40 protein-coding genes (1 of these 40 cut by a window edge) are annotated in these 41850 nt (G+C 51.5%); 27 read left to right on the plus strand and 13 right to left on the minus strand.

Features of this window, described 5'->3' with window-relative positions; all coding sequences use genetic code 11:
• The 3 genes from dgt to cdaR form a co-directional block, all read left to right on the plus strand.
• On the plus strand, positions 1 to 50 hold the final stretch of the coding sequence (dgt, locus tag ACLJXE_RS13970) for a dGTPase (RefSeq protein WP_410751197.1). 1468 nt of this gene lie to the left of the window's left edge; the window shows 50 of its 1518 coding nt (coding positions 1469-1518); its start codon lies off the left edge, out of view; its stop codon occupies positions 48 to 50.
• A gap of 129 nt (positions 51 to 179) precedes the next feature.
• Entirely contained in the window at positions 180 to 1613 is a 1434-nt protein-coding gene (gene degP, locus ACLJXE_RS13975) for a serine endoprotease DegP (protein WP_410751198.1), read from the plus strand.
• A 150-nt stretch (positions 1614 to 1763) separates the two neighbouring features.
• The gene (gene cdaR / locus ACLJXE_RS13980) at positions 1764 to 2921 is read left to right on the plus strand and encodes a DNA-binding transcriptional regulator CdaR (RefSeq protein ID WP_410751199.1); all 1158 of its coding nucleotides are present in this window, start codon (positions 1764 to 1766) and stop codon (positions 2919 to 2921) included.
• 100 nt (positions 2922 to 3021) lie between these two features.
• Here cdaR and ACLJXE_RS13985 read toward each other — a convergent pair whose 3' ends face one another.
• The 4 genes from ACLJXE_RS13985 to map all read right to left on the minus strand — a co-directional run bounded on the left by ACLJXE_RS13985 (position 3022) and on the right by map (position 7954).
• Positions 3022 to 3408: a DUF3461 family protein gene (locus ACLJXE_RS13985; RefSeq protein ID WP_005132126.1), complete on the minus strand. Its 387-nt coding sequence runs from the start codon at positions 3406 to 3408 to the stop codon at positions 3022 to 3024.
• Positions 3409 to 3517: 109 nt separating this feature from the next.
• A complete protein-coding gene (gene dapD / locus ACLJXE_RS13990; protein ID WP_039030312.1) occupies positions 3518 to 4342 on the minus strand; it encodes a 2,3,4,5-tetrahydropyridine-2,6-dicarboxylate N-succinyltransferase in 825 nt (274 codons plus the stop codon).
• A 31-nt stretch (positions 4343 to 4373) separates the two neighbouring features.
• Positions 4374 to 7046, minus strand: a complete 2673-nt coding sequence (gene glnD, locus ACLJXE_RS13995; protein ID WP_286630802.1) for a bifunctional uridylyltransferase/uridylyl-removing protein GlnD — start codon at positions 7044 to 7046, stop codon at positions 4374 to 4376.
• A gap of 113 nt (positions 7047 to 7159) precedes the next feature.
• Positions 7160 to 7954, minus strand: coding sequence for a type I methionyl aminopeptidase (map, locus tag ACLJXE_RS14000; RefSeq protein WP_271442001.1), 795 nt, complete (start codon positions 7952 to 7954; stop codon positions 7160 to 7162).
• 450 nt (positions 7955 to 8404) lie between these two features.
• Here map and rpsB point away from each other — a divergent pair, with 450 nt between their 5' ends.
• The 20 genes from rpsB to tilS all read left to right on the plus strand — a co-directional run bounded on the left by rpsB (position 8405) and on the right by tilS (position 31861).
• The gene (rpsB, locus tag ACLJXE_RS14005; protein WP_286630803.1) at positions 8405 to 9130 is read left to right on the plus strand and encodes a 30S ribosomal protein S2; all 726 of its coding nucleotides are present in this window, start codon (positions 8405 to 8407) and stop codon (positions 9128 to 9130) included.
• Between the two features lie 134 nt (positions 9131 to 9264).
• Positions 9265 to 10116, plus strand: a complete 852-nt coding sequence (gene tsf, locus ACLJXE_RS14010) for a translation elongation factor Ts (protein ID WP_005132116.1) — start codon at positions 9265 to 9267, stop codon at positions 10114 to 10116.
• Between the two features lie 145 nt (positions 10117 to 10261).
• Positions 10262 to 10987: a UMP kinase gene (pyrH, locus tag ACLJXE_RS14015; protein WP_005132114.1), complete on the plus strand. Its 726-nt coding sequence runs from the start codon at positions 10262 to 10264 to the stop codon at positions 10985 to 10987.
• A gap of 139 nt (positions 10988 to 11126) precedes the next feature.
• A complete protein-coding gene (frr, locus tag ACLJXE_RS14020) occupies positions 11127 to 11684 on the plus strand; it encodes a ribosome recycling factor (RefSeq protein ID WP_005132113.1) in 558 nt (185 codons plus the stop codon).
• Between the two features lie 96 nt (positions 11685 to 11780).
• A complete protein-coding gene (gene ispC, locus ACLJXE_RS14025) occupies positions 11781 to 12977 on the plus strand; it encodes a 1-deoxy-D-xylulose-5-phosphate reductoisomerase (RefSeq protein ID WP_410751200.1) in 1197 nt (398 codons plus the stop codon).
• A 187-nt stretch (positions 12978 to 13164) separates the two neighbouring features.
• Complete coding sequence (ispU, locus tag ACLJXE_RS14030; RefSeq protein WP_410751201.1) at positions 13165 to 13923, plus strand: (2E,6E)-farnesyl-diphosphate-specific ditrans,polycis-undecaprenyl-diphosphate synthase; 759 nt, start codon at positions 13165 to 13167, stop codon at positions 13921 to 13923.
• Between the two features lie 12 nt (positions 13924 to 13935).
• Positions 13936 to 14793 carry a phosphatidate cytidylyltransferase gene (gene cdsA, locus ACLJXE_RS14035; RefSeq protein WP_040230031.1) on the plus strand — a complete coding sequence of 286 codons (858 nt, stop codon included), beginning with the start codon at positions 13936 to 13938 and terminating at the stop codon, positions 14791 to 14793.
• A gap of 11 nt (positions 14794 to 14804) precedes the next feature.
• Positions 14805 to 16157 (plus strand): sigma E protease regulator RseP, encoded by a 1353-nt coding sequence (gene rseP, locus ACLJXE_RS14040; RefSeq protein WP_410751202.1) that lies wholly within the window; start codon positions 14805 to 14807, stop codon positions 16155 to 16157.
• Positions 16158 to 16186: 29 nt separating this feature from the next.
• Positions 16187 to 18607: an outer membrane protein assembly factor BamA gene (gene bamA, locus ACLJXE_RS14045; protein WP_286630806.1), complete on the plus strand. Its 2421-nt coding sequence runs from the start codon at positions 16187 to 16189 to the stop codon at positions 18605 to 18607.
• A 122-nt stretch (positions 18608 to 18729) separates the two neighbouring features.
• Complete coding sequence (gene skp / locus ACLJXE_RS14050) at positions 18730 to 19215, plus strand: molecular chaperone Skp (protein ID WP_005132103.1); 486 nt, start codon at positions 18730 to 18732, stop codon at positions 19213 to 19215.
• A 3-nt stretch (positions 19216 to 19218) separates the two neighbouring features.
• Positions 19219 to 20244 carry a UDP-3-O-(3-hydroxymyristoyl)glucosamine N-acyltransferase gene (gene lpxD / locus ACLJXE_RS14055; RefSeq protein ID WP_286630807.1) on the plus strand — a complete coding sequence of 342 codons (1026 nt, stop codon included), beginning with the start codon at positions 19219 to 19221 and terminating at the stop codon, positions 20242 to 20244.
• A gap of 104 nt (positions 20245 to 20348) precedes the next feature.
• A complete protein-coding gene (gene fabZ / locus ACLJXE_RS14060) occupies positions 20349 to 20804 on the plus strand; it encodes a 3-hydroxyacyl-ACP dehydratase FabZ (protein WP_003018528.1) in 456 nt (151 codons plus the stop codon).
• A gap of 3 nt (positions 20805 to 20807) precedes the next feature.
• The gene (gene lpxA / locus ACLJXE_RS14065) at positions 20808 to 21596 is read left to right on the plus strand and encodes an acyl-ACP--UDP-N-acetylglucosamine O-acyltransferase (RefSeq protein WP_005132096.1); all 789 of its coding nucleotides are present in this window, start codon (positions 20808 to 20810) and stop codon (positions 21594 to 21596) included.
• The gene (lpxB, locus tag ACLJXE_RS14070) at positions 21596 to 22744 is read left to right on the plus strand and encodes a lipid-A-disaccharide synthase (RefSeq protein ID WP_061067280.1); all 1149 of its coding nucleotides are present in this window, start codon (positions 21596 to 21598) and stop codon (positions 22742 to 22744) included. The genes lpxA and lpxB overlap by 1 nt, the downstream gene beginning before the upstream one ends.
• The gene (rnhB, locus tag ACLJXE_RS14075; protein ID WP_410751203.1) at positions 22741 to 23337 is read left to right on the plus strand and encodes a ribonuclease HII; all 597 of its coding nucleotides are present in this window, start codon (positions 22741 to 22743) and stop codon (positions 23335 to 23337) included. The genes lpxB and rnhB overlap by 4 nt, the downstream gene beginning before the upstream one ends.
• Positions 23338 to 23361: 24 nt before the next feature.
• Positions 23362 to 26844, plus strand: a complete 3483-nt coding sequence (gene dnaE, locus ACLJXE_RS14080; protein ID WP_410751204.1) for a DNA polymerase III subunit alpha — start codon at positions 23362 to 23364, stop codon at positions 26842 to 26844.
• Positions 26845 to 26856: 12 nt separating this feature from the next.
• Positions 26857 to 27816 carry an acetyl-CoA carboxylase carboxyl transferase subunit alpha gene (accA, locus tag ACLJXE_RS14085; protein ID WP_003018513.1) on the plus strand — a complete coding sequence of 320 codons (960 nt, stop codon included), beginning with the start codon at positions 26857 to 26859 and terminating at the stop codon, positions 27814 to 27816.
• Positions 27817 to 27914: 98 nt separating this feature from the next.
• A complete protein-coding gene (gene ldcC / locus ACLJXE_RS14090) occupies positions 27915 to 30053 on the plus strand; it encodes a lysine decarboxylase LdcC (protein ID WP_286630812.1) in 2139 nt (712 codons plus the stop codon).
• Positions 30054 to 30117: 64 nt separating this feature from the next.
• Positions 30118 to 30507, plus strand: coding sequence for a VOC family protein (locus ACLJXE_RS14095; protein WP_048212638.1), 390 nt, complete (start codon positions 30118 to 30120; stop codon positions 30505 to 30507).
• A 61-nt stretch (positions 30508 to 30568) separates the two neighbouring features.
• Positions 30569 to 31861, plus strand: a complete 1293-nt coding sequence (gene tilS / locus ACLJXE_RS14100) for a tRNA lysidine(34) synthetase TilS (RefSeq protein WP_410751205.1) — start codon at positions 30569 to 30571, stop codon at positions 31859 to 31861.
• A gap of 83 nt (positions 31862 to 31944) precedes the next feature.
• Here the strand turns inward: tilS and rof are convergent, their stop codons facing one another.
• The gene (gene rof, locus ACLJXE_RS14105; RefSeq protein WP_048212636.1) at positions 31945 to 32205 is read right to left on the minus strand and encodes a Rho-binding antiterminator; all 261 of its coding nucleotides are present in this window, start codon (positions 32203 to 32205) and stop codon (positions 31945 to 31947) included.
• Positions 32192 to 32392, minus strand: a complete 201-nt coding sequence (locus ACLJXE_RS14110; RefSeq protein ID WP_005132083.1) for a YaeP family protein — start codon at positions 32390 to 32392, stop codon at positions 32192 to 32194. Before ACLJXE_RS14110 ends, rof begins: the two co-directional genes overlap by 14 nt.
• A gap of 199 nt (positions 32393 to 32591) precedes the next feature.
• Here ACLJXE_RS14110 and ACLJXE_RS14115 point away from each other — a divergent pair, with 199 nt between their 5' ends.
• From ACLJXE_RS14115 to nlpE, 3 genes are read left to right on the plus strand one after another with little or no spacing between them, the layout of a single operon-like run.
• A complete protein-coding gene (locus ACLJXE_RS14115; RefSeq protein ID WP_286630815.1) occupies positions 32592 to 33134 on the plus strand; it encodes a YaeQ family protein in 543 nt (180 codons plus the stop codon).
• Positions 33134 to 33556 (plus strand): alternative ribosome rescue aminoacyl-tRNA hydrolase ArfB, encoded by a 423-nt coding sequence (gene arfB / locus ACLJXE_RS14120; protein WP_410751206.1) that lies wholly within the window; start codon positions 33134 to 33136, stop codon positions 33554 to 33556. Before ACLJXE_RS14115 ends, arfB begins: the two co-directional genes overlap by 1 nt.
• A 31-nt stretch (positions 33557 to 33587) precedes the next feature.
• Entirely contained in the window at positions 33588 to 34289 is a 702-nt protein-coding gene (nlpE, locus tag ACLJXE_RS14125; RefSeq protein ID WP_410751207.1) for an envelope stress response activation lipoprotein NlpE, read from the plus strand.
• A gap of 70 nt (positions 34290 to 34359) precedes the next feature.
• On the opposite strand, the gene ACLJXE_RS14130 is transcribed toward nlpE, so the two are convergent.
• The 7 genes from ACLJXE_RS14130 to metN all read right to left on the minus strand — a co-directional run bounded on the left by ACLJXE_RS14130 (position 34360) and on the right by metN (position 40826).
• Complete coding sequence (locus ACLJXE_RS14130) at positions 34360 to 35181, minus strand: YaeF family permuted papain-like enzyme (protein WP_410751208.1); 822 nt, start codon at positions 35179 to 35181, stop codon at positions 34360 to 34362.
• Between the two features lie 53 nt (positions 35182 to 35234).
• A complete protein-coding gene (gene proS / locus ACLJXE_RS14135) occupies positions 35235 to 36953 on the minus strand; it encodes a proline--tRNA ligase (RefSeq protein ID WP_410751209.1) in 1719 nt (572 codons plus the stop codon).
• Between the two features lie 110 nt (positions 36954 to 37063).
• Positions 37064 to 37771: a tRNA (N6-threonylcarbamoyladenosine(37)-N6)-methyltransferase TrmO gene (gene tsaA / locus ACLJXE_RS14140; RefSeq protein ID WP_410751210.1), complete on the minus strand. Its 708-nt coding sequence runs from the start codon at positions 37769 to 37771 to the stop codon at positions 37064 to 37066.
• On the minus strand, positions 37768 to 38172 hold the full coding sequence (rcsF, locus tag ACLJXE_RS14145) for an Rcs stress response system protein RcsF (protein ID WP_040230040.1): 405 nt from the start codon (positions 38170 to 38172) through the stop codon (positions 37768 to 37770). The genes tsaA and rcsF overlap by 4 nt, the downstream gene beginning before the upstream one ends.
• A gap of 116 nt (positions 38173 to 38288) precedes the next feature.
• Positions 38289 to 39104 (minus strand): methionine ABC transporter substrate-binding lipoprotein MetQ, encoded by an 816-nt coding sequence (gene metQ, locus ACLJXE_RS14150; protein WP_003829145.1) that lies wholly within the window; start codon positions 39102 to 39104, stop codon positions 38289 to 38291.
• Between the two features lie 44 nt (positions 39105 to 39148).
• Positions 39149 to 39802 carry a methionine ABC transporter permease MetI gene (locus ACLJXE_RS14155; RefSeq protein WP_005132073.1) on the minus strand — a complete coding sequence of 218 codons (654 nt, stop codon included), beginning with the start codon at positions 39800 to 39802 and terminating at the stop codon, positions 39149 to 39151.
• Positions 39795 to 40826 (minus strand): methionine ABC transporter ATP-binding protein MetN, encoded by a 1032-nt coding sequence (gene metN, locus ACLJXE_RS14160; RefSeq protein WP_410751211.1) that lies wholly within the window; start codon positions 40824 to 40826, stop codon positions 39795 to 39797. Before metN ends, ACLJXE_RS14155 begins: the two co-directional genes overlap by 8 nt.
• A gap of 189 nt (positions 40827 to 41015) precedes the next feature.
• On the opposite strand from metN, the gene gmhB reads away from it, so the two are divergent.
• Positions 41016 to 41582 (plus strand): D-glycero-beta-D-manno-heptose 1,7-bisphosphate 7-phosphatase, encoded by a 567-nt coding sequence (gmhB, locus tag ACLJXE_RS14165; RefSeq protein ID WP_048212629.1) that lies wholly within the window; start codon positions 41016 to 41018, stop codon positions 41580 to 41582.
• Positions 41583 to 41850: the final 268 nt, after the last annotated feature.

Below are 41850 nucleotides of genomic sequence, written 5' to 3' on the forward strand. Positions count from 1 at the left end.
ACTTGTATGCCTGGGATGAATATAGACGGCTGATGGCGGTAGAACAATAAATACTCATTTGTAAAGACGGACAATAAAATTTTACTTTTTCCTTAAACTTCATTCTGGAACTTAGCGCTATAAAACGACTCTGAGGTATACAGCAATTTTGCGTGACCTGTTAATCGAGAACGAAACACATGAAAAAAACCACATTAGCAATGAGTGCACTGGCTCTGAGTTTAGGTTTGGCGTTGTCCCCCCTGTCTGCAACGGCGGCTGAGACAGCGTCTTCAGCAACAACTGCCCAACAGATGCCAAGCCTGGCCCCGATGCTCGAAAAAGTGATGCCATCGGTGGTGAGTATTAATGTCGAGGGGAGCACGACGGTCAATACGCCGCGTATGCCGCGTAATTTCCAGCAGTTCTTCGGTGATAACTCTCCGTTCTGCCAGGACGGTTCTCCGTTCCAGAGCTCACCGTTCTGCCAGGGTGGCGCTCCGGGTGCTGACAACGGCGGCGGACAGAAGCAGAAATTTATGGCGCTGGGGTCTGGCGTCATCATTGATGCCGCGAAAGGATATGTTGTGACCAACAACCACGTGGTCGATAACGCCACGGTGATCAAGGTTCAACTGAGCGATGGTCGTAAGTTTGACGCGAAGATCGTCGGAAAAGATCCGCGTTCTGATATCGCGCTGATCCAGATCCAGGACCCGAAAAACCTGACGGCAATTAAGCTGGCAGATTCTGATGCGCTGCGCGTGGGTGATTACACTGTGGCGATTGGTAACCCGTTTGGCCTCGGTGAAACGGTGACTTCAGGTATCGTTTCTGCACTGGGGCGTAGTGGCCTGAATGCCGAAAACTATGAGAACTTTATCCAGACGGATGCGGCGATCAACCGCGGTAACTCTGGTGGTGCGTTGGTTAACCTGAATGGTGAGTTGATCGGGATTAACACCGCGATCCTCGCGCCGGACGGCGGCAACATCGGGATCGGTTTTGCTATCCCTAGCAACATGGTGAAAAACCTGACTTCGCAGATGGTTGAGTTCGGCCAGGTTAAACGCGGTGAGCTGGGTATTATGGGGACTGAGCTGAGCTCTGAGCTGGCGAAAGCGATGAAAGTTGATGCCCAGCGTGGGGCATTCGTCAGCCAGGTTATGCCGAACTCTTCTGCAGCGAAAGCCGGTATCAAAGCTGGTGACGTGATTACATCACTGAACGGTAAACCAATCAGCAGCTTCGCTGCACTGCGTGCGCAGGTCGGCACAATGCCAGTGGGGAGCAAAATTAACCTTGGCCTGCTGCGCGACGGTAAGCCGGTAACGGTGAACCTGGAACTGCAGCAGAGCAGCCAGACTCAGGTTGATTCCAGCTCTATCTTCAAAGGTATTGAAGGTGCGGATATGAGCAACAAAGGCCAGGACAAAGGTGTCGTGGTAAGCGATGTGAAACCGAATTCGCCGGCGGCACAGATTGGCCTGAAGAAAGGGGATGTCATCATTGGTGCGAACCAGCAACCGGTGAAAAATATCGCGGAACTGCGCAAAATTCTCGACAGTAAACCCGCTGTTCTGGCGCTGAACATTCAGCGTGGCGACAGCTCCATCTATCTGTTGATGCAGTAATCCCTCTGAACCCCTTCCCATATCAGGGAAGGGGTTTCTTTTTGTGATACCTACCACAACTCCATACTTCTCTCTTCTGCTTTGTGCATTTGCACAATGTCGTAGCCTGTTTTCTTCCCTATGCTTGAGCACTGCTCACAGGAGGGCTTTATGGCTGGCTGGCATCTCGATACCAAAATGGCGCAGGATATTGTGGCGCGCACGATGCGCATCATTGATACCAATATCAACGTAATGGATGCCCGTGGGCGGATCATTGGCAGTGGCGATCGCGAACGTATTGGTGAATTGCACGAAGGTGCGCTGCTGGTACTCTCACAGGGCCGGGTAGTCGATATTGATGATGCGGTAGCGAGACATCTGCACGGCGTGCGGCAGGGAATAAACCTGCCGCTGCGGCTTGAAGGCGAAATTGTTGGCGTTATTGGTTTAACCGGTGAGCCGGAGCATTTGCGTAAGTACGGTGAACTGGTGTGTATGACTGCCGAAATGATGCTGGAGCAGTCGCGTCTGATGCATCTGCTCGCTCAGGACAGTCGTCTGCGCGAAGAACTGGTGATGAACCTGATTCAGGCTGAAGAGAACACCCCAGCGCTGGTGGAATGGGCGCAGCGGCTAGGTATAGATCTGAACCAGCCACGTGTGGTAGCAGTGGTGGAGGTCGACAGCGGTCAGCTTGGTGTAGACAGCGCCATGGCTGAACTACAGCAATTACAAAATGCGTTGACGACACCAGAACGAAATAATCTGATTGCAATTGTTTCACTGACTGAGATGGTGGTTCTGAAACCCGCGCTGAATCAGTTTGGCCGCTGGGATGCAGAAGATCATCGCAAGCGCGTTGAACAACTGATCGCCCGTATGAAAGAGAACGGACAGCTACGTTTTCGCGTATCGCTGGGCAACTATTTTACCGGGCCGGGCAGCATTGCCCGCTCGTATCGCACCGCGCGTACGACGATGATGGTGGGTAAGCAGCGCATGCCGGAAAGCCGCAGCTATTTTTACCAGGATTTAATGTTGCCGGTACTGTTAGACAGCCTGCGTGGTGGCTGGCAGGCTAATGAGCTGGCCCGTCCGTTGGTACGACTGAAAGCGATGGATAACAACGGTTTGCTGCGCCGGACATTAGCGGCATGGTTTCGCCACAATGTACAGCCGCTGGCGACCTCAAAGGCGCTATTTATCCACCGCAATACGCTTGAATATCGCCTGAACCGTATTTCAGAACTTACCGGGCTGGATCTGGGGAATTTTGACGATCGACTGCTGCTATATGTGGCGTTGCAACTGGATGAGCAGCGGTAGAAGATAAGGGGCTTGCTGGCCTGACAAGCGTAGCGCCATCAGGCAAAAATGCCGGGCGGCGGCTTCGCCTTACCCGGCTTACGAATACATTCACATGCGATTATTTACGCGTCAGCTTTTCCAGATCGGCTTCGATTTCGCTGATCTTGTTGGTCACGACGCTTTCCAGATGACGTAAATCATCGAGGATCTTGCGTTTAAGATCGACTTCACTGCGATCGCGCTGGCAGATCTGATCCAGCTCATCGATCACATAGCGCAGGTTTGGACTGATCTCCTGCACTTCTTTGTAGCCCTGACCGATGCCATCGGCGACCACTGTTTTACGCTGACGGGGATATTTGAACTTCACGCTCTTGGCAAAAAACTCGCCTTTATCCTTTTGGAAATAGATTTTCAGGATATCGTTGTTGGCTTCTTGCCGCAGGCTGTAACGATCGATCTCTTCAGGATTAGTAATGCCCAGACTTTTCAGATTGTCATACATAGCGGTACCCTTAAGCTTACTATAACCATTGAATAATTAACGAAAAGCCTTGTTTATGCCACCCGCAGATGTAAAAAAAGCGGGCGAAGCCCGCTTTTTCAAATTGCTGTTAGTCGATGGTACGTAACAGTTCGTTGATACCCACTTTGCCACGCGTTTTAGCGTCGACTTTCTTCACGATAACCGCGCAGTACAGGCTGTATTTGCCATCTTTCGACGGCAGGTTGCCGGAAACGACAACAGAACCCGCCGGTACGCGGCCATAATGCACTTCACCCGTTTCACGATCGTAAATACGGGTGCTTTGACCGATATACACGCCCATCGAGATGACGGAACCTTCTTCGACAATCACGCCTTCCACGACTTCAGAACGCGCACCGATGAAGCAGTTATCTTCGATGATGGTCGGGTTTGCCTGTAATGGCTCCAGCACACCGCCGATACCAACACCGCCGGACAGGTGAACATTCTTACCGATTTGCGCACAAGAACCTACGGTCGCCCAGGTATCAACCATCGTACCTTCATCAACATATGCACCAATGTTAACGTAAGACGGCATCAGCACGGTGTTACGCGCGATAAATGCCCCCTGACGCACGGCCGCAGGCGGAACCACGCGGAAGCCTTCTTTCTGGAAGCGTGCTTCATCGTAGTCGGCAAATTTCATCGGCACTTTATCGAAGTAGCGGCTTTCCGCACCATCGATAACCTGATTATCGTTAATACGGAAAGAGAGCAGGACCGCTTTTTTCAGCCACTGATGGGTGACCCACTGGCCGTCAATCTTTTCTGCGACACGCAGGGCACCGGAATCCAGTAAAGAAATAACCTGATTAACCGCTTCACGGGTTACGGTATCCACATTTGCCGGAGTGATGTCGGCACGACGCTCAAAAGCGGACTCAATAACGTTCTGTAACTGCTGCATTGTTAAACTCTTTCCATAATAAATAAAAACATTACCCTTTATCGTTTGGATTGAGGGCCTCTGTCAACCGTTGATGTACTTCCTGCTGCAGCTCATTATTAAGGGCACGCCGGTCGGCGGTGGCGATTATGAATAAATCTTCTACTCGCTCGCCAATAGTTGTAATTCGGGCGCCATGCAGCGAAATTCCCAGATCGGCAAAAATCTGCCCGACTCGCGCCAGTAGTCCTGGTTGATCGAGTGCGATAAGTTCGAGGAATGACTTACGGTCGGTATGGGTCGGCAGAAAAGTCACCTCGGTATCGACGGTAAAGTGACGTAATTTTGCCGGTTGACGACGCGGTTGTGGTGGTTGCCAACTGCGTTGAGTAATGGCTTGTTCCAACCCAAAACGGATCGCTTCGTGCCTGTCTGACGACAGCGGACTGCCGTCTGGCTCCAGAACGATGAACGTATCCATCGCCATTCCATCACGGGTGGTGAAAATCTGTGCATCGTGAACGCTAAGATTACGTCTGTCCAGCTCGGCGCAGACGGCCGCAAACAGGTAGGGGCGGTCCGGACTCCAGATGAAAATCTCCGTTCCGCCTCGCGTAGCCTGCGGGCTGAGTAAAATTAGCGGTTTGCTCAGATCGTGCTGTAGCAAATGGCGTGCATGCCAGGCCAGCTGATTTGGGCTGTGGCGCACAAAATAGTTGGCGCGACAGCGTGACCAGATATGGTGCAGCGCTTCTTCGTCAATGTTGTCCATGCGCAGCAACGCCAGCGCCTGAAGCTGATGATGGCGCACACGCTCGCGCATATCCGGTGTATTTTGCATGCCACGACGCAGCTGTTTTTCCGTGGCGAAATATAATTCGCGCAGCAGGCTTTGCTTCCAGCTATTCCATAGTGTTTCGTTAGTGGCGCAGATATCGGCGACGGTCAGGCAGACCAGGAAGCGCAAACGGTGTTCCGTTTGTACTTCTTCGGCGAATTGCTTAATCACCTCCGGATCCTGAATATCACGGCGCTGAGCAGTCACCGACATCAACAGATGCTGGCGTACCAGCCACATAACCAGATTCGTTTCGCGGGAGTTGAGTCCGTGTAATTCGGCGAACTTAAGCACGTCCTGCGCCCCCAGAATAGAGTGATCGCCGCCACGACCTTTGGCGATATCGTGGAACAGCGCAGCAATCAGAATGAGTTCCGGTTGACGCAAGCGCGGCCACAGATCCACACACAGCGGATGACGCTGGCGGGTCTCTTCCTTGGCAAAACTTTCCAGTTTCAGCATTACGCGGATAGTGTGCTCATCCACCGTATAAGCATGAAACAGGTCAAACTGCATTTGACCGACAATATGTGACCACTGCGGCATATAGGCCCATAACACGCTGTGGCGATGCATTGGCAACAGGCCGCGACTCACTGCGCCGGGATGGCGCAACATGCTGAGAAATAGCGAGCGCGCTTCCGGAATGTAGCACAGCGGTTGAGTTAAATGACGGCGGGCGTGACGCAAATGACGCAGTGTGGTGGAGTAAATTCCGGTGATCGCGCTATTGCGCACCATGGTGTAAAACATCCGCAAAATAGCTTCGGGTTCGCGAATAAACAGGTCGTCATTGCGTAGGTCAATCAATGTGCCACGCAGTTGAAAGTCGTCATCAATTGGGCGCGGTTTTTCATCGGCCGGCATGGCGAGAATCGCCTCGTCAAACAACTGGAGCAGCATGTGGTTCAGTTCACTCACTCGCCGCGTGACCCGGAAATAGTCTTTCATCATCCGCTCGATCGGCTCATTGCCTTCACCGCCATAATTGAGGCGTTGAGCCACGCTGAGCTGTCGATCAAACAGCAGACGGTTGTCGTAACGGTTCACGATCAGATGCAATGCAAAGCGGATCCGCCACAGAATATGCAAACATTCATTCAGTTCGGCGCGCTCCGCCAGCGTCAGGAAGCCGAAGCCGACCATCTCATCCAGCGACGTGGCACCAAAATGACGGCGGGCTACCCATTGCAGGGTGTGGATGTCGCGCAGCCCACCTGGACTGCTTTTGATATCCGGCTCCAGATTGTAGCTGGTGCCATGATAGCGCTGGTGGCGTTGATTTTGCTCTTCTACTTTGGCCGCGTAAAATTTATCGGATGGCCAGAAACCTTCGCTGAAAATATGCTTTTGCAGCTCAAGGAACAACGCGACATCGCCAATCAGCAGTCGTGTTTCAATCAGGTTGGTGGCGACGGTTAAATCTGACAGTCCTTCCAGCAGACACTCTTCCAGCGTACGCACGCTGTGGCCTACCTCCAGCCGCACATCCCACAATAGCGTTAATAACTCGCCGACTTTCTCCGCCTGCGCGTCAGGCAGTTTTTTACGGCTAAGGATCAGCAGGTCAATATCGGAAAGTGGATGCAGCTCACCACGCCCGTAGCCGCCAACGGCAACCAGCGCCAGATCGGCAATCTGACCGAAACCTGCTTCAATCCACAGGCGCTGCAGCAACTGGTCAATAAATTCGGTGCGGGCTTCGATTAACTGTTCAGCGGAAATTCCGCTGTCAAATGCCTCCCCCAACCAGTGCTGGAAATTATCGATATGGGCTTTAATGCCGGTACAGTTGAGGTCGTGCTGTGGCCATGTCCCTGGGTTTTGCGGTTGGCCAGGCAGGGTGGGGAGGGCAGTATTTGCGTGCTGTTCAGGAAGAGTATTCATTGTGCGCCACCCATTAAAAAGCCGGATGACGGCGTGAACGCCTTATCCGGCCTACGAAGTAGTGCAATTTGTAGGCCTGATAAGATGCGGGAGCATCGCCATCAGGCAAAAAATTATGCGTCGTGTGTGATGACTGCCGGGATGGTGTCATCCTTGCGTAATGTCAGAATTTCACAGCCGTTTTCCGTTACCACAATAGTATGCTCGTACTGAGCAGACAAGCTGCGGTCTTTGGTTTTCACCGTCCAGCCGTCCTTCATGGTGCGGATGCGGTAATCACCGGCATTCAGCATCGGTTCTACGGTGAAGGTCATGCCCGGCTGCAGTACCACGCCGCCGTCGTCTGCATCGTAGTGCAGAACCTGAGGTTCTTCATGGAAGCCGCGACCGATACCGTGGCCGCAGTATTCACGTACCACAGAGAAGCCTTCACCTTCTGCGTATTTCTGAATGGCAGCACCCAGGGTACGCAGGCGAATACCCGGTTTTACCATGCGCAGTGCCAGATACAGGCTTTCCTGCGTTACGCGGCATAGACGCTCGCCAAGAATGGTCGGTTTACCGACGATAAACATTTTGGACGTATCGCCGTGGTACTCGTCTTTAATCACGGTGACGTCGATGTTGACGATATCACCCTCTTTCAGATGCTTAGCGTCATCCGGGATCCCGTGGCACACGACTTCATTAATAGAGATGCACACGGATTTCGGATAACCGTGATAACCCAGGCACGCGGAAATCGCCTGCTGTTCATTCACGATGTAGTCGTTACAGATGCGATCCAATTCGCCGGTGCTCACGCCCGGTTTGATAAATGGTTCGATCATCTCCAGCACTTCGGCTGCCAGACGGCCAGCGACGCGCATTTTTTCGATTTCTTCAGGGGTCTTAATTGAGATAGCCATGAATTCTGTCCATCAGTGTCGATTATTTCGACAATAATTGTGTAAGTGTCGTCAATGGTATCAGTCTGGGGTGTACCCTGCCAAATTGAGAATCATTCTGAACTTCGCCTTTCGTGCCACAGATGCGTTGGCTACATTTGTTCACTCCAGTCACTTACTGGTCGTAAGCTCCCGGGGATTCAAAAATTTGCCGCCTGTCTGTAACACGAAATTCATTGTTCAATACAGCACAGACCGCCAACAATTATTGGTGTCGGTGGCGTATTTGTGGTATAAAGCGCGCCGGACTTCCGATCCATTCGAAGACTACACACGATGGACGGGAGCGACAAATCTCACTTTGTGTAACAACACACACGTATCGACACATATTCCGGGGTGCCCTTTGGGGTCGGTAATATGGGATGCGTGGAGGCTTAACCCCAACTTTTATATATAGAGGTTTTAATCATGGCAACTGTTTCCATGCGCGACATGCTCAAGGCTGGTGTTCACTTCGGTCACCAGACCCGTTACTGGAACCCGAAAATGAAGCCGTTCATCTTCGGTGCGCGTAACAAAGTTCACATCATCAACCTTGAGAAAACTGTACCGATGTTCAACGAAGCTCTGGCTGAACTGAACAAGATCTCTGCTCGTAAAGGTAAAATCCTTTTCGTTGGTACTAAACGCGCTGCAAGCGAAGCGGTGAAAGACGCTGCTAACAGCTGCGATCAGTTCTTCGTGAACCATCGCTGGTTGGGCGGTATGCTGACTAACTGGAAAACCGTTCGTCAGTCCATCAAACGTCTGAAAGATCTGGAAACTCAGTCTCAGGACGGTACTTTCGAAAAGCTGACCAAGAAAGAAGCGCTGATGCGCACTCGTGAGCTTGAGAAACTGGAAAACAGCCTGGGCGGTATCAAAGACATGGGCGGCCTGCCGGACGCTCTGTTCGTAATCGATGCTGACCACGAGCACATTGCTATCAAAGAAGCAAACAACCTGGGTATCCCGGTATTTGCTATCGTTGATACCAACTCTGATCCGGACGGTGTTGACTTCGTTATCCCGGGTAACGACGACGCAATCCGTGCTGTGACCCTGTACCTGGGCGCTGTAGCTGCTACCGTTCGTGAAGGCCGTTCTCAGGATCTGGCTTCCCAGGCGGAAGAAAGCTTCGTAGAAGCTGAATAATAAGGCACGCTCGTTAGAGCCCCCTTATAAACCAGGTAGTATCACGTTTGGTTAGGGGCCCCTCAGGCCCCTTTTTCACTTTTAAATCTGTGCGGTTTCATGCCGGGCAGATCAAATCTTCCGAGGATTTTAGAATGGCTGAAATTACCGCATCCCTGGTAAAAGAGCTGCGTGAGCGTACTGGCGCAGGCATGATGGATTGCAAAAAAGCACTGACTGAAGCTAATGGCGACATCGAGCTGGCAATCGAAAACATGCGTAAGTCCGGTGCTATCAAAGCAGCGAAAAAAGCAGGCAACGTGGCTGCTGACGGCGTAATCAAAACCAAAATCGACGGCAATATCGCTTTCATTCTGGAAGTTAACTGCCAGACTGACTTCGTGGCTAAAGATGCTGGTTTCCAGGCATTTGCTGACAAAGTACTGGACGCTGCCGTTGCTGGCAAAATCACTGATGTTGAAGTGCTGAAAGCACAGTTCGAAGAAGAACGTGTTGCTCTGGTTGCTAAAATCGGTGAGAACATCAACATTCGTCGCGTTGCTTCCCTTGAAGGCGAAGTTCTGGGTAGCTACCAGCACGGTGCTCGTATCGGTGTTCTGGTTGCTGCAACTGGCGCTGATGAAGAACTGGTTAAACAGCTGGCAATGCACATCGCTGCAAGCAAACCAGAATTCGTTAAGCCGGAAGACGTTTCTGCTGAAGTAGTAGAAAAAGAATACCAGGTTCAGCTGGACATCGCGATGCAGTCTGGTAAGCCGAAAGAAATCGCAGAGAAAATGGTTGAAGGCCGCATGAAGAAATTCACCGGTGAAGTTTCTCTGACTGGTCAGCCTTTCGTTATGGAACCGAGCAAATCTGTTGCTCAGCTGCTGAAAGAGCACAACGCTGACGTAACTGGTTTCATCCGCTTCGAAGTGGGTGAAGGCATCGAGAAAGTTGAGACTGACTTTGCAGCAGAAGTTGCTGCGATGTCCAAGCAGTCTTAATTTTAAAAGGAGCCGCCTGAGGGCGGCTTCTTTTTGCGTCCGACTTGTAAATTCAGCTAAGCGCTCTAGTGGCAAGGCTGAAAAGCGACATACAATGTCGCTGGAATTAACTCATCTCATTCGTTGACAGTCTCAGGAAAGAAACATGGCTACCAATGCAAAACCCGTCTACAAACGTATTCTGCTTAAGTTAAGTGGCGAAGCTCTGCAAGGTTCAGAAGGCTTCGGTATTGATGCAAGCATACTTGACCGTATGGCTCAGGAAATCAAAGAGCTGGTCGAGCTGGGAATCCAGGTTGGCGTAGTGATCGGTGGTGGTAACCTGTTCCGTGGTGCTGGTCTGGCGAAAGCAGGGATGAACCGCGTCGTGGGCGACCACATGGGCATGTTAGCCACCGTAATGAACGGTCTGGCGATGCGTGACGCACTACACCGCGCCTATGTGAACGCTCGCCTGATGTCCGCAATTCCTCTGAACGGTGTGTGTGATAACTACAGCTGGGCAGAAGCGATCAGTCTGCTGCGTAACAACCGCGTGGTTATTTTGTCCGCCGGTACTGGCAACCCGTTCTTCACTACCGACTCCGCAGCTTGCCTGCGCGGTATTGAAATTGAAGCCGATGTGGTTCTGAAAGCCACTAAAGTTGATGGTGTGTTTACCGCTGATCCAGCTAAAGATCCAACGGCAACCATGTACGAGCAGCTGACCTATGCTGAAGTACTGGATAAAGAACTGAAAGTGATGGATCTGGCTGCGTTCACGCTGGCTCGTGACCACAAATTACCGATTCGTGTCTTTAACATGAACAAACCGGGTGCGTTGCGCCGTGTTGTCATGGGTGAAAAAGAAGGCACGTTAATCACGGAATAATTCCCGTTGCGGCTAAATGCAGGTAATATTCCGCTTTAATGTCGCGGGATACTTCCCTCAAAATTAATCAAGACTATACTTGTCACACCTTGTGTAGTGGGTATGGTCTGACTGAAACCAGCTTTCAAGGATTCGTAACGTGATCAACGATATCAGAAAAGATGCTGAAGTACGCATGGACAAATGCGTCGAAGCATTCAAAAATCAAATCAGCAAAATTCGCACGGGTCGTGCTTCTCCCAGCCTGCTGGATGGCATTATCGTGGAATATTACGGCACGCCGACTCCGCTACGCCAGCTGGCAAGCGTAACGGTTGAAGATTCCCGTACCCTGAAAATCAACGTGTTTGACCGCTCTATGGGGCCGGCTGTTGAGAAAGCGATTATGGCTTCCGACCTCGGTCTGAACCCAAGCTCAGCGGGCTCTGACATCCGCGTTCCGCTGCCGCCGCTGACCGAAGAGCGTCGTAAAGATCTGACCAAGATCGTACGTGGTGAAGCTGAAGGCGCGCGTGTTGCTGTGCGTAACGTACGCCGTGATGCCAACGACAAAGTGAAAGCGCTGTTGAAAGATAAAGAGATCAGCGAAGATGACGATCGCCGTTCTCAGGACGACGTACAGAAACTGACCGATGCTGCAATCAAGAAAGTGGATGCGGCGCTGGCAGAGAAAGAAGCGGAACTGATGCAGTTCTGATTCGCCTGTACGCTAAAAACGCCGCTTAGAAGGCCTGAGAAGGCTGGATGGCGGCGTTTTGCTTTTTTATCCTGTCTCAATTCTTCTGGATGTCTCATGAAGCAATTAACCATCCTGGGCTCAACCGGCTCTATTGGTTGCAGTACGCTCGATGTAGTACGCCATAACCCGGATAAATTTCGTGTTGCTGCGTTGGTAGCGGGTAAAAATGTCGCCCGTATGGTGGAGCAATGTCTGGAGTTTTCCCCCCGCTACGCGGTGATGGATGACGAAAAAAGTGCAGCGCTGGTGAAATCCGCATTGCGGGATCATGGAAGTCGTACCGAGGTGATGTGCGGGCAGCAGGCTGCCTGTGATATGGCTGCGTTGGATGATGTCGATCAGGTCATGGCGGCGATAGTCGGCGCGGCAGGTTTGTTGCCAACACTTGCGGCAATCCGCGCGGGCAAAAACATTTTGCTGGCGAATAAAGAGTCTCTGGTAACCTGCGGGCGTCTGTTTATGGACGACGTGAAACGGCATAAAGCGCGGCTTTTGCCGGTAGATAGCGAACATAACGCGATTTTTCAGAGTTTACCGCAACCTGTCCAACACAATCTGGGATACGCTGACCTTGAGCAAAACGGCGTTGTGTCTGTTCTGCTCACCGGGTCTGGTGGCCCTTTCCGTGAAACGCCATTGCACGATCTGGCTTTAATGACGCCCGATCAGGCATGCCGTCATCCGAATTGGTCGATGGGACGAAAAATCTCTGTCGACTCCGCCACCATGATGAATAAAGGTCTGGAATACATTGAAGCGCGTTGGTTATTTAATGCCAGTGCAAGTCAGATGGAAGTGCTGATCCATCCACAGTCGGTTATTCATTCGATGGTCCGTTATCAGGATGGTAGCGTCCTGGCCCAGTTGGGTGAGCCTGATATGCGCACACCTATCGCCCATACGATGGCATGGCCGGAACGTGTGAGCTCTGGCGTTAAGCCTGTCGATTTTTGCAAACTCAGTGCGTTGACGTTTTCCGCACCTGATTATCAGCGTTATCCGTGCCTGAAACTTGCGATGGACGCGTTTGAGCAAGGGCAAGCGGCGACAACGGCGCTGAACGCCGCGAATGAAATTACCGTTGCCGCATTTTTGGCGCAACAAATTCGATTTACCGATATCGCCGATCTCAATTTATCCGTACTGGATAAGATAGATTTGCAGGAACCGCAGAGCGTTGATGATGTGCTGAGGGTCGATGCCATTGCCAGAGATGTCGCGACAAAACAAGTGACACGACTCTCAAGCTGATGATAATCCCTCTGTGGGGGATCGTGCTATTTGTTAGCGTTGGGCTTCAGTGATATAGTCTGCGCCACCTGATCGCAGGTATTTGCTTTTTTTCGATCGGGTAAGCCGTGGTTTGACACGGCTTTTTTGTGGATAGGCTTCAGTATTCCTGAGTACCGTAAATCCTTTCAGGGACTAAAAACGCGTTATGTTGTCTGCAACTAAACCATTAAGCGAAAATTTGCCAGCACATGGTTGTCGCCATGTCGCAATTATCATGGATGGCAATGGCCGCTGGGCGAAAAAGCAAGGGAAGATCCGCGCCTTTGGGCACAAGGCCGGAGCAAAATCCGTCCGCAGGGCTGTCTCTTTTGCTGCCAATAACGGTATTGATGCGTTAACGCTGTATGCCTTTAGCAGTGAGAACTGGAACCGACCAGCGCAGGAAGTCAGCGCGTTAATGGAGTTGTTTGTGTGGGCACTTGATAGCGAAGTGAAAAACCTGCACCGCCATAACGTGCGCCTGCGTATTATTGGGGATATCAGTCGATTTAACACTCGTTTGCAAGAACGGATTCGCAAGTCGGAAGCGCTTACCACCCAGAATACCGGGCTAACGCTGAATATTGCCGCGAATTACGGTGGACGGTGGGATATTGTCCAGGGCGTCAGGCAACTGGCTCAACAGGTGCAGGAAGGTCTGTTGCGTCCGGAGCAAATTGATGAAGAGATGCTTGGTCAGCAAGTTTGTATGCATGAGCTGGCTCCTGTGGATTTAGTGATAAGGACTGGGGGAGAGCATCGAATTAGTAATTTTTTGTTGTGGCAAATTGCCTACGCCGAACTTTACTTTACGGATGTTCTCTGGCCCGATTTCGATGAACAAGACTTTGAAGGTGCGCTACATGCCTTTGCTAATCGTGAGCGTCGTTTCGGCGGCACCGAGCCCGGTGATGAAAAAGCCTGATGGGGGTCGCTTTTGCTGAAGTATCGCCTGATTTCTGCTTTTGTTTTAATACCCGTTGTCATCGCGGCGTTGTTTTTGTTGCCGCCGGTGGGGTTCGCCATTGTTACGCTGGTCGTCTGTATGCTGGCCGCCTGGGAATGGGGACAGTTAAGCGGTTTTGCCACTCGTACACAGCGAGTCTGGTTGGCGGTTTTGTGTGGGCTATTGCTGGCACTGATGCTGTTTTTGCTGCCTGAGTATCATCATAATATTCACCAACCGCTGGTTGAAGTGTCGCTTTGGGCGTCGTTGGGCTGGTGGGCCGTGGCGTTATTACTGGTGCTGTTTTACCCCGGTTCAGCCTCGGTCTGGCGTAATTCCAAAACATTACGCATAATTTTCGGCGTGTTAACCATTGTTCCTTTCTTTTGGGGAATGCTGGCGCTACGTGCCTGGCACTATGATGAGAATCATTATAGTGGCGCACTATGGCTGCTGTATGTCATGATCCTCGTCTGGGGAGCGGATTCCGGTGCATATATGTTTGGTAAGTTGTTTGGCAAACATAAACTGGCGCCGAAGGTTTCTCCTGGTAAAACCTGGCAGGGTTTTATTGGCGGACTTGCCACTGCAGCTGTAATCTCGTGGGGTTATGGTATGTGGGCGAATCTTGAAGTTGCGCCTGTCACCTTGCTCATTTGCTCCATCGTTGCAGCCCTGGCCTCTGTGCTGGGTGACCTGACCGAGAGTATGTTTAAGCGTGAAGCAGGTATTAAGGACAGTGGTCACTTAATACCAGGACATGGTGGTATTCTGGATCGTATTGACAGCCTGACGGCTGCGGTGCCGGTCTTTGCTTGCCTGTTGTTACTGGTATTCAGGACGCTCTAACGGATGGTCTTATGCTGAGTATTCTCTGGAATCTGGCTGCATTCATCGTTGCACTTGGTGTACTTATCACCGTGCATGAATTTGGTCATTTCTGGGTTGCACGGCGCTGCGGAGTCCGCGTCGAGCGCTTTTCCATTGGCTTTGGAAAAGCGCTTTGGCGCCGTACCGATAAACAGGGTACGGAATACGTTATCGCCTTAATCCCCCTCGGCGGTTACGTCAAAATGCTGGATGAGCGCGCTGAACCAGTTGTACCGGAGCTGCGCCACTACGCTTTCAACAATAAAACAGTTGGCCAGCGCGCGGCCATTATTGCTGCAGGCCCGATTGCAAATTTCCTCTTCGCTATTTTTGCCTACTGGCTGGTCTTTATCATCGGTGTCCCTGGCGTTCGTCCGGTTGTTGGTGAAATAACACCCAACTCGATTGCTGCCCAGGCGCAAATTCAGCCTGGTACGGAACTAAAAGCAGTTGATGGTATCGAAACCCCTGATTGGGATACCGTCCGGTTGCAGCTGGTATCCAAAATTGGTGATGAGCATACGACCATCAGCGTGGCGCAGTTTGGTAGTAACCAGCGACAGGACAAAACGCTGGATTTACGCCATTGGGCATTTGAGCCAGACAAAGAGGATCCCGTCTCGAGTTTGGGCATTCGTCCACGTGGTCCACAGATTGAACCGGTGCTGTCAGAAGTGCAGGTTAACTCCGCGGCAAGTAAGGCGGGTTTGCAAGCTGGCGACAGGATCGTTAAAGTCAATGGTCAGCCGCTGACGCAATGGATGACGTTCGTGACGTTGGTGCGCGATAATCCTGATAAGCCGCTAGCGCTAGAAATTGAAAGACAAGGGAACTCCTTGTCTTTGACGTTAACCCCGGATTCAAAACCGGGTAACGGAAAGGCCGAAGGTTTTGCGGGCGTAGTGCCTAAAATTATCCCTCTGCCTGATGAGTATAAGACAGTACGCCAGTATGGGCCATTCAGCGCCATCATCGAAGCCTCGGATAAAACGTGGCAGTTGATGAAGCTAACGGTCAGTATGCTGGGAAAATTGATTACCGGTGATGTAAAACTGAACAACCTCAGTGGGCCGATTTCTATCGCCCAGGGGGCTGGGATGTCAGCGGAGTTCGGGGTTATTTATTACCTGATGTTCCTTGCGCTTATTAGCGTGAACTTAGGGATAATCAACCTGTTTCCGCTGCCCGTTCTTGACGGGGGGCATCTGCTGTTCCTGGCGATTGAAAAGCTGAAGGGCGGTCCGGTATCCGAGCGGGTTCAAGACTTTAGTTATCGCATTGGCTCGATCTTGCTGGTGTTGTTAATGGGGCTTGCACTTTTCAATGATTTCTCTCGGTTGTAAGAGAGTGTTAGGAAGAACGCATAATAACGATGGCGATGAAAAAGTTGCTCATAGCGTCGCTGCTGTTTAGCAGCGCCACCGTATACGGTGCTGAAGGGTTCGTCGTGAAGGACATTCATTTCGAAGGCCTACAGCGAGTCGCCGTTGGTGCGGCCCTCCTTAGTATGCCGGTGCGCACAGGCGACACGGTTAATGATGAAGACATCAGTAACACCATTCGTGCTCTGTTCGCCACCGGTAACTTTGAGGATGTCCGCGTCCTGCGCGATGGTGATACCCTTCTGGTTCAGGTAAAAGAACGTCCGACGATTGCCAGCATCACTTTCTCCGGTAACAAATCGGTGAAAGATGACATGCTGAAGCAAAACCTCGAGGCGTCTGGCGTACGTGTTGGCGAGTCTCTGGATCGCACCACGCTTGCCGATATCGAAAAAGGCCTGGAAGATTTCTACTATAGCGTCGGTAAATACAGCGCCAGTGTGAAAGCGGTGGTAACGCCGTTGCCGCGTAACCGCGTTGACCTCAAACTGGTCTTCCAGGAAGGCGTTTCGGCGAAGATCCAACAGATCAATATCGTCGGCAACCATGCCTTCACAACCGACGAGCTTATCTCTCACTTCCAACTGCGCGATGAAGTACCGTGGTGGAACGTGGTGGGCGATCGTAAATACCAGAAACAGAAACTGGCGGGCGACCTTGAAACCCTGCGCAGTTACTATCTGGATCGCGGTTATGCTCGCTTCAATATCGATTCCACGCAGGTTAGCCTGACGCCGGATAAAAAAGGTATCTACATCACCGTTAACATCACAGAAGGCGAGCAGTACAAGCTTTCTGGGGTCCAGGTGAGTGGTAACCTGGCTGGACACTCTGCCGAAATTGAGACCCTGACGAAAATCGAACCGGGTGAACTCTATAACGGCACCAAAGTGACCAAAATGGAAGATGATATCAAGAAGCTTCTGGGACGCTATGGTTATGCCTACCCGCGCGTACAGTCGCAGCCTGAAATCAACGATGCAGACAAAACCGTTAAATTGCGTGTAAACGTGGATGCGGGTAACCGTTTCTATGTGCGTAAGATCCGTTTTGAAGGTAACGACACCTCGAAAGATTCCGTACTGCGTCGCGAAATGCGCCAGATGGAAGGTGCCTGGTTGGGCAGCGATCTGGTTGACCAGGGTAAAGAGCGTCTGAACCGTCTGGGTTACTTTGAAACTGTTGATACCGATACTCAACGTGTTCCGGGCAGTCCTGATCAGGTTGATGTGGTCTATAAGGTGAAAGAACGCAACACCGGTAGCTTTAACTTCGGTGTGGGTTACGGCACTGAAAGTGGCGTGAGCTTCCAGGCGGGCGTTCAGCAAGATAACTGGTTAGGTACCGGTTATTCAGTCGGGATTAGTGGCACCAAAAACGACTATCAGACCTATACTGAGCTGTCTGTCACCAACCCGTACTTCACCGTCGATGGTGTGAGCCTCGGTGGTCGTGTCTTCTATAACGACTTTGAAGCAGATGATGCAGACCTGTCCGACTATACCAACAAAAGCTATGGTACGGATGTAACCCTGGGCTTCCCGGTCAACGAATACAATACGTTGCGTGCGGGCCTGGGTTATGTGCATAACAAACTGTCCAATATGCAGCCGCAGATTGCGATGGAGCGTTATCTTGATTCAATGGGACAATATGACGCCAACAGCTTTACCGCGGATGATTTCACCTTTAACTACGGTTGGACCTATAACAAGCTGGACCGTGGGTATTTCCCAACGGAAGGTACGCGTGTCAACCTGAACGGTAAAGTGACTGTTCCGGGTTCCGATAACGAATACTACAAAGCGACGTTGGATACGGCGACCTATGTGCCGATCGATGACGACCACAAGTGGGTGGTTCTGGGACGTACCAAGCTGGGCTATGGTGATGGCATTGGCAGTAAAGAGATGCCGTTCTATGAGAACTTCTACGCGGGTGGTTCCAGCACCGTGCGTGGCTTCCAGTCCAATACTATCGGTCCGAAAGCCGTCTATAAGAACGGGGCTTATTCTGGCGATAGATACAATAATAACAACTACGAAGAGTGTACGGGTGCTGCGTTGTGTAAATCAGACGATGCGGTCGGCGGTAACGCCATGGCTGTCGCGAGCCTGGAATTCATCACGCCTACGCCGTTTATCAGCGACAAGTATGCTAACTCGGTTCGTACCTCCTTCTTCTGGGATATGGGTACCGTGTGGGATACGAACTGGCAGAACACTGCCGACACTCGTGCACTTGGCGTACCTGATTACAGCGATCCGAATAATATCCGTATGTCTGCGGGTATCGCGTTACAATGGATGTCCCCATTGGGGCCGTTGGTTTTCTCCTACGCCCAACCGTTCAAGAAGTACGATGGAGACAAAGCGGAACAGTTCCAGTTTAACATTGGTAAAACCTGGTAATTGTTCTTCGCAAAGGAATGTAGTGGTAGTGTAGCGATGACTTTAGGCGATCTTGCATGGGATCGCCTGGCCACGCAAAGAACTGCACCTTCGTGTGCAAATGGGATGGTAAGGAGTTAATTGTGAAAAAGTGGTTATTAGCTGCAGGTCTCGGTTTAGCGATGGCAACGTCCGCACAGGCTGCTGACAAAATTGCAATCGTCAACATGGGTAGCCTGTTCCAACAGGTTGCGCAGAAGACTGGTGTTTCTACTACTCTGGAAAATGAGTTCAAAGGCCGTGCCAGCGAACTGCAGCGTATGGAATCCGACCTGCAATCTAAAATGCAGCGTCTGCAATCAATGAAAGCAGGCAGCGACCGTACCAAGCTGGAAAAAGACGTAATGGCTCAGCGCCAGACTTTCTCTCAGAAAGCGCAGGCTTTCGAGCAGGATCGTCAACGTCGTTCTAACGAGGAACGCGGCAAGCTGGTTAATCGTATCCAGACAGCTGTGAAATCTGTTGCGAGCAGCCAGAGTATCGATCTGGTTGTTGACGCGAACACCGTTGCATACAACAGCAGCGATGTAAAAGACATCACCGCTGACGTACTGAAACAGGTTAAATAAGTAATGCCTTCAATTCGACTGGCTGATTTAGCAGAGCAGTTGGATGCAGAATTACACGGTGATGGCGATATCGTCATCACCGGCGTAGCGTCCATGCAATCTGCGCAAACTGGCAATATCACGTTCATGGTGAATCCAAAGTACCGTGAGCACCTGAGTGCATGCCAGGCTTCTGCCGTTGTGATGACGCAGGACGATCTTCCGTTTGCTAAGAGTGCTGCGCTGGTAGTGAAGAATCCCTACCTGACCTATGCACGAATGGCGCAAATTTTAGATACCACGCCTCAGCCTGCGCAAAATATTGCACCCAGTGCAGCGATCGATGCAACGGCGAAGTTGGGTAACAATGTTTCTGTGGGCGCGAATGCGGTCATTGAGTCTGGCGTAGAACTGGGCGATAACGTAGTTATCGGCGCGGGTTGCTTCGTTGGAAAAAACACAAAAATCGGCGCAGGTTCACGCTTGTGGGCGAATGTGACGATTTACCACGACATTCAGATCGGTGAAAATTGCCTGATCCAGTCCAGCACTGTTGTCGGATCCGACGGATTTGGTTACGCGAACGATCGCGGTAACTGGGTGAAGATCCCACAACTGGGTCGCGTGATTATTGGCGATCGTGTTGAGATTGGCGCATGTACCACGATTGACCGTGGTGCGCTGGACGATACCGTGATCGGTAACGGTGTTATCATTGATAACCAGTGCCAGATTGCGCATAACGTCGTGATTGGCGACAATACGGCTGTAGCCGGTGGCGTCATTATGGCGGGTAGCCTGAAGATTGGCCGTTACTGTATGATTGGCGGCGCCAGCGTGATTAATGGGCATATGGAAATATGTGACAAAGTCACGGTAACTGGCATGGGTATGGTGATGCGTCCTATCACAGAACCTGGCGTCTACTCCTCAGGCATTCCGCTACAACCCAACAAGGTATGGCGTAAAACAGCTGCACTGGTGATGAACATTGATGATATGAGCAAGCGCCTCAAAGCGATTGAGCGCAAGGTTAATCAACAAGACTAAAACATCGTTTTACGCATGTCTGACTTTACGGCCTGTCACATTCCTGGGATTGCGGCAGGCCGTGTTATTATTGCCTTTTAGTATATTTAGACAGGAAGAGTATTTTGACTACTAACACTCATACTCTGCATATTGAAGAGATTTTAGAACTTCTGCCGCACCGTTTTCCGTTTTTACTGGTAGATCGCGTGCTGGATTTTGAAGAAGGCCGTTTTCTGCGCGCAGTGAAAAATGTATCCGTTAACGAACCTTTCTTTCAGGGCCACTTCCCGGGTAAACCGATTTTTCCTGGCGTGTTGATTCTGGAAGCGATGGCGCAGGCCACGGGTATTCTGGCGTTTAAAAGCGTAGGAAAACTGGAACCTGGCGAACTGTATTATTTCGCAGGTATTGATGAAGCACGCTTTAAGCGTCCTGTCGTGCCTGGCGATCAGATGATCATGGAAGTGACTTTCGAGAAAACGCGCCGCGGCCTGACCCGTTTCAAAGGGGTTGCGCTGGTCGACGGTAAAGTTGTGTGCGAAGCAACGATGATGTGTGCCCGTAGCCGGGAGGCCTGATACGTGATTGATAAATCCGCCTTTATTCACCCAACAGCCATTGTCGAAGACGGCGCCAGCATTGGCGCTAATGCTCACATTGGCCCATTTTGTATTGTTGGACCCCATGTTGAAATTGGTGAGGGTACCGTACTGAAGTCTCACGTTGTCGTGAATGGCCATACAAAAATTGGTCGCGATAACGAGATTTATCAGTTTGCCTCCATTGGTGAAGTGAACCAGGACCTGAAATATGCTGGTGAACCGACCCGCGTGGAAATTGGCGATCGCAACCGCATTCGCGAAAGCGTCACCATTCATCGTGGCACAGTGCAGGGCGGTGGGTTGACGAAGGTGGGTAGCGATAACTTACTGATGATTAACGCACACGTTGCGCATGATTGTACGGTAGGTAACCGCTGCATTCTGGCGAATAACGCGACACTTGCCGGACATGTTTCACTTGATGATTTTGTTATCATCGGCGGCATGACCGCGGTGCATCAGTTCTGCATTATTGGTGCACACGTGATGGTTGGTGGCTGCTCTGGCGTAGCCCAGGACGTCCCGCCATACGTTATCGCCCAGGGCAACCACGCGACGCCATTTGGCGTTAACATCGAAGGTCTGAAACGCCGCGGATTCACCCGTGAAGCCATTACTGCAATCCGCAACGCCTATAAAGCGCTGTACCGCAGCGGTAAAACGCTTGAGGAAGTGAAACCGGAAATCGCCGAACTGGCGAAGCAGTACCCCGATGTTCAGGCTTTTAGTGATTTCTTTGAACGCTCAACGCGTGGTCTGATTCGTTAATGACTGAGCAGCGTCCTTTAACGATTGCCCTTGTCGCCGGAGAAACCTCCGGCGATATTCTTGGTGCCGGTTTAATTCGTGCGCTCAAGGCTCGTGTTCCCAATGCGCGTTTTGTTGGCGTTGCGGGTCCATTGATGCAGGCGGAAGGCTGTGAAGCCTGGTACGAAATGGAAGAACTGGCAGTAATGGGCATTGTAGAAGTGCTCGGGCGCCTGCGTCGTTTACTGCATATCCGTGCCGATCTCACTCGCCGATTCACCGACCTTAAGCCGGATGTTTTCGTCGGGATTGATGCGCCTGATTTCAACATTACCCTTGAAGGTAACCTGAAATCGCAGGGTATTAAAACCATTCATTATGTCAGCCCCTCTGTATGGGCGTGGCGACAGAAACGCGTTTTCAAAATAGGCAGATCCACCAATATGGTGCTGGCCTTTCTGCCTTTCGAAAAAGCGTTTTATGACAAATTTAACGTCCCGTGTCGCTTTATCGGTCACACTATGGCGGACGCCATGCCGCTGGATCCAGATAAAAACGCGGCGCGTGATGTGCTAGGCATTCCTCATGATGCTCACTGCCTGGCGCTTTTACCTGGGAGTCGTGGTGCAGAAGTGGAGATGCTCAGCGCCGATTTTCTGAAAACGGCGCAGCTATTACGTCAGCATTATCCGGATCTCGAAGTCGTCGTGCCGTTGGTCAATGCCAAACGGCGCGAGCAATTTGAACGTATCAAGGCTGAGGTTGCCCCGGAACTTTCCGTGCATATGCTCAACGGAATGGGACGTGAAGCAATGGTCGCCAGTGATGCTGCGCTGTTGGCCTCTGGCACGGCTGCACTGGAATGTATGCTGGCGAAATGCCCAATGGTTGTCGGCTATCGAATGAAACCTTTCACTTTCTGGTTGGCAAAACGTCTGGTGAAGACCGATTACGTATCGCTGCCTAACCTGCTGGCGGGAAGAGAACTCGTCAAAGAGCTGTTGCAGGATGAATGTGAACCGCAGGCGCTGGCGCACGCGTTGCTGCCTTTGCTGGCGAACGGTAAAACCAGCCATGCGATGCACGACACGTTCCGCGAATTGCACCAGCAGATCCGTTGCAATGCGGATGAGCAGGCAGCGGATGCAGTTCTGGAGTTAGCACAATGATTGAATTTGTTTATCCACATATGCATTTGGTGGCGGGTGTGGATGAAGTTGGACGTGGCCCATTGGTTGGCGCGGTAGTGACTGCCGCTGTTATTCTTGACCCGGCACGTCCGATAGTTGGTCTTAACGACTCCAAAAAATTGTCGGAAAAGCGCCGACTTGCGCTTTTTGATGAAATCAAAGATAAAGCGTTAAGCTGGAGCCTGGGGCGTGCGGAACCGCATGAAATCGACGAATTGAACATTCTGCATGCCACAATGCTGGCAATGCAGCGTGCGGTTGCAGGTTTGCATATTGCGCCGGAATACGTCCTGATCGATGGAAACCGCTGCCCGGCCTTACCGATGCCGTCGATGGCGGTGGTGAAAGGTGACAGCCGCGTTGCGGAAATCAGCGCAGCGTCCATCCTGGCGAAAGTGACGCGCGATGCTGAAATGGCCGAGCTGGATAAGGTTTTCCCGCAGTATGGTTTTGCTCAGCACAAAGGTTATCCAACCGCTTTTCATCTGGCTGCGCTCGCTGAGCATGGTGCAATTGAGCACCATCGTCGCAGTTTTGCTCCTGTCAAACGCGCACTGGGACTCACGTCCTGATTCTTGTGTTAAAGGAATCTGAAGATGTCTGAACCTCGTTTCGTCCACCTGCGGGTGCACAGCGACTATTCCATGATCGATGGGCTGGCGAAAACCGGGCCGCTGGTGAAAAAGGCGGCCGCGTTGGGCATGCCTGCGCTGGCGATCACCGATTTTACCAACCTGTGTGGTCTGGTGAAGTTTTACGGAGCGGGTCATGGCGCAGGTATTAAGCCGATTGTTGGCGCAGATTTTCATGTTCGTAGCGAACTGTTGGGTGATGAGCTCACGCAACTGACGGTATTGGCTGCTAATAATACGGGCTACCAGAACCTGACATTGTTGATATCAAAAGCCTATCAGCGCGGCTATGGCGCAGAAGGGCCGGTGATAGACAGAGACTGGCTGATAGAGCTGAAAGAAGGGTTAATCTTGCTTTCCGGCGGCCGTATGGGTGATGTCGGACGCAGCCTGTTGCGCGGGAACAGCGCACTGGTCGACGAGTGCGTGGCGTTTTATGAAGAGCATTTCCCTAATTGCTACTTCCTTGAGCTGATCCGTACCGGTCGACAGGATGAAGAAAATTACCTGCATGCTGCAGTAGCACTGGCCGAAACACGGGGCCTGCCGGTGGTCGCGACCAACGATGTTCGCTTCCTTGAAACCGGTGACTTTGACGCACACGAAATCCGCGTGGCGATCCACGACGGTTTTACGCTTGATGATCCAAAACGCCCGCGTAACTACTCGCCGCAGCAGTATATGCGCAGCGAAGAGGAGATGTGCGAGCTGTTCTCCGATATCCCGGAGGCGCTGGAAAACACTGTCGAGATTGCCAAACGTTGCAACGTGACGGTGCGCCTGGGCGAATACTTCCTGCCGCAGTTCCCGACAGGCGACATGACCACCGAGGATTTCCTCGTCGCGAAATCGCGTGAGGGCCTGGAAGAACGTCTGGCGTTTTTGTTCCCCGATCCTGAAGTCCGTGCGCAGAAGCGACCGCCTTATGATGAACGTCTGGAAGTTGAACTTAAAGTTATCAACCAGATGGGGTTCCCGGGCTACTTCCTGATCGTAATGGAGTTTATCCAGTGGTCGAAAGATAACGGTGTACCTGTAGGCCCTGGACGTGGTTCTGGTGCGGGCTCGCTGGTGGCTTACGCGTTAAAAATTACCGACCTTGATCCGCTGGAATTTGACCTGCTGTTCGAACGCTTCCTGAACCCGGAACGTGTCTCGATGCCTGATTTCGACGTTGACTTCTGTATGGAGAAACGCGACCAGGTTATTGAACACGTCGCGGAAATGTATGGGCGCGATGCGGTTTCGCAGATTATTACCTTCGGTACCATGGCGGCGAAAGCGGTTATCCGTGACGTGGGTCGAGTACTGGGGCACCCATACGGGTTTGTTGACCGTATCTCGAAACTGGTACCGCCCGATCCGGGTATGACGCTGGCTAAAGCCTTTGAGGCTGAACCTCAACTGCCGGAAATCTATGAGGCAGATGAAGAGGTTCGGGCGCTTATTGATATGGCGCGCAAGCTGGAAGGCGTCACGCGTAACGCAGGTAAACACGCCGGTGGTGTCGTTATCGCCCCGACAAAAATTACTGATTTTGCACCGCTGTACTGTGATGAGCAGGGGCTGCACCCGGTTACCCAGTTTGATAAAAACGATGTGGAATACGCCGGCCTGGTGAAGTTCGACTTCCTCGGTCTGCGCACGCTCACTATCATCAACTGGGCGCTGGAGATGATCAACGCGCGGCGCAAAAAGAACGGCGAACCGCCGCTGGATATCGCCGCTATCCCGCTGGACGACAAGAAAAGTTTTGACATGCTGCAACGCTCGGAGACGACAGCCGTCTTCCAGCTTGAATCCCGCGGTATGAAAGATCTTATCAAGCGACTGCAGCCTGACTGCTTCGAAGATATGATAGCCCTGGTGGCACTGTTCCGCCCCGGTCCGCTACAGTCGGGGATGGTAGATAACTTTATTGACCGTAAGCACGGGCGTGAAGAGATCTCTTACCCGGATGTGCAGTGGCAACATGAGTGCCTGAAACCGGTACTGGAGCCAACCTACGGCATTATCCTGTATCAGGAACAGGTCATGCAGATTGCCCAGGAGCTGTCTGGCTATACCCTTGGTGGCGCGGACATGTTGCGTCGCGCGATGGGTAAGAAAAAACCAGAAGAGATGGCCAAGCAGCGCGGCACCTTTGAGGAAGGGGCGAAGAAGCGTGGTGTAGACGGTGAGCTGGCGATGAAAATCTTTGACCTGGTGGAGAAATTCGCCGGTTACGGATTTAACAAATCGCACTCCGCTGCCTATGCGTTGGTCTCTTACCAGACGCTGTGGCTGAAAGCGCATTACCCCGCTGAGTTTATGGCGGCGGTGATGACAGCTGATATGGATAACACCGAGAAAGTGGTGGGATTAGTGGATGAATGCTGGCGTATGGGGCTGAAAATCCTGCCGCCAGATATCAACTCCGGATTGTACCATTTTCACGTTAACGATGATGGCGAGATTGTCTACGGTATCGGCGCGATAAAAGGCGTGGGTGAGGGGCCAATTGAAGCTATCATTGAGGCGCGTAATAAAGGCGGTTACTTCCGCGAGCTGTTTGATCTCTGTGCCCGTACGGATATCAAAAAACTCAATCGCCGGGTGCTGGAAAAACTGATCATGTCCGGGGCGTTTGACCGCCTGGGGCCGCATCGTGCAGCACTAATGAACTCACTGAACGATGCGCTTAAAGCCGCCGATCAACATGCGAAAGCGGAAGCTATCGGTCAGGCCGATATGTTTGGCGTACTGGCGGAAGAGCCGGAACAAATTGAGCAATCCTATGCCAGCTGCCAGCCGTGGCCGGAACAGGTGGTACTGGACGGTGAGCGTGAAACGTTAGGACTTTATCTGACGGGACACCCTATCAACCAGTATTTAAAAGAAATTGAGCGCTATGTCGGAGGCTACAGGCTGAAAGACATGCATCCGACAGAACGTGGTAAAGTTACCACGGCTGCGGGGCTCGTCATTGCTGCGCGGGTAATGGTCACCAAGCGTGGCAATCGTATCGGCATCTGTACACTGGATGACCGTTCCGGGCGTCTGGAAGTGATGTTATTTACCGATGCCCTGGATAAATACCAGCAATTGCTGGAAAAAGACCGCATACTTATCGTCAGCGGACAGGTCAGCTTTGATGACTTCAGCGGCGGGCTTAAAATGATGGCCCGTGAAGTCATGGATATTGACGAAGCCCGGGAAAAATATGCTCGCGGGCTTGCTATCTCGCTGACGGACAGGCAAATTGATGACCAGCTTTTAAACCGACTCCGTCAGTCTCTGGAACCCCACCGCTCGGGGACAATTCCAGTACATCTCTACTATCAGAGGGCGGATGCACGAGCACGATTGCGTTTTGGCGCAACGTGGCGTGTCTCTCCGAGCGATCGTTTGTTAAACGATCTCCGTGGCCTTATTGGTTCGGAGCAGGTGGAACTGGAGTTTGACTAATACAGGAATACTATGAGTCTGAATTTCCTTGATTTTGAACAGCCGATTGCAGAGCTGGAAGCAAAAATCGATTCTCTGACTGCGGTTAGCCGTCAGGATGAGAAACTGGATATTAACATCGATGAAGAAGTGCATCGTCTGCGTGAAAAAAGCGTAGAACTGACGCGTAAAATCTTCGCCGATCTTGGCGCATGGCAGGTAGCCCAGCTGGCTCGTCATCCACAGCGTCCATACACCCTGGATTATGTCCGCCTGGCGTTTGATGAATTTGATGAGCTGGCGGGCGATCGTGCCTATGCAGATGACAAGGCCATTGTCGGCGGCATCGCGCGTCTGGATGGCCGTCCGGTGATGATCATTGGTCATCAGAAAGGCCGTGAGACCAAAGAGAAAATTCGTCGTAACTTCGGCATGCCAGCGCCGGAAGGCTATCGCAAAGCGCTACGTCTGATGGAAATGGCTGAGCGTTTCAATATGCCGATCATTACTTTCATCGACACTCCTGGGGCTTACCCGGGTGTGGGCGCGGAAGAACGTGGCCAGTCTGAAGCGATTGCGCGTAATCTGCGTGAGATGTCACGTCTGAGCGTGCCGGTCATCTGTACCGTTATCGGTGAAGGTGGTTCCGGTGGTGCACTGGCAATCGGTGTGGGTGATAAAGTGAATATGCTGCAATACAGCACCTATTCCGTTATCTCCCCGGAAGGTTGTGCTTCTATTCTGTGGAAAAGTGCAGACAAAGCCCCGCTGGCTGCAGAAGCGATGGGGATTATCGCACCGCGTCTGAAAGAGCTGAAACTTATCGACTCTATCATCCCGGAGCCGCTGGGTGGAGCACACCGTAACCCGGAAGTGATGGCTGCATCACTGAAAGCACAGCTGTTGGCCGACCTTGCCGATCTGGACGTGTTAAGCAAAGATGATTTGAAAAACCGTCGTTATCAGCGTTTGATGAGTTACGGCTACGCGTAAACTGCATTTATTCTGAAAAGGGCCACAGCTTTGTGGCCCTTTTTTTACCTGCGGTTTGACCAGGCTATGATTAACTAAGGTTTTTCCAGGAGGAACGCATGAATATCATTGCCATCATGGGACCGCATGGCGTCTTTTATAAAGATGAGCCCATCAAGGAGCTTGAACGTGCGCTACAGCAGCAGGGGTTTCAGATTATCTGGCCGCAGAATAGCAACGACTTGCTGAAATTTATTGAGCACAACCCGCGAATTTGTGGCGTCATTTTTGACTGGGATGAATACAGCCTGGATTTGTGTAGCGACATCAACCAGCTTAACGAATACCTCCCACTTTACGCCTTTATCAATACCCATTCGACGATGGATGTCAGCGCACACGATCTGCGCATGGCGCTGTGGTTCTTTGAGTACGCATTGGGTCAGTCTGACGATATTGCCACGCGTATTCGCCAGTACACCAATGAATATCTCGACAACATTACGCCACCTTTTACCAAAGCGCTGTTTACCTATGTGAAAGAAGGAAAGTACACTTTTTGTACCCCAGGGCATATGGCGGGAACGGCATACCAGAAAAGTCCGGTCGGTTGCCTGTTCTACGATTTCTTTGGCGGCAATACGCTTAAGGCGGATGTCTCCATTTCGGTGACTGAGCTGGGATCGCTGCTAGACCATACCGGTCCGCACCTCGAAGCGGAGGAGTACATCGCGCGCACGTTTGGTGCCGAGCAAAGCTATATGGTCACTAATGGCACCTCGACATCGAATAAAATTGTTGGCATGTATGCCGCACCTTCGGGAAGTACGCTACTGATTGACCGCAACTGTCATAAGTCTCTGGCGCATTTGCTGATGATGAGCGATGTCGTGCCCGTATGGCTCAAGCCGACGCGTAATGCGCTGGGTATCCTCGGTGGTATACCTAAGAGTGAATTTACCCGGGAGAGTATTGAGCGCAAGGTCGCAGAGACGGTACAGGCGCAATGGCCAGTGCATGCGGTAATTACTAACTCCACTTACGATGGGTTGCTCTACAACACTAACTGGATCAAACAAACGCTGGATGTGCCTTCTATTCATTTTGATTCGGCCTGGGTGCCGTATACCCATTTTCATCCAATCTATCAGGGAAAAAGTGGTATGAGCGGCGATCGGGTGCCGGGAAAGGTGATTTTTGAAACCCAGTCCACCCACAAGATGCTGGCTGCGCTGTCGCAGGCTTCGCTGATTCATATTAAAGGCGATTATGACGAAGAGACGTTCAACGAAGCCTTTATGATGCACACCTCCACCTCACCGAGTTACCCGATTGTCGCTTCGATCGAGACGGCGGCAGCGATGCTACGTGGAAACTCAGGTAAGCGATTAATCAATCGCTCCGTTGAGCGGGCATTACACTTTCGCAAAGAAGTACAGCGACTGCGTGAAGAATCTGACGGCTGGTTCTTTGATATCTGGCAGCCCGAAAAAGTGGATGAAGCAGAGTGCTGGCCAGTGGCACCTGGCGAAGACTGGCACGGATTTGTTGATGCTGATGCCGACCATATGTACCTCGACCCGGTGAAAGTGACCATTCTGACGCCAGGGATGGATGAGCAGGGAAATATGAGCGAAGAGGGGATCCCCGCTGCACTGGTGGCGAAATTCCTTGATGAACGCGGTGTCGTCGTCGAGAAAACGGGTCCGTATAATCTGTTGTTCCTGTTCAGTATTGGTATTGATAAAACCCGGGCGATGGGTCTGCTACGTGGACTAACGGAATTTAAACGTTCGTACGATCTGAATTTACGCGTTAAAAACATGCTGCCGGATCTGTATGCTGAGGATCCCGATTTTTATCGCAATATGCGCATTCAGGATCTGGCACAGGGAATCCATCGATTGATCCGCCAACACGATCTCTCCGGGTTGATGCTGCGGGCATTCGACACGTTGCCGGAAATGAAAATGACGCCACATCAGGCCTGGCAGCGGCAGATCAAAGGTGAAGTGGAGACCGTGACCCTCGATCAACTGGTGGGGCGCGTTTCTGCCAATATGATATTGCCTTATCCTCCTGGTGTCCCGCTGCTGATGCCCGGAGAAATGATCACAGAAAAAAGCCGGTCAGTGCTCGATTTCCTGCTGATGCTGTGCTCTGTGGGGCAGCGCTACCCTGGATTTGAAACTGACATTCATGGAGCTAAGTTGGGAGAGGACGGCGTGTATCGTGTGAGAGTCCTAAAAATGGCATAACGACTTGCCTGAACCCGTTGCGCACGAGTAACGTGCTGAGAGTAAAATTAAAGAGGCGAAGAACATGCTGGGGTTAAAACAGGTTCACCATATTGCCATTATTGCGACGGACTACAGGGCCAGTAAGGCATTTTACTGTGATGTATTAGGCTTCACGTTAATGAGTGAAGCCTACCGGGAAGAACGTGACTCCTGGAAAGGTGATCTGGCGCTGAACGGCCAGTACGTGATTGAGCTTTTTTCTTTTCCATTTCCCCCCTGTCGTCCCAGTAGACCGGAAGCCTGCGGTTTACGCCATCTGGCGTTCAGCGTCGAGGATGTGGAAAAGTCGATTGCTCATCTTGAAGCCCACCATGTGAAATGTGAGCCGGTGCGCATCGATCCCTTTACCGGTAAACGCTTTACGTTTTTTAACGATCCAGACGGATTACCGCTTGAACTGTACGAGCTGTAAGGCTTGTCATTGTCGCTTTAGCCCGGTAACGTGCCGGGCAATGCTATTGTAAGCAATCATCATGACGACACTTACGCTGAATACTTCACTTCTGAACACTAACGCGATCCTCGTTGCCTTTAGCGGCGGCCTCGACTCTACCGTGCTGTTGCACCAACTGGTGCTGTGGCGAATGCAGCATCCGGAGGTCTCTCTGCGGGCCATCCATATACATCATGGATTAAGCCCGCATGCAGACCGCTGGGTGCAACATTGTGAGGCGGTATGCGTGCAGTGGCAGGTTCCGCTGGTGGTTGAGCGGGTTCATCTGCAGGATGACGGGCTGGGCATCGAGGCGCAAGCCCGACGAGCGCGCTATCAGGCCTTTGCGCAGACACTGTTGCCTGGAGAGGTGCTGATGACCGCTCAGCATCTGGACGATCAATGTGAGACATTTTTGTTAGCGCTTAAGCGTGGTAGTGGTCCTGCAGGGCTTTCGGCCATGGGGGAAAGTTCGCCTTTTAGCGGTACCCAACTCATTCGACCTCTGTTGATGCAAACGCGTGGTGCGCTTGAGCAGTGGGCGCGCCAGCATGAATTACGGTGGATTGAAGATGAAAGTAATCAGGATGATGCCTACGATCGCAACTTCTTACGTCTGCGTATTATCCCGCACCTGCAACAGCGGTGGCCGCGCTTTGCGCAAGCTACAGCCCGTAGCGCTGCGCTGTGTGCCGAGCAGGAACGTTTACTGGATGAGTTGCTGACCGACGATTTAGCCAACTGCGTTACGGCGCAAGGTACACTCTTGCTCGGGCCATTAATGACGATGAGTACCGTACGACGTGCTGCGCTGCTTCGTCGCTGGCTGGCAGGATTAAATGCACCGATGCCTTCCCGTGATGCGTTAGAACGTATCTGGCAGGAAGTCGCGTTGGCACGTGAGGACGCATCGCCCTGTTTTCACCTTGGTGAGTATGACGTCCGCCGTTATCAGTCGCAGCTGTGGTGGGTGAAGTCGGTTGACGGGCAAAGTGAAACCGTCATCCCGTGGCAATCCTGGAAAACGCCGTTAGCGCTGCCTGCAGGGTTGGGCGAGATACAGCTTATCGCTACGGGTGAGCTGCGCAGGCCACACGTTGATGAACCCGTTAGTATTCGTTTTAAAGCGCCAGGGTTATTGCATATTGTCGGGCGTAACGGTGGGCGTAAGCTTAAAAAAATCTGGCAGGAGCAGGGTATTCCTCCCTGGCGGCGAGACACCACGCCATTACTGTTTTACGGTGACACGCTGATTGCGGCGGCAGGGGCTTTCGTGACGCATGACGGGCTGGCAAAAAATGAAGAAGGGGTGAGTCTGGTGTGGCGTGCCTGATGGCGCTGCGCTTATCAGGCCTACGTATCGTATGGAAAGTAGGTCTGATAAGGAGCCTGCACCGCCATCCGGCAACAAAATAATCAGGATTCGCTGACCACCACAGTACCGATTTGCGGGTGGCTGAAGCTGGCAATTTTGTCGAGGCGAAGCTCACGGGTTTCACCCGAGACATCGGCGACCAGATATTCCACATTTTTGCGTGAAACCAGGTCATTGGCTTTCGCCTGTAGAACTTCGCCATCTTTGAGCGCCAGCGTCAGTAACAAATGGTGCTGGCAGGCGAGTTCAAGATTGTCGTAATCATCACAGTTGATGGGTTGATACGTTTCATTCATTGACATAATCGCTCACCAGTAAGTTCGCGGCAGCATAGGCCGCCTTTTCCCTGACCGACTCTGAAAGGGCGCTGTCTGCCGCCACTTCATTAAGTACCTTCAATACGCAACCTAGCGCATCCGGGACATACCCTAAGTCTCCGCTGGCGATTTCCGCGTACCGCTTGCGTATTAACTCACAATATTTTTCCACATGCCCTCCTGTCAGCACTCTGACTTAACCGTGGATGCAAGTCTAAGCCTACGAAGATAAACTCTGTTTAGCAAGGTGACTATACCATACTCATTCAAGCAATATCAGCGCCTTGATAGACGGTACGTTCGTTAGCGGTTAGCAGCCTTTTGCCACAGTTTTCGCTACAATGGACGCCTGATTCAAAAGGAGTTCTCCCATGGCGCTTAAAGCGACAATCTATAAAGCCGTCGTCAATGTAGCGGATCTCGACCGCAACCAGTTTCTTGACGCGACATTGACGCTGGCGCGTCATCCTTCAGAAACCCAGGAACGCATGATGTTGCGTTTGTTGGCATGGATTAAATATGCCGACGAGCGACTGCAATTCACGCGGGGTTTAAGCGCTGAAGACGAACCCGAAGCATGGTTGCGCAACGACCACCTGGGCATCGATCTCTGGATTGAACTCGGTTTGCCGGATGAACGTCGCCTTAAGAAGGCGTGTACCCAGTCTGCTGAAGTCGCTTTGTTTGCCTATAACAGCCGCGCAGCGCAAATCTGGTGGCAGCAGAATCAGACCCGATGCGCGCAGTTTGCCAATTTATCCGTGTGGTATCTGGATGATGAACAACTGGCGCAACTGAGTGAGTTCGCAGGACGCACCATGGCGCTGCAGGCAACTATTCAGGACGGTGCTATCTGGTTGTCAGACTCTCAGAACAATCTGGAAATCCATCTGTCTGCGTGGCAGCAGCGTTGATGATTATTATCTCCCGAAATGTCTCTATCCCTGATAACGAGCTGGAAATCACCGCTATTCGGGCACAGGGTGCAGGTGGACAGCATGTTAACAAGACCTCAACGGCTATTCATTTGCGCTTTGACATTCGGGCCTCCAGCCTGCCAGAGTATTACAAGGAACGCCTATTGGCTGCCAGCCATCATCTGATCAGCGGCGATGGTGTCATTATTATTAAGGCTCAGGAATACCGTAGCCAGGAATTGAACCGGGAAGCGGCAATATCCCGGCTGGTGGCAGTGATTAAAGAATTAACCGCAGTGCAGAAAAGCAGGCAGGCAACGCGCCCGACACGCGCTTCAAAAGAGCGCAGATTGTCATCAAAGGCGCAAAAGTCCACTGTGAAGGCACTGCGCGGGAAAGTTCGTCGCCCACAGGACTGACGAATGGGAATACAATATTTAGAAGGAATCTGTGGTGAAAACAGCAATACTGTCATTAGCAGCTGTATTTACACTCTTTGCCTTGATCGGCTGTAACAATCGCTCTGAAGTTGATGTTCTGCAACCGACACAAGCAGCAGAATTAAAACCGATGCAGCAAAGCTGGCGTGGCATCTTGCCTTGTGCGGACTGCGAAGGGATTGAAACCTCTTTGTTCCTGGAAAAAGATGGAACATGGATAATGAACGAACGCTATCAGGGCGTACGTGATGAACCCTCTTCGTTTGCTTCATATGGCTCATGGGCGCGTACGGCTGACAAGCTGGTGCTGATGGACAGCAAAGGTGAAAAGTCTTACTACCGGGCAAAAGGCGAGGCACTGGAAATGCTCGATCGTGAAGGCAATCCAATTGAGTCACAGCTCAACTATACCTTGCAGCCGGTTTCTGCCAGTCTGCCCGTGACGCCAATGCCGATGCGCGGGATGTATTTCTACATGGCGGATGCGGCGATCTTTACCGACTGCGCAACGGGTAAACGCGTTTCTGTAGCGAACAACGCGCAACTGGAGCGAGATTATCTGGTTGCGCGTGGCACAACGGATAAGGCGGTTCTGCTAACGGTGGAAGGGCACTTCACGATGGAAGCAAATCCGGATACGGGCGTGCCAGTTAAAACTTTAAGAGCAGATAAAGAAATTAAGTTTATCCCCGGGCAGAGTTGCGAAAATTAATCTGTCGCTTATAAAAACTGTCCGGTGATTTCGCGGACAGTTTTTCCTATTTTCGGCTTCATAGATTTTATCAGATCAATCCAACAAAGCGGCTCGTTCTGATATAAATTCCTAACTTCAGGTGGCCGACATACTGTAGCTGCGTTTCAGACTTAAACGCGGAAATATCGCCTTCGCGCATATGCATCAGGTCGGAAGGACTGATCCAACCCGACTGCGCCATCGTTAGCGGATGCCCGGCTTTGGCAAACGCATCACTCACGAATTCGGAGCAAAACCACGCCTTCTTTTCCCCCTCGCTGGTATTGCTCAATTGTGCTTTCGCCAGTCCGCTGATGCATTGCTGGCGAAAATCCTCTGAGAAAGGATTCAACGAACATATTTGCTTGGTCATCATAAACGGAATAAATTCTGCGATGCCGCGATAGTTATAGCCGCTGTCCTTGATTTTATAGGCAAATATTTTGATTTCTTTGGCTTGCTGCGGGGTGAGGTCGGGGACTCTCAGGGCAAAAAGCTTATCACTGTGCTTTTCCACCTGCTTAAGAGAAACGATTTGTACGCCCGCCCCGGTCGCTTCTGCAACTTCATTATTACCCAGGTAAACGGCGACATGACTGACGGAAGAAGTGCTGAACGCGCGGATACTGAATGAAGTGACCCCAAGGCTGGAAGAGAATAATAGATCGCCAGGCTTGAGGTCGGTATCTGTAATCTCATGTAGTGCCTTAGCGGTAAATGAGCTTTGATGCTGGAATTTTACCACCCATTTTTTTGCCTGTGCATCTACAGCGGTTGCAGATGAATTCTGCTGACTGACGTCAACCGTGCAGGCTGAAAGAAGAAGACAGATGGGGAAGAGCAGGCGGTAATACGCTGTTGGTTTAGCCATTTTATACAATCCATGTAAAAAAAGGCCCTGATTATCAGGGCCTTTTGCTGGTGTTAGCCTTTAATCGCTTTGACCAGATAGTCAACAATGTCGCCGGTTTTAATCAGCTGTTTCTCGCCGTTACGACGATATTTGTATTCGATATCATCGTTATCGAGGTTACGGTCACCGAGCACGATGGTGTGCGGAACACCGATCAGTTCCATATCGGCAAACATCACACCCGGACGCTCTTTACGATCGTCCATCAGCACTTCGATACCCTGTGCACGCAGTTCTGCGTACAGCTTCTCTGCCAGTTCCTGCACACGGTAGGATTTGTGCATGTTCATTGGCAGAATAGCGACCTGGAACGGTGCGATAGCATCCGGCCATACAATGCCACGATCGTCAAAGTTCTGCTCAATTGCGGCAGCAACAACGCGAGTCACCCCGATACCGTAGCAGCCCATGGTCAGAATCTGATTACGGCCATCTTCACCCTGAACGGCAGCTTTCATCGCTTCAGAATATTTGGTACCCAGTTGGAAAATGTGGCCCACTTCGATACCACGTTTAATCAGCAGTGTACCTTTGCCATCCGGGCTTGGGTCGCCTGCGACCACATTACGGATATCTGCCACTTCTGGCGTTGCAACATCGCGATCCCAGTTAATACCAAAATAGTGTTTACCATCGATGTTCGCACCGGCAGCGAAATCGCTCATTACCGCCACGGTACGATCGATAACCACCGGGATTGGCATATTCACCGGACCGAGTGAACCCGGACCTGCTTTCACGACGGCACGGATTTCTTCTTCAGTAGCAAAAGTCAGCGGGCTGGCAACCTGCGGCAGTTTTTCTGCTTTAACTTCGTTCAGTTCGTGATCGCCGCGAACCAGCAGAGCAACCAGCGGGTAGCTGCTGCCTTCAACCGCTTTCACCAGCAGGGTTTTAACGGTTTTTTCAATGGGCAGATTAAACTGCTCAACCAGTTCCGCGATAGTTTTCGCATTCGGTGTGTCAACCAGCGTCATTTCCTGAGTGGCGGCTGCGCGGGGTTCTTTCGGCGCAACGGCTTCAGCAAATTCGATGTTGGCAGCAAAATCGGAGCTGTCGGAGAATACAACGTCATCTTCGCCGCTTTGTGCCAACACCTGGAATTCGTGAGAAGCGCTACCGCCGATAGAGCCGGTATCAGCCTGTACTGCGCGGAAATCCAGGCCCATACGGCTAAAGATTTTGCTGTACGCGGCATACATCGCGTCGTAAGTTTCCTGCAGAGATTCCTGAGAAGTATGGAAAGAGTACGCATCTTTCATCAGGAATTCGCGGGAACGCATCACGCCGAATCGTGGGCGAACTTCATCACGGAATTTCGTCTGGATCTGATAGAAGTTCAGCGGCAGCTGTTTGTAAGAGCTCAGCTCATTACGGATCAGGTCGGTGATGACTTCTTCATGCGTTGGGCCGAGTACAAACGGACGATCGCCACGGTCAGCAATACGCAGCAGTTCCGGACCATATTGTTCCCAACGGCCGCTCTCTTCCCACAGTTCAGAAGGCTGAACGACCGGCATCAACACCTCGATCGCACCGGCGTTATTCATCTCTTCACGCACGATGTTTTCGACTTTTTTCAGGACGCGCACGCCGGTCGGCAGCCAGGTGTATAACCCGGAGGCCAGCTTGCGGATCATCCCGGCGCGCAGCATCAGCTGGTGGCTGATGACTTCGGCGTCGGCAGGAGTCTCCTTCAGAGTGGAGAGCAGATATTGGCTAGTACGCATGTTGTTACGGTTCCAGTTGAACGATCGAACAGGCTGGATGCCAGCCTGACACAAAAAAAGTGGTTTAGTTTACCAGCGAGAAAGGGATGTCAAAAGAGAAGGGCTCGAAATTAGCGGGGTTCAAGCGCAAAGACTTCAAAACCTTCTTCCGTTACGCGCCAGCGCACGTTGAAATCATGTAGCCAGACGGCATACGCTTTGCCTGTCTCTTCACCCTTACGATACGCAGGACGTGGGTCCTGTGCCAGTACTTCGCCGATAAATGTTTTCAGCAATGGATAACGTTTTTCCAGCGTCAGAAGCTGTTGTTCAACCTCCGTAGTGAAACTTACCGTCATTTCAGCAACCGGCGCATGCTGCGCGTAGCTGGCAGTGGCGTCAGGCAGTGCTTCTGCAAATGGCAGATAAGGTTTGATGTCGACCACCGGCGTTCCGTCGACCAGGTCCAGACTACCGAGTTTCAGAATAACGCGCTCTTTGTGGCAGACAATTTCTTTTAACTCAACCAGCGACATCCCGACAGGGTTAGGACGAAAGGTTGAACGCGTGGCAAAGACGCCCATTCTGGCGTTACCGCCCAGACGGGGTGGGCGCACGGTTGGACGCCATCCACCTTCCATTGTCTGATGAAAAACAAAAATCACCCACAAATGGCTGAATGCTTCCAGGCCGCGAACAGCATCGGCCTGGTTATAGGGTGCGAGCAAATGCAGTTCGCCGTTGGCGCTTTTCACCAGACCCGGCTGGCGTGGCACCGCGAACTTTTCTTTATAAGGAGAGCGGATAACGCCTATTTGCTCGAACTGAAAATGACTCATTTAGACGAAATGTTCAGGGCAGAACCGATGCAAACAGCCTGACGATAGCAACCCGGCGTCCCGCTGGTGACTTCGCAGCTGTGCAGCAATACCGCATTGGCTTTCATTTTGGATGCGTTTATCTGCATGCGTTTGCGTGCGGTTGGAATACTCGGAGGGGAATCCTGGTTTGATGCCTGGCAGGACTCTCCACTTACTTCGCCAAGATCGCGGAATGGTTTACCGACCAGATCTTCTGCGTTGGTAATAATTCTGACCGGCGTCGCGCGCGGTGCTTTTGGTTTTTCCGGCTCCGCTTTTGGCGGGGTAGCGGTGCTTTGAACGGGTTCAACAGGGGATCTGCTTAACATAGAACAGCCGCTCAGCATGAGTGCTACTAAACAGATCGGTAAAGCACGCATAATATTTCCTCAATGAATGATCTAAACGTCAGATATTGAATCAGGTGCTTGCATAAATGACAAGACGGGCAAGCGCCCGTCCTGATGATATTACAGATTGTGAAAACAGCCTAAAATTACCAGCCTTTAACAGCACCGCCGTTGAAGACTTTGTTTGCCGCTTCGTAAACTTCGTCTGACTGGTATGCTTCAACGAATTTCTTCACGTTCTCAGCATCTTTATTGTCTTCACGAGTCACGATCAGGTTTACGTATGGGGAATCTTTATCTTCAACGAAGATACCGTCTTTTGCCGGAGTCAGGCCGATCTGGCTGGCATAGGTGGTGTTGATGACTGCCAGTGCGATTTGCGCGTCGTCCAGGGAACGTGGCAACTGCGGCGCTTCCAGTTCAACCAGCTTCAGGTTTTTCGGGTTTTCAATCACGTCCAGCGCGGTCGGCAGCAGGCCAACGCCATCTTTCAGTTTAATCAAGCCGACTTTCTGCAACAGCAGCAGGGAACGGCCGAGGTTAGTCGGGTCGTTTGGAATAGCGACCTGAGAGCCATCCTGGAGTTCATCCAGTGATTTGATTTTTTTGGAGTAGCCAGCTATCGGATAAACAAAGGTATTGCCTACGGCAACCAGTTTGTAACCACGATCTTTGATCTGCTGATCCAGGTACGGTTTGTGCTGGAAGGCGTTAGCATCGATATCGCCTTTGCTCAGCGCTTCATTGGGCAGGACATAATCGTTGAACGTGACCAGTTCAACATCCAGACCGTATTTTTCTTTAGCCACTTTCTGTGCGACTTCAGCAACCTGCTGCTCTGCGCCAACGATAACACCCACTTTGATGTGGTTAGGATCTTTTTCATCCTGGCCACAACCCACAAGTGCCAGAGAACCGATCAGGGCTCCAACTGCCGCAAAGGTTTTGAATTTGAACGCCATGCTTATTTCCTTTTCTTAATGAGTTTTTAGTGTTGTGTGTAACGTTATTTGTGCGTGACTGCCCGGACGATGCGATCGCCGGATAACTGAATTAAATAAACCAGAACGACGAGCAATACCAGTACTGTATTCATTACGGTAGCGTTATACCCAATGTAACCATACTGATAGCCAATCTGGCCAAGACCGCCTGCACCCACAGCACCGCCCATAGCTGAGTAACCGACCAGGGTAATCAGGGTAATCGTTGCTGCATTGACCAGACCGGGGAGAGCTTCAGGCAGCAATACCTTACGCACGATCTGCAACGGTGTAGCGCCCATCGCACGGGAGGCCTCAATCAGTCCGGTTGGGATCTCCAGCAAGGCGTTCTCAACCATACGAGCAATAAATGGCGCGGCGCCAACGGTTAGCGGGACGATAGCGGCCTGCAAACCGATAGAGGTGCCAACAATCATGCGGGTGAATGGAATCATCCAGACCAACAAAATAATGAACGGGATGGAACGGAAAATGTTAACCAGCGCAGAAAGCGTGCGGTACAACTTCGCGTTCTCAATGATTTGTCCTGGACGCGTTACGTACAGCAGTACGCCAACGGGCAGGCCAATCACAAAGCCAAAAAAACCGGACACAAAGGTCATTGCCAGCGTTTCCCATACGCCGCGAACCAGCAGCCAAATCATCGGCTCAGACATAACCCAGTACCTCTACTTTTACGTGGTGTTCCTGCAACCAGCTAATGGCAGCTTGTGTATCTTCTTGTGTACCGTGCATTTCAGTCAGCATGATGCCGAACTTCACGCCGCCGGCGTAATCCATCTGCGCGCTGATAATGTTGTTATTCACATTAAAACGGCGGGCCGTTTCTGAGAGTAATGGTGCATCAACAGAGTGACCGGTGAACTCCATGCGCAGCATGGGCACGCTGTCGGCTTGCGGCTCTGCTTTTAAACGTTCCAGGTAATCTTCCGGAATATCCAAATGCAGCGTGGACTGGATAAATTTCTGTGCCAGCGGGGTTTTGGGGTGTGAGAACACTTCGCTGACGGTGTCCTGCTCAATCAGTTCACCATTGCTGATGACCGCGACGCAGTCACAGATACGTTTTACAACATCCATCTCATGAGTAATCAGCAGAATGGTGAGACCCAGGCGACGGTTAATATCTTTCAGTAATTCGAGAATCGAGCGGGTCGTAGCGGGGTCGAGGGCGCTGGTGGCTTCATCGCACAGCAGTACTTTAGGGTTACTTGCCAGCGCACGGGCAATCGCAACACGTTGCTTCTGACCACCGGAAAGGTTCGCCGGGTAGCTGTCGTGCTTGTCGCCAAGGCCAACCAAATCCAACAGTTCCGTCACACGACGTTTAATCTCTTCTTTTGGCGTGTTATCCAGCTCCAGCGGAAGCGCAACGTTGCCAAAAACAGTACGGGAGGAGAGCAGGTTAAAGTGCTGGAAAATCATGCCAATTTGACGGCGCGCTTTAGTCAGCCCGGATTCAGAGAGTGTCGTCAGCTCCTGACCGTCGACCTGAACACTGCCTTCAGTCGGGCGCTCGAGCAGGTTTACGCAGCGAATGAGTGTGCTTTTACCGGCACCGGAGGCACCAATAACGCCATAAATCTGTCCGGCGGGAACATGCAGGCTGACATTGTTTAGCGCCTGAATGGTGCGAGTCCCCTGCTGGAACACTTTGGTGATATTCGAAAGTTTAATCATTGGTTATTTATTATCGTAATTAAGTTAGCCGTGGCATTTTCGTCTGTCTGGTACGGTCGACGCCGTCAACAAGATGGATGTTAAGGCATCCAGACGTCTAAATCAATCGGGCTTTGCACGATGAGCACTTTCTTGCCAGCCGAAACATGCGATACTAGAGCAACATGCCTTATTCAGGAGCTATAAAAGGTGGCAAAGTCTGTACCCGCAATTTTTCTCGACCGTGACGGCACTATTAATGTGGACCACGGTTACGTCCATGAGATCGACGAGTTCGAATTTATCGACGGTGTCATTGATGCTATGCGTGAACTTAAAAAGATGGGTTATGCGCTGATTGTCGTGACGAACCAGTCCGGTATTGCCCGTGGCAAATTTACCGAGGCACAATTCGAAACGTTGACTGAATGGATGGATTGGTCATTGGCCGATCGCGATGTTGATCTGGATGGTATCTATTATTGTCCTCATCATCCACAGGGCACAGTCGAAGAGTACCGCCAGGTCTGTGACTGCCGTAAACCCCATCCGGGCATGTTTATCTCAGCGCGAGACTTTCTGCACATCGATATGGCGGCTTCTTATATGGTGGGCGACAAAATTGAAGATATGCAGGCAGCGACAGCTGCAAATGTAGGAACGAAGGTATTAGTGCGTACAGGCAAGCCAGTCACTCCGGAAGCAGAAAATGCGGCAGATTTAGTGCTAAATAGTCTGGCGGACCTGCCAATGGCGATAAAAAAGCAGCAAAAGTAAGCGTTATGGATAAAAGGTGAGCGGTTGAAACAAAAATGCATTTTTCCGCTTGTCTTCCTGAGTCGACTCCCTATAATGCGCCTCCATCGACACGGCGGATGTGAATCACTTCACACAAACAGCCGGTCCGGTTGAAGAGAAAAATCCTGAAATTCAGGGTTGACTCTGAAAGAGGAGAGCGTAATATACGCCACCTCGCGACAGAGCGCTAAAGCGCGTCGCAACTGCTCTTTAACAATTTATCAGACAATCTGTGTGGGCACTCGAA

Source organism: Citrobacter sp. U14242, from assembly GCF_046555775.1.
Lineage (GTDB): Bacteria > Pseudomonadota > Gammaproteobacteria > Enterobacterales > Enterobacteriaceae > Citrobacter.

What these genes read in the sequence shown, in the direction of transcription:
- degP (WP_410751198.1), top strand. Translation starts at nt 180, where the DNA reads ATGAAAAAAACCACATTAGCAATGAGTGCACTGGCTCTGAGTTTAGGT.
- cdaR (WP_410751199.1), top strand. Translation starts at nt 1,764, where the DNA reads ATGGCTGGCTGGCATCTCGATACCAAAATGGCGCAGGATATTGTGGCG.
- ACLJXE_RS13985 (WP_005132126.1), bottom strand. Translation starts at nt 3,408, where the DNA reads ATGTATGACAATCTGAAAAGTCTGGGCATTACTAATCCTGAAGAGATC.
- dapD (WP_039030312.1), bottom strand. Translation starts at nt 4,342, where the DNA reads ATGCAGCAGTTACAGAACGTTATTGAGTCCGCTTTTGAGCGTCGTGCC.
- glnD (WP_286630802.1), bottom strand. Translation starts at nt 7,046, where the DNA reads ATGAATACTCTTCCTGAACAGCACGCAAATACTGCCCTCCCCACCCTG.
- map (WP_271442001.1), bottom strand. Translation starts at nt 7,954, where the DNA reads ATGGCTATCTCAATTAAGACCCCTGAAGAAATCGAAAAAATGCGCGTC.
- rpsB (WP_286630803.1), top strand. Translation starts at nt 8,405, where the DNA reads ATGGCAACTGTTTCCATGCGCGACATGCTCAAGGCTGGTGTTCACTTC.
- tsf (WP_005132116.1), top strand. Translation starts at nt 9,265, where the DNA reads ATGGCTGAAATTACCGCATCCCTGGTAAAAGAGCTGCGTGAGCGTACT.
- pyrH (WP_005132114.1), top strand. Translation starts at nt 10,262, where the DNA reads ATGGCTACCAATGCAAAACCCGTCTACAAACGTATTCTGCTTAAGTTA.
- ispC (WP_410751200.1), top strand. Translation starts at nt 11,781, where the DNA reads ATGAAGCAATTAACCATCCTGGGCTCAACCGGCTCTATTGGTTGCAGT.
- ispU (WP_410751201.1), top strand. Translation starts at nt 13,165, where the DNA reads ATGTTGTCTGCAACTAAACCATTAAGCGAAAATTTGCCAGCACATGGT.
- rseP (WP_410751202.1), top strand. Translation starts at nt 14,805, where the DNA reads ATGCTGAGTATTCTCTGGAATCTGGCTGCATTCATCGTTGCACTTGGT.
- bamA (WP_286630806.1), top strand. Translation starts at nt 16,187, where the DNA reads ATGGCGATGAAAAAGTTGCTCATAGCGTCGCTGCTGTTTAGCAGCGCC.
- lpxD (WP_286630807.1), top strand. Translation starts at nt 19,219, where the DNA reads ATGCCTTCAATTCGACTGGCTGATTTAGCAGAGCAGTTGGATGCAGAA.
- lpxB (WP_061067280.1), top strand. Translation starts at nt 21,596, where the DNA reads ATGACTGAGCAGCGTCCTTTAACGATTGCCCTTGTCGCCGGAGAAACC.
- rnhB (WP_410751203.1), top strand. Translation starts at nt 22,741, where the DNA reads ATGATTGAATTTGTTTATCCACATATGCATTTGGTGGCGGGTGTGGAT.
- dnaE (WP_410751204.1), top strand. Translation starts at nt 23,362, where the DNA reads ATGTCTGAACCTCGTTTCGTCCACCTGCGGGTGCACAGCGACTATTCC.
- accA (WP_003018513.1), top strand. Translation starts at nt 26,857, where the DNA reads ATGAGTCTGAATTTCCTTGATTTTGAACAGCCGATTGCAGAGCTGGAA.
- ldcC (WP_286630812.1), top strand. Translation starts at nt 27,915, where the DNA reads ATGAATATCATTGCCATCATGGGACCGCATGGCGTCTTTTATAAAGAT.
- ACLJXE_RS14095 (WP_048212638.1), top strand. Translation starts at nt 30,118, where the DNA reads ATGCTGGGGTTAAAACAGGTTCACCATATTGCCATTATTGCGACGGAC.
- tilS (WP_410751205.1), top strand. Translation starts at nt 30,569, where the DNA reads ATGACGACACTTACGCTGAATACTTCACTTCTGAACACTAACGCGATC.
- rof (WP_048212636.1), bottom strand. Translation starts at nt 32,205, where the DNA reads ATGTCAATGAATGAAACGTATCAACCCATCAACTGTGATGATTACGAC.
- ACLJXE_RS14115 (WP_286630815.1), top strand. Translation starts at nt 32,592, where the DNA reads ATGGCGCTTAAAGCGACAATCTATAAAGCCGTCGTCAATGTAGCGGAT.
- arfB (WP_410751206.1), top strand. Translation starts at nt 33,134, where the DNA reads ATGATTATTATCTCCCGAAATGTCTCTATCCCTGATAACGAGCTGGAA.
- ACLJXE_RS14130 (WP_410751208.1), bottom strand. Translation starts at nt 35,181, where the DNA reads ATGGCTAAACCAACAGCGTATTACCGCCTGCTCTTCCCCATCTGTCTT.
- proS (WP_410751209.1), bottom strand. Translation starts at nt 36,953, where the DNA reads ATGCGTACTAGCCAATATCTGCTCTCCACTCTGAAGGAGACTCCTGCC.
- tsaA (WP_410751210.1), bottom strand. Translation starts at nt 37,771, where the DNA reads ATGAGTCATTTTCAGTTCGAGCAAATAGGCGTTATCCGCTCTCCTTAT.
- rcsF (WP_040230040.1), bottom strand. Translation starts at nt 38,172, where the DNA reads ATGCGTGCTTTACCGATCTGTTTAGTAGCACTCATGCTGAGCGGCTGT.
- metQ (WP_003829145.1), bottom strand. Translation starts at nt 39,104, where the DNA reads ATGGCGTTCAAATTCAAAACCTTTGCGGCAGTTGGAGCCCTGATCGGT.
- ACLJXE_RS14155 (WP_005132073.1), bottom strand. Translation starts at nt 39,802, where the DNA reads ATGTCTGAGCCGATGATTTGGCTGCTGGTTCGCGGCGTATGGGAAACG.
- metN (WP_410751211.1), bottom strand. Translation starts at nt 40,826, where the DNA reads ATGATTAAACTTTCGAATATCACCAAAGTGTTCCAGCAGGGGACTCGC.